The sequence below is a fragment of the Oceanobacillus sp. J11TS1 genome (genome assembly GCF_018333215.1).
Taxonomy (GTDB): domain Bacteria; phylum Bacillota; class Bacilli; order Bacillales; family Amphibacillaceae; genus Oceanobacillus.
In genome coordinates this window covers 115,343-173,013 of sequence record NZ_BORO01000006.1, presented here as the reverse complement: position 1 = coordinate 173,013, position 57,671 = coordinate 115,343, and the positions used below count along the sequence as shown (strand labels likewise).

Sequence of the window (57,671 nt, the reverse complement as noted above, 5' to 3'; positions counted from 1 at the left end):
CTTCCAACACCTCCTGAACCGGCATGGATAAGTACTTTTTGATCCTTTTGCAATTTGCCAAAATCAAATAGACATTGCCAAGCTGTCAGGCCTGCAAGCGGCACAGCAGCAGCCTCCGTAAATGATATGGAATCAGGCAGTTTCGCTAATCGACTTTCATCAACCGGAACGTACTCCGCATACGTTCCTTGGGAAGTGGTTGCAGGTCTGGTAAATATTCGGTCTCCTGGTTTTACACTTGTTACCTTGTTTCCAACTTCCTTTACAATCCCCGCTGCATCCCAGCCAAGGATAATTGGAAAGTCCAACGAGATACCATCTTTAAGATAACCTTCCCGTATTTTCCAATCTATCGGATTCACCGAAGTAGCATAAACTTCCAACAACACCTGGTCAGCTTTGATTTTCGGTACATCCACATCGGCTTCCTTTAAAACGGAAGCATCTCCGTATTCTTCTATAATAATTGCTTTCATTCTAATCCACTCCTTTTTCAGATTAACCATGATCCTAATAACTCTCTTTCATCTTTTCCCTTCTTCTCTTTATTTAATCTTAAAACTGATTTCCTTATGGATGCATTGCGCTATGCACTACTTCCTATGCAAAAAAAAGAAAACTTCTAGAAATGCCTGTTAGGCTTTCTAAAAGTTTTATCTGCGAATTCATCCCTTCATTTTACAAGCTCCCATACCCCGGAACTTCCCGGTGTTTCACCTTTTGTCCACCATTTTGCTTGATAAGTCTTTCCATTATACGTTACCTTGTCTCCTCCAAGATAAACAAGATTAGCATCCCATTCTGGATAAGCTGGAATTCCTAGATCAGGCTCTTCCGGTCCCGGCTCCGTTCCTTCCCCACCAAAATTAGCATCAATGACATTATAGAAAGCATTCGCAGTATCATCAACATCCCAGACTCCTAAAATAACATGATAACCTGTGCGCTCTGGAATTGTCACTTGATGTGTTACTTTCTCCCCTGGTCTTGCTCCCCCATCATATACTTCATAAAACGGAACGAGCTCAAATTGATCTCTTGTTAGCGGTTGATTTGGATTCCAATCAGGCTTGGTGATATAATAATGCCATTTTGTTGTTGCATGCTTTGCTGTTAAGTGCCAAGTAAATGTGTTTATTCCCGAATTCAAATTCACCTTTGCCCATCGATCTGCCGTCTGTACATCCAATTCTGGAAATGCCCCTCCAGCAGAAGCTATTTTTCCATCTGGAATACTTGCTCCCGGAAATCCTTTTGGCGCTTCGAGACTTTGCGGCTCCCATTGAATGGCACCGCAATTTGTATTCACCTGTTCCTTACACAATAACCCTCTTGATTTCGGTTGCTCGATATAACCATGTGCGGCAGCTGCTCCTAAACCAACAAACATGAAAAAGACGAGTGAAACAATGGATGTTCCAAGATACTTCAGCGACCTGTCCTGAAATAACTTTTGCATAAAACTCCTCCTATATTTGTTTTAGACAGTTATGAATTAAGAAGCTAAAATCATCTAAGGTGCAAAGGTATCATTGACAAGGTAGAGTAATTTATAACCATCTTACATTTATAATACCATTACAAATGTAAGCGTCAACAAAGATTATAATGTTTAATACTAATGTAACATATTTAATATTTATGTAACAATTTATTTTTTCAATTGTGCCATCCTTCCCTCATATTAATCAGCAGTCTCCCATAACTTATAAAAAGGAGGCTTGGTCTATGCTTGAAAAATTAGCAAAAATAAATAACAAATGGGTGCGGCTGGCTGTATTAATTATCGTATTTTTAAATACAGCAGCCATGCTTTTCGGTTATCAACTCATTCCTCTTTCGAATGAAGAGCTTGTTTCGGTATTATCCCTAATTGCTTTATTTATATCAGAAATTTGGAATCACTGGAAAAATAACAGCTATACATCGTCTGCAAAAGAAGCGGATAAATTCATGGAAAAGCTTAAACAGTAAAAAGGAAAAAGCTGACGGTCAGGTGCTTACACATCCTTATCCAAGATATGCTTCCTTTACCGTCAGCTTTTGACCTTAATTCATTTCCCCATAAATCATTTCTAGATGACTGGGGAGCACTTCAACAGTCGCTGGTGTTTTATTTAAAAATTCTCCATCACAATCAATATTCTGTTCCGGTGAAGCTGACACCTCTAATCTGCTTGTCCGGAAATAAATAATATCATCATCTTCTTCATTCTCCGGATAATCATCCTGTATTTTGGCCTCCAGCCATTTTTTTAAATACTTCAGCTTTGCTTCTTTGACAATCAGCACATCCAATTTTCCATCTTGCACATCTGCATTTGGAAAAAAGGATTGGATTCCTCCAAGAAAAGATCCGTTTCCGACAACCAGCAATTCTGCTTGATCATCGTAATTTAGTTCCTTGCTGCGTAGCTTTAAAGAAAAAGCTTCATTTTGAAAGACCAACTTGGATGTATTCAAATAATAAGAAATTCTTCCAAGAAGCTGCTTATTTGCTTCATCCATTTCTTCAGCAACTTTTGAAATAATACCAATCCCCCAGAAATTTAAAAAGTAGCTTCTATGATATTTACCGACATCTACGCGAATACGTTTCTGCGAAATAATTTGTTCCACTGCCTCTAACGGTTTTTGGCTCATACCAAGTGTACGTGAAAAATCGTTGCAAGTACCTCCTGGCAAGATAGCAAACACGGGCCTATTTTCCAAAGGAACCAGCGCATTCATTATTTCAAAAACCGTTCCATCGCCTCCCCCAGCTATTAATAAATCGACTTTTTCCGCATATTTTTCAACAAGCCTTTTTCCATCATCTTCTTGCTCTGTCTGATAAATGGTAACTTCCTCAAATGCTTCCTTTAGCCGAGATTCAATTTCATCCAGCTCTTTTTCTAATTTTTGCTTTCCAGCTTGCGGATTTATGATTAAAGCGACTTTTTTCACCTTTTCCACTCCTCGCTAATTAAAAATATTACGCTTCCTAAGTAAGTACACGAAATCTTTTCCCCAACATTATACACGTAAAACAAACGTCTGTAGAACTGTAAGAAATAAAGCCAACCTGCTTTTTGAAAATCCGCTTAAAGTGTGTGTTCAAAAAGGAGGATAAAAAGGACCAAGAAGTTCGAGGCGGCGTAGCTTTGAGTAACGGAACGTATGCAATTAATACGTGAGTAGTGCTTTTGATGGGGCGAGTAATCGCAGTCCCAACGGAAAAGCAAGCTAACGAAGAAATTCGCAGTGTCATTTTTACCGGACTTATTGAAACTCCGCTAAAGAAAAAACTGATGAAACGTCATTAAAAAACGTCTCATCAGCTTCACCCTTATAACTTTACATTATTGCATTTGCTCTACATTACCTGTATCTTTATTGACGATGAACCAGCCATATGTGGAAGTATGTGAGGAATCGCCTTGTTCAATGATTTCAAATACTTGAATGACATAGTTCCCATTTTCATCCTGATGATCGGTTACTACATGGAAATCACCGTCCGTAATATTTAAATGCTGCTTCACAATACTTTCAGCTTTTGACTCACTCATTGGTGCAGTAGCGTCTTCCGGATTCTCCCCATCATCTTCCATTAAGTCTGAATCTTGATCCTCTCCAGATGCGTCAGAACCAGTTGTATCACCATTCCCATCCGAACTGGAACCATCTTGTTTCTGCTCGCTTGCTTCGTTCTCAGAGTCAGCACTTGTTCGGTTATCCTCTTGTTCATCTGCTGTCTTCGCATCGTTATCATTTATTGCATTCTCATCTGTTGTTGGATTCGCATCACCATTTGTTTCCTCTTCATCTGTTGAATCATCAGCTGCTGCGTTGTCTTCTTGACCGTTTGGATCAGTCTCTGCATCCGAATCATTATTTGAATCATTGCTTTCCTCTGCTGGAATTTCTTCTATCTCCACATCCGAGACAATCCATTTCTCCTCATCCCAGGATATAGAGTAAGTAACAATGATTTCATGGTCAGCTTGTTCTTGCTCTACTTCATACAAATCATCTTCTACCTTTTCAAACTGATACGCTTCTTTATCATCTAACCAGACGGGTGTTTCTGATGTATCTGTATAGATTAGACCTTCTTCATTCTCTTTAAAAAAAGTAGCAATAATGTCATCCGCTAATTCCTCCGACATAATAGTTACAAATTCTTCTTTAAGGTCCGCTACAGAATCAAAATCCACTAATTCTCCATCGTCCTCTACATTTTCAATAACCTTTTGATATGTATCCGCGTAGGTTTGTAATACTTCCTCTGCTTCTGCTTCCTCTAGTTCAGAAATTTCTACAGTCTGCTCTTCCGTTTCTGATGCTGGTTCTTGAACTTCTTCTTTCTCTTTATTACAAGCTCCCAGCAGTAAAGCGATGGCTATAACGATAACCATAAAAATTCTGTTTTTCACTTTTTTACCCCCATTCGTATTTCTCCTTTCTTATCATACACTTTTTCTATTAAATTAGAAATATCTATAAGGGTAAGTTCAAAAAGTAGCCAATAGTTATTTTCTTTTTTCAATCGTTAACCAGGGCCTACCCTCATCCCAATGAACTTGAACAGGAATTTTAAATGTTTCACTTAATAAATTATCTGTTAAAACCTCTTCTTTTTTACCAGTAGCAACTAATTTCCCGTCACGAACTAAGGCTACATGGGAAATCGCCTCAGTAATCTCCTCAATATGATGTGTCACATAAAGCAAATGTGTATCCTTCCTTAAATCTTCCATCAGCTCTAATACTTCTTCACGAGATAAAATATCCAAACCAGAACAAGGCTCATCAAGAATGAGAATTTCCGGCCTGCTCATAAGCGCACGACCAATTAGAACCCTTCTTCTTTCCCCTTGAGAGAGGACGCTGTATTTTTTTCCGCGCAAGTATTCTAATCGAAGGTCGGAAAGAATTTTATCCACCAACTGCCAATCGGATTCTGATACCTCTTCATATATACCAAAGGAAGCAAATTTTCCGCTTGCAATGATATTTTCAACGGGCTCCAGTTGTATCGTTTCTTGAAAACGGTCCAGCGCACTGCTTACATAACCAATAGATTTTCGTAATTCAGGTATGTCTGTTCGTCCAAAAAGCTGATCGAGTACAATCATTTTCCCTGACGTTGGATAGTTATAACCAGTAATAATGTTTAAAAGAGACGTTTTCCCTGAACCATTTAGACCTAAAATGGCCCAATGTTCTCCCTCTTTAATCTGCCAGTTAATCTCACTTAGAATTTCTTGATTATTTCTACGCCACGTTACGTTATTAAAATGAACAATCTTCTCCATTTCTCCTCACCTCTCTACAGTTGAAAAATCAGTAAATTATTATGCTAGAATACTAAAAGAGGATGTTCAAAAAGTCCGGTAAAAATGACACTTCGAATTTCTTCGTTGGCTTGCTTTTCCGTTCCTCACGTATTTTTTACATACGTTCCGGTACTCAAAGGCTACGCCGCCTCGAACTTCTTGGTCCTTTTTATCCTCCTTTTTGAACACACACTAAAATATGAACCTCTTATCTAGTGATCGCATCTAATGATTTAGTCGCCATTCTTTCAAATACCCTATTGCCAAGATAACTACCGGAATAATAGATATAGCAAGTACTACCCCAGATAAAGTTAAAGTCATATACCCCGCATGGGCAACAATCACTCCTGATAATCCACCGCCAATTGCACCTGCTAGCGATATCAAGACATCTACAGATCCTTGTGTTTTTGCACGGGTAATAGCTGAAGTAGCGTCTACCAGCATCGCTGTTCCACTAATCAAACCAAAATTCCAGCCAAGTCCAAGCAATATTAAAGCTGCCACATGTGCAACAATGGATTCTGGCGGTCCAAAAGCTGCTGTTACTCCAGCAAGCAACAGCGTAATACTTGAGATAAATGCCATGTTCACGCGTCCAATTTTATCCACAAGATAGCCGGTAATTAATGATGGAAGGTACATCGCTCCCACATGAAGCCCGATGACAAAACCAACATCATTAAGCCCGTGACCGTAATGCCCCATATGTATTGGAGTCATTGTCATAATAGCAACCATGGTAAATTGACTGATAATCATAACAAACGCACCAGCAAAAATTCCTCTTTTGTCTATTTCCAGGTGCTCTCCCTCAGTTCCTGATGAATGGGTATGGCTTAATTCCTTTGCAAGTCTAATCTCTTTAGCCACAAGAAACGGGTCTGGACGTAGTAAAAGGAAGAAGATAAGCCCAGCAAGAAAATATGAGGCGGCGGCTAATAAAAAAGGGCCAGCAAGCGCAGGTATACCAATAGACGTTGCCATATTCCCCATTATACTAACTAAATTAGGACCAGCTACAGCCCCTAGAGTACTTGATACCATAGCCATACTTACTGCCTTTGCACGCTGATCAGAATTTGCCAGATCTGTTCCTGCATAGCGCGCCTGTAGATTAGTTGCAGAGCCTGCACCATAAATCAGCAGTGCAAGGAATAGCAGAATAATATTTTCGGACACAGCCGCTATAATAACCCCTACAGCTCCAAGGGCTCCACCTAAGAATCCGGCAGTCAGTCCAAAACGGCGTCCATAACGTTGTGATACCCTTCCGACAAACAAGGCAGCTCCTGCAGCACCCAATGTAAATAACATGGAAGGCACCCCTGTTACACTGTCAGCACCTAATAAATCCTGTGCTAACAAAGCCCCAACCGTAACCCCTACAGCGAGACCGGCACCTCCAAAAATTTGAGCAAGAATAACAACAGTCAAGGTTCGTTTATACAACTGTTGTTGTTTTTTAGGTGATTCTATGTATTCTTTTATTTTTTCTTTCTGTTTGTTCAAACCCCAATCTCCCTTCTATATAACTATTAAAAATTATCAGAATATGAAAATCATAGCACCAAACACCTGATAGTTCAATATAATAGATGTATTCCGAAATCTTTAATAAATGAGCAGCCCATGGAGCCTATTCAAACGGCAATGCCCAACACGGATGCTCATAGCATACAATTATTTAAAAAGTCCCAATTAAGACCTTTTTAATAGAGATAATACACGATATCCATCTGATTCCATGCCACTATATGCTCCCATCCATTTAGGATAAGTCACCGGGATAATAGTCATTATAAATTGAAAGAGGTTCATCCAAACCATACCAGTTAAGAAATAATTAACAAAACCAGGGAAGGAATTAATATATATAAGGATTAAAAAAAATAATCGTACAAGCAGCTGATACCACCGGGCCTCCCAACGCAACGATCACACGTTGAAATTTTGTTATGTTCTCAGAACTGTTTATGTAATAACAAGTCCCAGATATCCCCCAATTAATATGGTAATGAATTCTTCCTATCTGGAAATTTTCCTTATTGGCATCAGAAAAATCACCTAGATGAATTTTTGCCTTACTTTTTTTGGTGATACCGATAATAGCTAGTGCGTGACCTGTTTCATGAATAAGAACAGTAAGAGGTAATCCGATCATACATAATAATACAAAAATGAGTGCATTCATATCCTCAATTTCCTCCCTTTTTTAAAGTATTATACCAATTCCGTATCATTTTAACATTAAAATTTTCATTTCAGGAAAAGGAACCCTTCGAGACAGAAGTATTCATCCGAAAAGCTAACCCGCTATACTTTAAATCTATAACCAACCATACGTTTTTAGTATATTACAGACTTTTATAAATAAGTCTATAATTAACACATTACGAGAATCATATGGAAAAAAGGGGAAACAAATATGTTGAATATAAAATACGATATTGTAGGTTCTTTTTTAAGACCTGAAGAAATCAAACATGCCCGCGCAAGCTATTTCAATAGAGAAATGGATTTGAAAGCACTGAGAGAAGTAGAAGATCAGGCAATTGCAGATTTAGTGGAAAAGCAAGTGGAACATGGTCTAAAAGTCGTTACAGACGCGCAGATGGTGGCATCTTGACTGGCTGAAAGAATTCGACGGCTTTACTACAAAGCATTTTGATAAGGTAATTAATGGAGTAACGAACCAAATTGAGTTAGGATATATTGAAGGAAAAATTTCTTATAATCGAAACAAGAGCCATCCAGAAATCGAAGCTTGGAATTATTTACATCGCCTTGCTAAAAAATACGATGGAGTGGAAGCAAAGAAATCCATCTCCGGACCGAATATGATTCTGGTAGATCATTTCCTGCAGCTGGGGATCAAGGATACGCCCTATTATGGTAACGATATTGATCAAGTTATTGAAGACATTGGAACAGCATTTCAAGCGGCAATCCAAGATTTATATGATCATGACTGTCGTTACTTACAAATTGATGATACCTCATGGACCTATATGATTGATGATGCATTCAACGAAAAAGTTTTCGCTCTCGGGTACAAAAAAGAAGAAATTTTGGACTGGTTTAGCCGTGTATCCAAAAAAGCGCTGGAGCACAAGCCAGAAAGAATGGCCATAGCAACGCACTTTTGTAAAGGAAACTTTAAAGGAAATCCACTTTTTTCAGGATTTTATGATTCTGTTGCAGAGGTTATAAGCAAGCTTCCTTATGACGGTTTCTTTGTGGAATATGATGATGAACGTTCCGGATCTTTTGAGCCTTGGAAAGTGCTGAAAGATACAGACGCAACATTTGTAGTCGGTCTTATTTCTACTAAAAACACTGTATTGGAAACGCATGACGATATAAAGAAAAGATATCTGGAAGCTAAATCGGTGGTAGGCGATAACATTGCACTATCTCCACAGTGCGGCTTCGCTTCCGTTGAAGAAGGAAATTCTATTGCTGAAGAAATACAGTGGAAAAAGATTGACCTCTTAGTTTCTTGTCAGGATTTTCTTTAAGATAAAACTTATTGGAGTAAAAACGTATAAGTAATTCCAGTCGTAAGAAAAGTGCTAGACTTTAAATAAGAAGATATGGTGACTTCTACGTTTTATGCCTGCCAACATATAGGGGCAGCGTAGAAGGACTATGTCATTTTCATGGAGCTCCATGAACATCTTCTAAAACCTTTTCCCTCTCTAATGCCAATAAGCTTTCCTTCATCGGGATGCCCCCGCGAAATCCCGTCAGTTTGCCATCCTTTCCAACAACACGATGGCATGGAACCCTAATCATTACCGGATTGGCACCGATGGCAGCACCAACCGCTCTGACAGCTTTTGGTTTTTCTATTTGCTTTGCAATATCCATATAAGTGACCGTTTTACCATAAGGGATTTTCTGCAGCTCTCTCCAAACCAATTGTTGAAAAGGAGTCCCTCTTAAGTCAATTGGTAAATCTAATTCCACTCTTTCCCCATCTAAATAGGAAATGAACTGTTCTTTATAAGGATGAATCTTCTCTTCATCATGAACTAGCATTGCACTTGCTCTTTTTTTAGCAACCCAATTTTCTACTTCAGCTAGTTCTTTATTCTGTGAGCCGACAAAGCATAATCCATTATCCGTTGCAGCAAGATACATGGACCAACCATTATGCTCTAATTTCCCAAAATAAATGATCTCTGTTTGGTTATTTTTCACTGTGAACACCTTCCTTTGAATTTTGTTTCTGGATTAAATATGGTTTTACTCTTTTCATACGAACCTGTTGAAAATAAACAAAAGGGTTATCCCTAACTCGCAGGTAATCACCGCTCCTTTCATTGTACACCGAAGAGAACAGAAAAAAAGATGTTTCCAATTAAAAAGCAAGATATGAAACGTTTTTTATTTCTAATTGAACCTTATAACACTGTTTATATCGTTTACGTTTCGCTATTGTCGGGTATTGTTTTTTAGAGACCTTGTTAGGCTAATACTTTGGTATATAAAAGGTTGATTAGGAAAAATTAATTTATGATGTATAAAATACAATCAGGAGGTTTTTAACATGTCTCATGAACAGCACCAACAAGTCATTCGGGCATTACAAGAATGCATTATAGCATGTAACCACTGTTTTGACGCCTGTCTAAAGGAAGACGACGTCAAGATGATGGAGCAGTGTATACGATTAGACAGGGAATGTGCAGATATTTGTTCCCATTTTGCCCAAGTGTTATGTACAAACTCACCATTTGCATCTGAATTAGCCTCTCTTTGCGCTAAAATTTGTGAAGCTTGCGGCAACGAATGCCAAAAACATGAACATGAGCATTGCCAAAAATGCGCGAATGCCTGTTTCCAGTGTGCCGAAGCTTGTAAAAATGTCGCTTAGCCAAAAGGCTGCTTCGTAGATTACTCTTCTTTTCCCCTATATAAATAAGAAGCTCCTTTTTTCATCTATTTACTTGAAAGGAGCTTCTTTTATTTGTCGGTGTACTTCAATATTAACTACATTTTCCTTTATCTTCTCTAAACCACATCACTTCACTATTTCTCTTTGACTTACTAAAGCATCTTCCAGTCTATTTACTGCCACCACTAAAGCATAAACGGATGCTGCTGTAATATCCTCATGAATCCCTGCTCCCCAATAAATCTCCCCATAATGGGAAATACCAATCTGTGCGCAGGCTTCTGCGGAAGAGTCCTTGCCTAATGAATGCTGCTCATAAACTTCCAATGCATAATCGAAATCAAAATAGTCTTTTAATGCATTGCTGATGGCATCCAGACTTCCAGCACCTTCTCCATACATCTCAATTTGCTTACCATCTGTTAAAATGCTTAAAGTGACTTCCTTCCCTGTCCCTTTGTTAAAGTGATAATCCGCTAGCTCAAAATATGGATGATAATCAATATAATTCTCCTTAAAGACCTGATAGATTTCTTCCGCTGACAACTCCTTATTCATTTCATCAGATACTTTTTTCGTTGCATATCCCATTGCTTCATTCATTTTATACGGCAGTTTAATTCCATAATTTGTTTCAAGCATATAGCCGACTCCGCCTTTTCCTGATTGACTATTAATCCGTATCACATCTGTTTGATAATTTCTTCCTACGTCAACCGGGTCGATAGGAATATATGGGACATCCCATTTCTCTACGTTGTTTTCTTCGCGATATTTCATCCCTTTGGATATCGCATCCTGATGCGAGCCAGAAAACGCTGTAAAAACAAGATCACCGGAATAAGGCTGTCTTTCATGAACTGCGGTTCTCGTCAGCATCTCATATTGTTTTCGAATCGCATTTAAGTTACTGAAATTCAGTTTTGGATCATATCCATGGGAATACATATTCATTGCCAAGGTAATCAAATCCACATTTCCTGTACGCTCGCCAATCCCAAATAAGGTTCCCTCTACCCGCTCTGCACCGGCAAGGACTCCAAATTCCGCGTCACTTACTCCACAGCCGCGGTCATTATGCGGATGAATCGACAGCGTAACGCTATCCCGATAAAGCAGATTTTTATGGATATACTCAATTTGACTTGCATAAATATGAGGCATCGCATTTTCCACCGTTGTCGGAATATTGATGATCACCTTATGGTCAGGTGTCGGTTGCCAAATATCTAACACACTATTACAAATATCCAGTGCATAATCCACCTCTGTTCCCGGGAAGCTTTCTGGACTGTATTGGAAAGAAAAATCGCCTTCTGTTTGTTCAGCAAGTTCTTTTACTAACACAGCACCATCAATGGCAATTTGTTTGATTTCTTCTTTTGATTTTTGAAATACCTGTCTGCGCTGTACTTCTGAAGTAGAATTATATAAGTGCACAATCGCTTTCGGCACCCCTTGGACCGCTTCAAACGTTTTGCGAATAATATGCTCTCTCGCTTGTGTAATCACCATAATGGTTACATCATCCGGAATCATATGATTATCAATCAGCGTTCGCAGCAGCTTAAACTCTGTCTCAGAAGCTGCCGGAAAACCAACTTCGATTTCTTTAAAACCTATATCTACTAATAGCTGAAACATCGCAAGCTTTTCTTCCAAATTCATCGGGATTGGCAATGCCTGATTTCCATCTCGTAAATCCACGCTGCACCAAGTTGGAGCCTTCTCCACTGTTTCCTTCTTCACCCAATCATAAGAAAGGGTCGGCGGCAAAAAATATTGCTTTTCGTATTTTTGATGATTAAACATAATTAAATCCTCCTCCAATTAAATGAAATAAAAAAAGCCCTTCGTCTCCAGCAAATTATTTTGCTATGGAGACGAAAGACTTATGCTTACGCGGTACCACCCCGATTTCATGGCAATGAAATATTACCATGCGCTTATCCAGATACAGACAATCCTGTCTTATATCCTTCCCTTGTAACGGTCGGGTTTCCGTCCTTAACTACTCTGAATCGTTATTTCATTAAGGCTGCTCTAAGGTGAGTTCCCTGCTTTCTTGTTATTGCTTCGCATCAGCCAGCAACTTTCTGTAAACAAGTTCGACAAGTACTATTCCTTATCCCTGCATTCCTATTTTGATATTTCCATTATCTTATCAGATTTATCAGAGAATAGAAAGAGAAATTTTTAAATTATTTAAATTAATTTTATTTGAATCCATTTTACGTGTTCCTATTCACTTTAAGGAGAGCCTTTTGCTAGTTTTAGGACTCACTTTCTTTTTTGTATCATTCCCTATTTTTTCTGATTTCTTTTTCGATGTTGCGAAGCGCTTTTTTAGAACCGCGTTCCAAATCATAATCCATTTTCCGGGTATGATAATCAACAAATAAAGCATCTAAGTCATACCCCTCCGGATACAAATCCTTTGCTTTTATTTCTAAAGAAAGGCGTTTTATATTAACCTTTATAAACTCATTTTTATAGAAAACGACCACATTATGATAATTGTCAGCTCCCTGGTACACAATGCCAGCGTCATCCTTCTCTAATAGCTTCACTCGATCGCCTTTTTCATACCCATAGAAAACTTCAGGTTCTTTTTTAACAGCCTTAGGTTTGTGAATCTTATCTTTACTGATGATTTTTAAATTATATTCTTTGTTCTCCATATAATCTTTTGCTTTTTGAAGTACGTGTTCCCGAATATTCATTTTCTGAGAAATCCAAAGCGCATTACTGTCACCTGATTTTCCTAAAATTAATTTATATAACGGCTCTAACGTATCGCTATTAAACTGCATTGCTGCATTCATAAAATCTGGATGCATTTCTGAGAAACGTTTAATTTCCCCATAATGTGTGGTGGCCACTGTAATACATCCCATATGATAAAACTCCTCTAGGATTGAGATGGCAAGTGCTGCGCCTTCATTGGGTTCTGTTCCGCTACCAATCTCATCAAAGAGCAATAAAGAACGGTTGTTGGCTTGACGCATAATGTCGGAAATATTTTGCATATGAGAAGAAAAGGTGCTTAAAGCATTATCAATACTTTGGTTATCACCAATATCTACAAAGATATTCTCAAACAATCCGATTTCTGTTCCTTTAGCCGCATCTATATGAAATCCTGACATCACTGCTAACGTTAATAGACCAATGGATTTAAGGACGATTGTTTTTCCTCCCGCATTCGGCCCTGTAATGATAAGACTTCGAAAATCATCCCCAATCTCTAAATTCAAAGGGACTGCCTCACCGGATAAAAGCGGATGTTTACAATCCACCAGCTTTATATATCCATGGTCATTTAATTTTGGCTCTATCCCATCGATTTGTTTACTATATTTTGCTTTGGCAAAGACCATGTCATATTGGCCTATTAATTCCATATTTATTTTCATTTGACCGATATTTTCTAATATCATCCCAGATAAAGTGGCTAAGATTTGATATTCTTCCATTTGTTCTTCTGCTTTTAATGCAGCTAACGCATTATTTAATTTGCTGATAACAGCTGGTTCGATAAACACAGTAGATCCTTTAGCTGAAGTATCGATGATGGTTCCTTCCACATGATGTTTATAAGCAGCTTTAATTGGTATCGTATAGCGTTCCTCTTTTTTACTTATAAAAGTATCTTGAAGATATTTTTTATGAACACTGCTTCTCAAAAATCGATTTAAACGCTCACTCACTTTAACTTCAGCAGCCTGTATATTCGTTCGAATACGTTTTAATTCTTTACTTGCTGATGAATCGATTTGATTCCCTTTTACGGAAAAATTTATTTCCTCTTCAATGCTCTGAAATTCTGTCATTGAATTTGCATAGGATGCCAACATAGGGGCAATAAATGCTTTATCAAGCATATATTTTTTGATTTTTCGACAGCCCCGAAGAAAATCAGATATATTAACCAAGTCCTCTAGGGAAAGAATCATCCCTTTTTCCAAACGTTGCATGATATTTTCAATATTCGAAACTCCAAGGAATGGCACACGGCTATTTGTATTCAGAACTGCCACCGCCTCCGTTGTTTCATTTAGTCGTATTTCCACGATTTTAACATTATCATTCGGTTTTAATTTATCAATTAATTGTTTACCAAGACCGCTGACGCAGTAGGATTTAACAATTTGTTTTAACTCGTTATATTGTAATTTTTCATAAGTCGTATCATTCATTATCTATTCTCCTCACAAAGTTCATTTTCTAAGATCAAGTGGTTAGTGCGACCATCTCTTGAATCACTTCCATTAAGAAATAATAGGATGAATGAAGATACCCATTCATTAGATTCCAATGGTATGTTCTGCAAAACAGAATTTTTTCCAATAAAAAAAGCCGCAGGGATACCGCAGCTTCTTTACATTTATAAGTCATGTGATGTGCATCTGTTTAAACAGGTTTATCGATCGTTAAGATTAGACCTCTCCTATTTACATGCTTATAAAGTTCAATAGGTATCTTCATAGGTTTCGAAATAAACTCGTAACAAAATAAGAGTTGTAAAAACCCTTTATTGTAACGTATTTATTTCATTTAAATTTATCCTATTTAGAACCTACTGCACTCACAAAAATGCACCTCTTATTGTTAAGAATGTCATTGAAATCTAATACATTTAGACCATTATACGACGCAATACATTAATAGTAAAGAGGCTAACAAACGAAATGAAAAGAAATTATTTAAAGGCTCTTCCCGCACCCATGGAATAAGGGCATCCTTAAAATATGGTAATACTACCTCTTATACACAGAATAAAAAAGATAATTTTTATGTTTTTCCAATACCTATCTAGGGTATGATAATGATAGATGGAAAGGAGTAACTTATAGTTATTAAATAGCGGGTAAATGATAAGTGAAAAAGCAACGGAGGGATACAATGAAAAGAAATAAGTTTTGGATAACGCTTTTTGCTGCCGTACTTTTATTTTTAGCGGCATGCGGAGACAGTACGGACAATGAAAACAGCGGAGAAAATGCAGAAACAGAAACACAGGAAGAGACAGATTCCGGGGCACATGAAGGGCATGATATGTCCAGCTCTGGAGAAGTACCAGCGGATTTGCAAGAAGCTGAAAATCCAACCTATGAAGTCGGCAGTCATGCCATTATCGAAACAGATCATATGGAAGGCATGAATGGGGCTGAAGCAACCATTACAGGCGCTTATGACACGACGGTTTACACAGTCACTTACACACCGACAACCGGCGGCGAAGAAGTGACCGATCATAAATGGGTAATTCATGAAGAAATACAGGATGCCGGTGAGGCTCCTTTAGAGCCAGGGACAGAGGTTACATTGCTGGCCGACCATATGGAAGGGATGAAAGGGGCCACCGCAACGATTGATTCTGCAGAAGAGACGACCGTCTACATGGTTGATTTTGTCCCGACCACTGGCGGAGAGGAAGTAAAAAATCATAAATGGGTAATAGAAAGTGAGCTGTCACCTGTCGAATAATAATCATTGAAGAATCATGCTAATCTTAAGAAAACGCAAATCATTAGAGTTTAGTGCTTTTGATTTGCGTTTTCTTTGTGTATGAAAGTAATTATTTTACGTCAGATTTCCTTTTAAAGGCTAATCCTTTTTGATATTCCGCTTCTTTTATTTCATCTGGAACCATACTTCCGCCAGTAGCCCAGATAATATGTGTATGTCCTTCTGTTATATTCGGGTTATTCTGGACTACATAAGAAGGACCCATTAGCCCCGTAACAGCAGAAGGCTCCAGATGAATTCCTTCTGCATCTGCCATCTCCGCAATTAACCGGAACATTTGCTCATCGCTTACAGTAAAAATTCCTTCAAGAAGCGGCTCCATGACTTTTCCGACAAAACCGGAGGCTCTCCCCACAGCTAATCCGTCTGCTGCTGTTTGATTATCTAAACCAAAGTCATTCACAGAAATCTCATTATGCATTCTTGTCATCATTCCAATAAGCATACAAGGGGAATGTGTCGGTTCCGCAAAATAACATTTTACAGCATCCCCAAAGACAGCTTTCAGACCAAATGCAACGCCGCCCGGTCCTCCGCCGACACCGCATGGTAAATACACATGCAACGGATTATCAGGACTTACTTGGATTTTTTGTTCTTTCAATTGTTTTTTTAAACGAATGGCTGCCACCGCATAGCCTAAAAATAAGTCTTTTGAATTTTCGTCATCGATAAAATAACTTTTCGGATCATTTTCTGCTTCTTTTCTACCCTCTTTGACAGCCTTGCTATAATCGGATGGATGCTCTACAACCTGTACTCCCCGCTCTCTTAATAGATCTTTTTTCCATTGTTTCGCATCAGCTGACATATGAACAACCACACGGAATCCAAGCTTGGCACTGATTACACCAATACTCAAACCCAAATTCCCTGTTGAGCCGACAAGAATCGTATATTGCGAGAAAAAATCTCGATACTTCTCTTCAGCAATCTTGCTGTAGTCATCCTTTTCCGATAATAGATGATGCTCTAGCAATAGCTTTTCCGCGTATTTCAGTACCTCGTAAATACCGCCTCTTCCTTTAATAGAACCAGAAATCGGTAAATGACTATCTAATTTCACATAGAAAGCACCTGGTATGGTTTGTCCGGTGATTTCTTCTATTCTTGCCTTTATCTGATCTGCCTTCTTCAATGGAGATTCAATCATTCCTTCTGATTTCTCCGTTTCTTTATAAGCTGCGGCGATAAAAGGGGCAAAGCGTTTTAATCGTTCTTCTGCATCTTGGATATCCTCTAATTGAAGCGGCTGCTCCTGTGAAGCTGTTCCCTTCTCCCCTGCATATGGGTTGCCCCAATAAAATGGAGTATAGTTTAATATGGGTCCAAAATCCGGGAACGCACTTATCCATTCATTGATCGATTTCCCCTTTACGATTGTCATTTAGCTCATCACCTCTTCTTTGAAATAGTCTGTTAAGCTAGATTATAACATTTTTTAAGATTAGTTGATTTTACCAAAGTATTGGCTCCCAGACTATGCTGCTAAAAATAATCGTGAAAAAGCACCTTGTTATCTGCAAATTCTAACAAGGTGCTTCCTTTATTTTTTAAAAGCCTGGTAAATAAAATAACCGATAATCCCTATCACGGCATACACTGCAAAAAAGACAATGAATCCCCATAAGCCCATCACAGCATCTGCAAATTCCATATTTCCTCTCTGCGTATATGCTTGCTGAATTTCAACAGCAAAAGCTAAGACCACCATTACCGTAAAAGAATAGAGAAATGCAAAAATAGCAATGCTCCACTTCATTTTAGAGATAATTTTAAAAACGATATAAACAAACAAGAAAGTAATCATACCTAGAATTCCAAAAATCCAGAAATGTAATTGTTTATCTGTCATATCCATACCGAATGTCGCAGCAATGATATCATGAAGATTGTTTATAATATCTACCAATACTAAAATGGCTTCTTTCATGCCGATTCCTCCAAGTTTCACTTATAATCTTTTGCTAGTTTCTTCTCCTAGTACGCTAGGAGTTTTAATAGATTATAACATACTCCCGAATAAAACGAGCTTACTTGAGAATTCCCGCTCGTGTTCATAATCACGATACGTCTATCCAATGTCAAACGCTTTTAGAAGTAAATGAAGAAACGATCCTTATTGGACCTGCTTGGAGGAACTTTTTTAAATATGTCTTAGTGCTATTTCTGACGTAAAATCGCAAACGATAAGGCTCCGTTCAGCTAACTCACAGATTTTGCGGCATTATCTGTTTCTTGGTTTTTAAATTGAATGGTTTTCCAGCTAAAAATGCAAATAACAATTATAATCCCTATAAAATCGGTCATTGATTCAGGGATAATTACGTTTGAATAGGATAAAAATTAGTAAGGCTATTGATACATTTCTATCAAGAATTCTATTGTAGGTCGAAGTGAACTGGTATTGTACAGAATGATAGATCTTTTGTTATTCACCAAAAGGTAACATCCATATTGACTAAAAGATTAGGGTAGCCACACCATAGAATAAAAAACAAAAAGACCTTGAAATCGCAAAATGATTATTTTACGAAATCAAAGGTCTGTATTAAGATGGTTTCATTTATTCTAAACCATGTAGCATCTTCAGCTATGCACGACGTGTACATAGTGACTATTGGCCAAAACTAATCCTTGGAAAAGTGGTGAACCTTATCGTAGTTCATATCATTACTAATATCTACCGCAAAGTCATCAATATGGTATACCACTGACCACTCCGTATCCCATTCGCCGTTCCACTCTATGCTAACTTCTTCCAGAAGATTCATTGCTTCTTCTGGTGTCAGCGTAGAATCTGTAGCATCAAGGATTTCTTTCATTTTATCATATCGATCATGGCCGATGCCCACTCCATAATCATCTCCTGGTGAGAGCTGGAAATTAGTAGCAAAATGGGTATCTACTACATTCATTTTCTGGTCAGCCCAATCAACAATAACGGTTTGTCCTGACGCATCTGATATTAACAGATGATAAGGCATTCCTGCTGAAGAATGCATATCATATTTCTCTAACAGAGCAATAGCTTCATTAGTTGTTGAAGCTTTATCAAGCAGCATTCGTACAGCTAAAGTTGTCGTAATATCTGTTTTTCCGCTGTCTTGAGAAGTAGGCTCTGTTTCCAATTCTAAAACAGAGACGCTCAACCCTTTTTCATTCAGACCATCTACACTGCCATAGGGTGCTGCCAGGATAGACAATTTCCCTTTTAAGGTCTCGGGCATTGTACCTTGCTCTTCCGAAACTCCGAGATGTGCCAAGTTCACCATTGAATATGAACGGTAGCCATTCTCCGGCTGCGTATATAGCAGTAATGCGCCCGCTTGAGCGTAGTCAAAATTTCTACCTACGATGTGTTTCCCTTCTGGTGTAGTTGCAGCAAATGCACTACAACCAAACAAATTTTCGTTTGTCTCGATTGGATAGCCAAAAAATAATTTTTTGGATAAAGCTGTCTCCAACTCTTCGACACTGCTTACACCCATTTCCAAAACCTCGTCCAGCTTGTAGTCGGCATAATAATCAGCACTATACAAATCACCTTCGACACGCTGGACACTACTCATCGTTCTAATTCTATTAAATAGAGTTACTGTCCCCACTACAAGCACGATGACCAGCACAACAGCTGCTGTTAGGATCATCCATTTACGCCTCATGTGTTTTTCCTTACTCCCTCTCTGTTCTTCCATAATCCATACCTCCTTTTAAAAGATTCAAGACATGAAGTTGATTACCAGACACGTGTTATTTTTCTTTCTATAAATATTATAATATAAGACGAATAAAGGTTACAATGTTCAATATAGGGAGGAAATGGCGGTTATCAGACATTTATAAGCGAATGTGTTGGATTAAGGAGATGAATATAATGAGCAAGATGCAGAACGATAGGCGTGTCAGAAAAACAAAAAAAGCGTTGCGTGAAGAACTTGCGGAATTATTAAGCGAGAAAGAATTGCGCAGTATAACCGTGAAAGAGCTCACGGACAAAGCAGATATCCACAGGTCTACATTTTATGCCCACTATGAGGATATCTACAGCCTCTACCAAGAGATAGAGGATACTGTGCTTGAGGAATTAAATGATCTTATTAGCTCTAACTTTTTCCTGTCTTTAAATGACTACTATAAAATTTTATTTGATTATATTAATGAAAACAAGCAGCTTTGCAAGATGCTATTTCGTAATAAAAGCACCCATAACTTCCTCCACAACCTTGCGCTGCTTTTTAAGAATGCCTGCTTAAAGAGCTGGCGTATTGCATTGAATATCACCGACATCAGTGAGGAGTTGGAATACTATGCCGAATATCACCTCCAGGGCTGCTTTGCAATGATAAGTAAATGGGCTGATTCAGATTTTGCTTATCCTAGAGAGAAAATGATAAAAATCATGGCAAATGTTGATGCGAATATGGAAATCCATTTAAAGAGAATTCAACACCAAGGTAGCGGGGATAATCAGTAATTTAGAGTAATAATAATTTGCCTTCTGCTGAGGTAATGTACGGAGAGAACCAACAAAACAATTACGTGCACATATATTTTTTCTTCTATAGGAATATGTACGGGCCGAGGCCTGTTCCAACTATCCCTTCTTTTGCTCCAGTTTCTTCCCTCTTGGTGGCGATAGGAGTCGCGGGCGGAGTCATAGGTTAAGCGTCTCGCAAATTAGCCGGCACAACTAAAAAAGAAAATCAAAGCAATCAATTCATTTGACAAAATAATTTATTTATGCTATAATTTACAGTTATAATTAACTTGTGTATAATAAGGTTCTCCTGGCCAGGAGGACCTTATTTTTTATATGGGAGGAAAATAGTATGAACCAAAATGAGTCCAGTTTAACTTCCCTTGTTTCGGCTTTTGGCCGTGCATATCACAGTAAATATGACAAACCTAAAATTTTAGATGATTTTATTGCAAAAGATTTAATTTCCCAGGAAGAGTTTTCAGCTATCAGCAAGAATATGATTAATGGAATACAATTTTTCCACAAAGATCTTGGGCAAAGGGTTAAAAATAATTCGAATGAAATCTTAAAATGGATTACACAAGTTCAGCTTTCCCCAACACCCTTAGCACGTTCTGCATATTGTGAAAAAGTATTACTGCATGAAGTTATATTAGGAGTAAAACAGTATGTGATACTTGGAGCTGGACTAGACACCTTTTGCTTTCGTCACCCAGAATTAAAAAATAATTTAGAGATATTCGAAATTGATCACCCAGCGACACAAGCATTTAAAATGAAACGATTATCCAACGCTCGTTTGGATATTCCACAAAACCTCCATTTTGTTTCGATGGACTTCACCAAGGCATTTACTTATCAAGATTTAGTAATAGAGGGGTTTAAGGACACTAGAACATTCTTTAGTCTTTTAGGCGTTTCATATTATTTAACGAAAGAAGAAATTTCAAGTTTAATGGAGAATTTATTTAACGAGGTTCCAATGGGTAGTTCCATTGTTTTTGATTATGCGGATGAATCTCTATTTAGTGTAAACGGAAAATCAAATAGAGTTTCAAACATGGTAAAAATGGCTGCAGCAAGTGGTGAACCAATGAAATCATGCTTTTCTTATAATGAAGTCGAGAATATGTTGGAAAAAGCAGGATTACTTATTTATGAACATTTATCTCCAAGTGAAATTGATGAAATTTACTTTTCCGACAGAAACGACTACCTATCAGCCTTTGAAACGAATCATTATATACATGCGGTAAAGAAATAGCTTCCCGTAAAGTTGCCGTCCAATCACGCACTAGTGTCTGGACGGCTTTTTATTAATTAATCTTTAAGTCCCGCTCCTACCGTTATGTTACAAACCAACGTATTATGGTTTAATCGAATGTCTTAAAAGAAAAGTGAAATGTTTTGGATTGTTCTCCTCCGATCCTCTTATAGAATTGAATAGCATGTCGATCAACTTCATCAGCTTGAACAAACATATCCTTTATCTTTTTTGCTCTACAATAATCCATTATCTCATTAACTAGCCTACTTCCAATTCCATTACGCTGATAGTCTTCACTGACCGCCAAATCGTATATATACATCGTAGATCCCTCTTGATCATACATCTCCAATTCATATGCGGTTAACCCTCCTACAATCTTGTTATCAATATAAGCCACAAAGCATACAAAGTTAGGGTTATTCAAAAGACGCTTGACGTTTAAAGAATTCACATAATTCGGAGACTGAAACACCTTGTTAAACAATAACACCAACTCGGAGAATTCCGAATCATCTCCAGCTTGCAATTTTTTATAAGCTACAATATTATTCTCCATCCATATACCCCCAATTGTAATTTGAATACAACCACACCAAAACATTATCTCGATTTCAAGATAACCTTAACAAACATTAATATCAATCTTTAGTTTTTGCCCGCTTATATGTTCTAGTGACAGGGTTTTTACCGTAGACCGGAAAGGTAGATTCTTGTGAAGAAAGTAGCGCTGCCTTCTTCACATGTGGTAAACGCTGTCGTGGTACACTATAAAAATTGATGTAGTAGCATCACCAAAGTTTATTCGTAATTATTTTCAATTATTTATATTAGTATAATATCTTTTTAACCATGCACTGACGCCTTCCAACCCTGGAAAAATCATACGTTCGCTAATATTCGCTTGATCTAGTTTATCTCGAATTTCCCATTTCAATTCTTTAGGAATAACAATCTTTGTGTAAATATCATCGTTATGCTCTTGAAATAAATCATCTAGATTTTTATCTGGGTTAGACATTATTGTAAACATTGCATATTGATTGACAATTCTTTTATCAATCGAAGGCGGTTCTAAAAAAATAACAAAGTCTTTACCATTATTCAGGTTATCAAATTCATCAAGCGTAAAATCTTTTAATAAATCTACTGTAAACACAAAAGAACCTTCATCATCTATAATCTTCTTCAATTTCCCAGGTAATAATGTTCTAACTTTTACCATATCCATACACCATATTGCTCCATCCTTATCGAACTTACTAACATCAGAAGTTGCAAAATGCAGTGCAACATATGGAGAAAAAGACCAATCCAATAACCGCGTTGGCAAGCCATAATGCTGAGCTACTGCTAATAACTCCCAAATATTATCATTATCTTTCAACATTGTGTTAGCATATTTCTTAAAGTTCCTTAATAAATGATTTTCAGCTCTAAGGTTATTTAATCTCATTAAGCTAGTTTTTAATTCAAAACTAGCTTCATCTACTCCACGATATGCTAAGGATGATCTATACCTTCCATGCTCAGCTCCTTTCTCAAAACTAAATAAAATCTCTTGAATATGTATCCAACTTTTTGCTTTAATTGTACTGCTCATGTTATATTCTCCTTAAACTTTTTATTTAATGAATATCACTAGCATTGCATTAATTATATCCAATAATACAAAATAACCTTAATTCCCCCTGGTTATTCACAGAAATTTTTTAATAACCTACCAATGCTTACCTCACAAGTGATTCAGTTTAATTGCTATGCATTAAATAAAAAAAAGAATCCATTTCTGCCAGAGCTAAAAGTACAATCAAATACATATGGAGAACAATAATCGGCGGTAAAGTAACGGTCAACCAATATAAAAAAACGTCCCTATCTTCCATGAAGGAATTAGAAACGCCTTTCTTTTTTTCATTTATTGGCTTATCCTAAAGATTTCAGAGGACGCTGATGACATTTTAATTGGAGTCCCTAAAAATATCATCATATCCATTTATTCAAAGTCTTTACTCAAAATGTCAATGCGCTCTTCAAAAGATACTTCGCGGTGAATCTCATGTAACATCCATACATATCCGTAACTATCAGCAAACATGGCATTTGAGATGCCCATTTCTTCCATTCTTGTTACAGGCTGAATTTCCGTAGCATTAGCGGCCATCGCTTTTTCGTATATTTCTTGAATGTTCGGAACCACAATATTAAACCAAAATGATTGCGGAACTCCTTCTTTCGGTGCAAATAGTTGGTATTCGGGATTCTCATCAAGCATATGGAAACGCGTACCATAAATATTGAATACCGCTTCGTTATTGCCTACTTTAAAATCTGTTTGTTCTACTACTTCTATATCAAAAATAGATTTATACTGTTCCAGCGCAGCTTTGCTATCTTTTACAACAAAATCAAATTCTACACCATGCATCATTTAGCACTCTCCTTACTTCTAATTATTCGTATCACCTGTTCTATTATCTTCCACAATGTACTTGTTTTTATTCTGCTTTATTATCATCCAATCAAATAACCACTTAATTAAAGACGATCTGTTGCACTATATAATAAGAGACGCCTTTCCTTCATTAATTCTTATTAATTTTGAATATACTTATTAAAGACATCACCAAAATCTTTTCTTGTATTTTCATTATAGGTTGTACCCAACCAATCAAAAGCAAATTTTGTTGCTTTTTCAAATTCATTGGAAATAGTTCCCTCTTGAAAACGATTATCCGTGAATAAGTTTTTAGATAGTTCAAGACTGTCTTTCGCATATCCTTTGATTCTTGCCTCGCTATCTTGAATATGTGAAATAGTAACTAGCGATTTATATAAATCCGCAATTGCTTCATCTTCCTTTTTTTCAATATCTACGGAAATAACTTGTCCACCAATCGTAAATTTTATTTCAAGGTCCAAATCAATCGTACCAGCCGTTTCTACTGTAACATTTTGAATGGGATGACAGTAGTAATCATACCGATAAATATTTCGCTTACTGCTCGATGCCTTTTCTCCATCTAAGTGGATTAATGCACGATTTGTAAAACAGTATTCATCTGATTTTGATTTAATTAGAAAATGAATTCGTTCCCCTTCTTCATGTAAAACATAGTCATCTGATTCCGTTTTATCAAAATCTTCTGGTTGAATAATTTTACCAATATCACTCAATCCTAATGCATCACTAGCAATTTTTTTAAACATATAAAATATCCTCCTCTAACAAATCTTCCCTAAGCAGTAATTTTTTATCCAGTCCAGTACTAAGAGTTGATTCTGTGATAATTTGTCCTAACAATGCTATTTTAACGGAAATATATAATAATAGAAATTGATTAGGTGAAAAATATATGAATGGCACAACCAGATGAAAAAAGAACAATTTGTAATAGCCCGTCTTTTACTTATCCTGCAGTGTTCTGTTGATAATTCTGTCTTAATCTAATTCGCTATTTACTTCCATAAAAAATAACGGTCATTAATATGATGGTTATTTTTTATTTCTGAATCATTCTAAAAGCAGCATACCATTCAGTGCCTTTTGTCACCCCTTTACTCTCCCACTCTCGACAGCAAGACTACCACTTCAACATAATACACTTAGTCTATTTGTCAGATTAATCTAATACACTGAATTTTTATGGTATTAAAAAATCTATTCTACTTTATCTTCAGTAACAGACCCTTAATTACAATAGGGATTTGTTATATCATTTAAACTGATATGATTCAATCCATTCATCACCTGAAATCATATCTTTTACTTTAAATTGATTATTTTTGACCTCATCCTCTCCAATAATAATAACCCTACGAATTTTCTCTTTGTTTGCTTTATCAAGGGCTTTTCCTAATTTTTTGTTACTCATTTCTAATTCGACCTTATAGCCTTTATTTCTTAAATAATTTGCCACCAATAAAGATTCCTTTAGAGTACCTAATGGAACAATAAAGTAATCTACATTCTTATTCTCTTTTAATTCTTTCTCAGATGTAATCATAGCCGTATAAATCACATCTAAGCCGAATGATATTCCTACTGTTGAAAAGTTTTCGTTTGTACCTATCAACCCACCAATTGCATTATCATATCTTCCGCCGCTCCCAATACTTGATTTAATAGATTGGTCAGATAAGAATATTTCATAAATAGTACCCGTGTATATCTCTAATCCTCTTGCTAAAAAAGGATTAAATACGCACTGATTATTAACACTTAGAAATTCAAGATATGATTCTAACTCTTTTAATTCATTTAAACCTTGCCTTGCCTCTTCATTTTGTTCAGCAAAAGTTTCAAAATAGCTAAAACTTGAATTCCCATCATCAGTTAAAAACTGCTTGATTAAAGTAATTGTTGAATTTGATAATCCTTGATCGTTGAGCTCAGAAACAACGGCTTCTAATCCGGCTTTTTCAAGTTTATCTAGAATTAAAACAACCTTATTGATTTTTTCAGATTCTGTTCCAAACACTTCAAGCATTCCAGTTAGTAATTTTCGATTGTTGTATTGGATTGTTACCTGTATATCAAGTTTCCTAAAGGCATCCAATGCCATAACCATTAATTCAGCTTCGGCTATTTGTGAATCCACACCTACAATATCAACATCACATTGTGTGAATTCTCGAAACCTTCCTGTTTTAATTGGTCCATCCCTAAAGACTTTACCTATTTCATATCGCTTAAAAGGCATTTTAAGTGTAGGGTTCATTGCAACAACTTTTGCAAATGGTATAGTAAGGTCATATCTTAAAGCTAAATCCCTTTCGCCTCGATCAGTTAATGTATACATTTCTTCTAATATTTCAGCTCCACCACCATATTTAGAAGCTAGTAATTCTGTATAATTTAATATAGGTGTTTCCAGTGGTTTACAACCGTATTGGATGAATACGTCCTCCAAAGTTCTTCTAATGTTTCTTCTTACTTCCTCAGCATTCGGTAAGTAATCTTGAGTACCCTTTACATTTTGATAATCCATTTTCTTCATTTTCTTTTCCTCCAATTTTTTTATAATAATAAAAAACCGCACTTGATTTAAGGGTTGAACTTAATCAAATACGGTTTAATGATAAATAGCCTTCCTATTTGCGATTTTAAAAAATCGAATAGCAAGGCTACTTGATATGATGATGTAGTTGTGAGAACGAGTTAATTGTCTTATTAAATAAACGCATAAATACTCACCTCTAATTTCCACTTAATGTATCATATTTCGATGTAGTTATCAATATCTTTTTTGATCTATACTGCTTTGTTAGCTAAATAAAATTTCATTATCCCTTTACAAGAATACAATGTGCTATAAAGGAAACCTCTTCACGAATCTGCTTATATAGATCCTCCCCTGCTTTATAAGGGCAGGAGTAATGAATTTCGTACATCTACACGTTCCTAATACTTTTTCCTCGCCAATCCGTTACTACCCCAACTGCTTGGTGCTTTTTGCCTGATTGTAACAGCGTTTCAAATGTGAATATCGATATTTTTAATTTAAATTTGATTTTTTATCTTTTATCCTCAGTAACCGTAAACTGTTTAATGTTACAAGTAATGTAGCTCCCATATCTGCGAATATCGCTATCCAGAGTGTTAACCAACCAGGTACAACTAACAATAATGCAACAGCTTTAATCCCCAAAGAAAAAGTAATATTCTGTTTGATAATCGTCAATGCTTTTCGACTTAATTGAACAGTATAAGGTAACTTATTTAAATCATCAGACATAAGAGCAATATCTGCTGTTTCTAGTGCTGTATCAGTTCCTGCACCACCCATAGCTACTCCAACTGTAGAAGCTGCCAGTGCTGGAGCGTCATTCACACCGTCCCCAACCATGGCGACATTTTTATGTTCTCTTCGAAGTTCTTTAATAAAAGTCAACTTATCTTCTGGCAGTAAATCAGCTTCAACATCGACAACCCCAACTTGTTGTCCAATGGCTTTTGCAGTTCGTTGATTATCACCTGTCAACATGACTGTTTCTATTCCAAGATGATTTAATTGATTGATAACTTCTTTGGATGTCTCCCTTATTTCATCTGCTACAGCAATTAATGCAAGTATTTCTGTTTGCGTCCCTAAAACCATGACCGTTTTTCCTGCAGTTTGTAAATGGATAATTTTTTCTTTTTGATCACTTCTTATTTGATTGTGCAGTTCTTCAAAAAGACTTGGGCTTCCAACATAATATGTTTTATTATTTATCTGTGCTTTGACGCCTTTTCCTGTTATAGATTGAAATTCTTCCATAGATACATCATTGAAATGTAATCTGTTTTCCTCCGCCTTTCTTATAATAGCGGAAGCAAGAGGGTGTTGTGATCCTTTTTCAATTGCTGCTGTAATCGTCATTAATTCATCTTCACTTCCACTATACGTTACAATGTCTGTGACAACGGGAATCCCTTTTGTCAAGGTTCCTGTTTTGTCAAAAGCAATGGCTTTAAGGTTTCCAGTCTCTTCTAAATAGACACCACCCTTAATTAGTACACCATTTTTTGCAGCATTTCCAATGGCGGTCACTACAGCAACGGGAGTAGAAACAACAAGAGCACAAGGACAACCAACTACGAGTACAGCTAAACCTTGGTAAACCCATGTACTCCAATCCCCAGCAATAACTAATGGAGGGATAACAGCAATCAACATAGCTAAAATCACAATAGTAGGTGTATAGTATTTAGCAAATTTATCAACGAATGCCTGAGAAGGTGCGCGTTCTGCTTGAGCTTCTTCTACAAGATGAATGATTTTTGAAAGTGTGGTATCTTCCACTCGCTTGGTGACTCTAACCTCAAGCAAACCTTCTTCATTTAATGTTCCGGCAAATACTTCGTCGTCTACTGCCTTTGCAACCGGAACACTTTCACCTGTAATGGCAGCTTGATTTATAGTGGACATTCCTTTCAACACTATGCCATCCATTGCCAATTTTTGACCAGACTTTACAATCATAATGTCGCCAACTTGAATATCATCCACATGGATACTCATTTCTTCATTGCCTCGACGAATCAAGGCTTCTTTCGGCGCAATATCCATTAATGACTCGATGGATTGTCGGGCCTTATCCATGGAGTAACGTTCCAATGCTTCACTAATAGCAAAAAGGATAACAACCGTCGCTCCTTCCATCCATTCACCAATGATGGCTGCACCGATAATCGCGATAGTCATAAGCGTATTCATATCGAATTGTAATCTACTAAGATTTCTAAAACCTTTAATAAAGAGCGTGTAGCCGCCAATTAAAATAGATACTGCATACCCAATAGTCGGAAGAGAGTGCTCTTCTCCTAATTGTTTTCCTAAAAACCAACTTACTAAAAGCAATATTGCTGAAATATAGACTTTTATATTTTCTTTTTGCTTCCAAAAAGGTTCATGTACTATCTTTTGTTCTTTTTCATCTCGCACCTTTAAATTCTCAAATGATCCTGCTTTTTCAAGTTCCTCAATAGTTATATCCCCTTTAACATAAACTTTTGACGCTCCAAAATTTACTTCAGCGTCTTCCACCCCTTGTAATTTTTTTACGTTATTTTCAAAAGTTTTTGCACAACCTGCACAACTAAATCCTTGAACACGGTAAGCTTTCATTTCTTCTTTTGTGAGTGATTCAGACATTTGCTTTCACCTCTTTTTGATGGGCTAACGTAATCGAAATTAATTGCTTAATATGTTCATCATCCAATGAATAAAAAGCAAGTTTACCTTCTTTTCTGTACTTCACAATTTTTTGTTTATGAAGTGTCCTTAAATGATGGGAGGCAGTTGCTACAGAGGAACCAATGATATTGGCTATATCACATACACATAGCTCATCATCTATACACAATGCATAGGAAATTTTTGTTCGATTTTCATCTGCGAGTATTTTGAATAATTGGGAAACGTAAGATAAATCTTCTTTTTGTAGTTCTTTTTGTATACGATTGACTTTTTCCTCGTCATAACAATAAACTTCACACATGTCTTTTTTAGCCAATTCCATCACTCCATTTTCATTCTAATATTCATTTGATTATATGGTATCTTATTTCCTCTATATATTCAAATATATATTTGAATATAGGATAAAAAATAATTTCCAATTTTGAAATAATAAAAGACGCTCAATTTGTTTGAACGCCTAAAAGTAAGTATCAATATTAAACTAAAATATTAATTTTTTACATGTCTCCTCACACCAACATGAATGTGTTTTTTTATCACTTTTTTTCTGCCATTTTCACCATTTATCTCAAAGTAAGAATGCTTGTAAAACGCCTTGAAATGAAGGATTTCTACGAAGTTTGGCGACATAGCAACATTATCGTCTCTACATGGAGGGAGTTTTTTAAAAACATATTAATGACGACTATAGATAAGGATCCTCTAACTGGGCTACTTAACTTTATGTTATAATAAATGCAACAATAGAATGACTTCACATGAGGGGTTAAGGTGGCATTTTCATCCTGTTGGTAGTCTTTGACTGGAGACTTCCAAAGGAGGGAGGTGACGCCAATGGATTTAGAAAGCTCGTTGACGCTAATGATATCCTTTGGGATGTTAATAGCGTTCATTATGGCTGATAAAAACCAGAAAAAATAACCCCTCATGAACTTTAGCAGGTAAGCGAGGGATTATTTTCCTGATGCCGCCTGACCCCTCTTGATGGGGTTCAGTCTATTGTGGCCGTAGATGTACTAGCATCTGCGGTCTTTCTAATTATATGTCTTTCTATTATTAGTATACCCTATTTTATGAATTAAAAACAACTATTTATCCCTTTCTAAATGCAATTACTCACCTAAATCAACTAAGACTATCATCAAAGTACCCGTTAGTGCAAAAGGAAAAAATTATGCACTCATTTTTTTATTATTTATTACTAAAAAAATAAAGTAGCTCACTACTAAAATAATTAAATAGAAAAGTTCAGGAAAAATAAAGGTGATATCAGACAAACGCTCATCTTGCAAATTAAATAAATCAATAAGAAAATTTGTTAATAAGAAAAGAATTATGGTAACCCAGCTTTGAACGATAGATTTCTGTTTTATTGATTTTTTCCGTTCATCATCATTCGGTCCTAATATGAATTCCTTACTTCCAGTAAAATACCCAATGATAATTATAAATACAAGGGGAACTATTACGAGTGTAATAAATAAGTTCATTCTTTATCCTCCTTCCCTCCGAAAAATAACTCATCCACTGTAACACCTAAATTTCTTGCTAAATTAAAAGTTAATTGTAAAGTTGGGTCATATTTGTTGTTCTCGATAGCATTAATTGTTTGCCTACTCACCTCACATAATTCAGCTAAATTTCCTTGGGAGAGAGATTTCTTTTCTCTGTACTCCTTAATTCTATTTTCCATCCAATATGCCTCCACATTTACAAAGTGTAAAAAACTTTTTACACTTTAATGATAAAATAAGATAAAAAAGTTGTCAAATTCTTTTTACACCCTTTTTATCTTATTCGTCTTCTTTTCAATTATTTATTTCTTCTTGTACTAACCTGCCCGTTAATGAAAAAGCGACTACTCTAATTCAACAATTGTACCAGCTAAACTTAATAGTGTTTAATTTGAATGTTATTATAACAATCTTCACAAATAAATTTTCCTTCATTTTTTAAATAGGCTTTAATCTCTGTCATACCTTTGTGTTTTGGATAACGCATCTTTACCAATACGATGTCATCGCCCTTTATTTCTTTTTCGCAAATAGTGCATTTAGGTGGTTCTCCAAACATTTAATCCCCTCCAAATAATTTCAACTCTCTATCTTTATTACGATTATCTATTGTAATAGTTTCTTAAAGTAGCCTGCTCTTTAGTTTAATAACGCCACCATATTCTCGATTTTTCTGTTATACTAAATCACCCTATAATTGAACAAGATAACTCTTGATTTATAAAGGTTCCAATTTGGGTCTTTTAAATCAAACTTATTTGGGAGTCTTACAAATCTCTTAATTTTCCTTTAGCTCATACTCATTAAAATTTTGTTGTGCTTTTCTAAATGAAATATAATTAGCACCTGTTTCATCAGGATATTTATATTTGTAGCCATCATCTTCCCAAAAACAACTTTCACAAATGTCATGGTGTCTGGAGGTTCTTCATCTAATGTTTTATAATTACAGCAAGGACAAGTATATTTCACGATTTCACCTCGATACCATTTTATAGATTTTCCCATTAAGCCTTTTTACTAAGCTGCTTATTAGCAAAGAAGCGGCTGCTTCATTCTGCAATCACACCTGTTAATGAAAGATATATTTTTTTTGAAAGTATCAAAAGTCAAAATACGGTATGACAAATAGTATCGACCTAATATTTTACAATTGTTGTGACACCATATTGAGTTAAGTAATTTTTGTGACTTAATTCCTCTACCCACCTTTTAGGGTTTAACTGATATTTTCCATTTTTATTTTGATAAGTAAAACTTCCAACATTAATTATAATCGGTTCAGTCTCTTCTAATAACCTTCTCTTGTAGTATGCGAAGGAGTGTTGATCTGGAATATCTATAAGTTCCAAAACATCTCCTTCTTCCATATACTTTTCAAGATATAATAAAAATAATTTATTATTTGCACCAGATATTTCATAAATGTAAGGCATTGTAAAGAGTTCTTCTACGAGTTCCTCCCATACAGAATTGTCTACTTCATTCACCCATAGACTTACCCAGTCTTCCATTTTTTCAAAAATAGTCCGATTATTATACTCTTGAATTTCATCTGGTATTATAAAAGGTTTGGATGATGCTAAAAATGTAATTCCAGACATTTCTTTACCTCCAATAACTACTGTAAAGAATATATTTCCATGTTCAACTCTTCTGCCCTATAGTTTAAGAGCACTATTTCACAATCCCTCTTATTTTCGTTAACCTTACCATACATCACTAGTTTTGCATGAACTAAAACTAAATATTAAAAGCAAACACAGTATTCAAGAATTTATTATGATACAAAGAAAAAATCCTTTATATTGGGTATAGTCAGGTGGTAACCCATCCAACTTGAAACCGCTTGGCAATGTCTTGTTGATTTTTAATTTCACAGAAAAGTTTACAACTTATTTTTAGTATTAACTACTTTTTTGACTCTTATGAAGTTCTTGAGTTTCCTTCCCCAGTTTCTCCTAGATACCTACTGAAGCTAATATTGATACTTACCAATTATAGTTTTGGGATGTCGGCAAAAACCATTCAACTTCCATAATAATAGATTGGCGATACTCCACAGCGGAAGTACCGCTTTGTTTATTAATTAATATCGTTACTATCTTTATCTCGAACAACAACTTTATAAGGTGTATCACCGATGATATCTTTTAAATCATCTGATTGTAGGAATTCGTGAATTGCTATTCATAAATAACTTTGTATTCAAGTCCCGAATAAAGAAAAGAGCTGGGCCCATATGGGATTCAGCTTGAAGTTTATTGACTTTTCATAGTGCCTTCCCGTTGTTCCAGCTTGTTTCCTCCCCTTACAAACTACTTGATATCATAGGATTTCATTTTATCCAATTCTTGTTTCCTCTTATTATGAAGAGCTTTTCGCCCCTCATACCATCCTCCAATAAGAAAGGCAAGCCCTACTAAAAGAATTAACACATAAGCAAGAAAATTTTCGTCTTCATTAATTAATATCCAAGTACGCCAAACAACGAAAACTAATGGGATAAACCCTCCCCAATAAACACTATTTCTAGACGATAAGAAGTATTGCACACCAAGGATTGCAGCAATAATAAAAACATCAAAGAAACCAAAACCAAACATTAGCTCTCCCCCTTTTCCTTTTTATATTTTTCTATAATTAATTTTGCTTCTTCCAAATTTATACGATCATCAATTGAAAGCTGTTTAATGAATTTTATAAACTCCTCATTATCCGCAGCATCATTTAATTTTATTTTTTCAATTAACCTGTCCAATTTAATCCTCACTGTTGGATAAGAAACCTCATAAATTATCGCGATTTCTTTTAAGGACCCTGAGTTCATTACGAATTTTTTAATGAATTCCACATCTTCCTCGTCTAAGGATAGAATCCAATTTGGCACATTTTTAATATCCATGATTTCACCTCTTTCTCTTTTCTAAAATTAGTTTAACATAATTTTTAATAAAGTTAAAGTTTATTTAAATATTAGTTAAACTTATTTGTATATTTTATTGAATTATTATATATGATGATACAAAACCAAGGGAAGACAAAAATTAGAAGTAAAACAATAATGCAGTAATATGTTCATTCATTTAGATAGATATAAGATGATTAGAAAAAGTTCAATCTTTAATAGATAAGAGATTGATGGAGTATTGAACAAAAAGAAACGGACCGAATCACTATTGGTTCCGGCCCGAATTAATTTTATTAAGGAACTACTCATTTTATAGAGATATAATTTTAAATAACGGGTCACACCATATTCTATGACCTGTTATTAGCTAAATCTCATCTTTGTTCCTTACTGCAATCCAAATTTCACTATAAACGTTATTTTTATCGGATAAATCCCCTACAAATGAAATCTCAGGAGCTTCTACCAATTCATAATCTGAAGAAGGAAGCCACTCTGAAGCTATTTTTCCCCAGGTCTCTTGCATGATATTTGGAAAAGCACCTTTAGATGAAAATATTGCCCAAGTTAGAGCTGGAACTTCTACTACATCAAACTGGTCAAAATCCGCCTCCTTTGTTGTAAGATAACCAATCATATGATCAAGGCTGCCTTTTTCCTCCATACGATCATCATCAAAATTATAGGATACATTCACGATGTTGTTCGGTTCCATGTTTGCATAACTGTGCAATTTTTCTCTTTGTTCCGGTGTAATACTTTTAGCTAACTTTATAATTTCTTGATTTTCTCCTTCAAATTGAATGGGAATTCTCTTTTTCACTCCAACAATCTTAAACGGTTCTTTTTTCTCAATTCTATAATCCATATTAATTCCTCCTTGAATCGTTAATTGGAAGGAGAGTTTAGGAAATGCTTTAAGCATATTTTTCTGTTTGACCTCCGAAGGCCTGATTCCCGACCATTCTTTAAAGGCACGTGAAAATCCATCAACGGAATCATAACCATATTTGAATGCTGTTTCTGTAACACTCATCCCTACTTGTAGTAAGTCAAATGTTGCGTTAGATAATTTTCTATTACGTATATATTCCCCTAGCGACATGCCAGCAAGAAAGGAGAACATCCTTCTAAAATGATAAATAGAAGTTCCTGTAATTCTTTCCAGGTCGATATCATCAATCTCATCGTTCAAATGTGATTCAATATAATCCAACGCTTCGTTCATACTTTTTAGCACCACTTATTCCCTCCTTCATGTGTTAATTATAGTAACGACCATAAAACAATACCCGATGAAACAGAAACGGTTATTGTCGGATTTATATTTTAAGGTTTTTATAAAATATCTAACTCTAGTTAATGTTAGAAAGAAGTTTAAAGATTATTGGGGAAAATATAAAGAAGATGAAAGCTAAAGCGAGACAATTGGAGCTTTGGTAACATCCAATTGAATGAAAATGGATTCATTTGCCAATTAACATTGACTTTTATTGCAAAGTGTTTCTACATGATAACGGATTACTTCCTTTACCTTTTCTGGTGGGTACACATCAGGTCTTAACAGAGCATGAATGGACAATCCATCAATCAATGCAGATAACCTACTCGTTTCTAATTCTATATTAATTGGCTCAGATAAAATCCCTTGTAAAATTAAAATTTGGATTATAGAATTCGCTAATTCATATGTTCCGTTAGTCATTTCATCTTTTTTTTCTTTTAATGTATCACTTGTAAGTGAGCGAAGTGCAAAGATCCACCAAACACTTGTTTCAACTTTCTTTTCTTCGTCCATTGGCACAAGCTCTAACAGAACTTCCTCAACTGCTTGCAATGGGTTTTCTGACCATTTTTTATTTTGAGAACGTTTTTTTCCTTCTTCTAGGTAGTAATTCATGATAAATAATAACATTTCGTCCTGTGTTGAAAAATAATGTCTTAACGCACCAGCAGACATACCTGCTTCAACAGCAACTCTTCGTATAGATGCTTTCTCAAATCCCTCTTTCTTCATAATATTCCAAGCTGCTTCAGCGATAGATTTCCGCTTTTGCTCATGATTAACAATTTTTGGCATAACAAAAATCACTTCCCCTTTTTAACACAGTGTGTTATTATATTTTTTAGCACAATGTATTACAATAATACCACTAATATAAGGGAGGGACTATTTATTTGATAGAAACGATTGAAGCAATGATGCCTTCTTCATCAATAGCCACATCCACAGCCTTAATAATTATTTCTATTTGTGCCTTAGTAGATATATTAAGTCCCGGTGTACTTGCCGTAACAGCCTATTTATTATTGACACAACCTAATCAATTATCTTCTCGCTTGCTTGTCTTTTTGTCTATTACGCAATTAGGTTATTTTCTAATGGGTTTATTTCTTTACTTTGGTGGAGATTCACTATTAAGGAGAATCGAGCAATTATCGGAATTTGACTTTTTCAATTGGGGTTATGTCCTTCTTGGCACAGTTCTCGTTTTAATGAGCTTCAGTAAACCAAAAGATACTACAAAAAAACGTTTCGTTTCCATTATACCCAAAAACACTACGATTAAAGGGATGGTTGTATTAGGAATCCTTGTTTTTCTAATTGAATCTGTAACTGCATTGCCTTACTTTTATTCGATTTTGTTAATGGATCACCTAACAATTGAGCCTACACCTTCCATCTTAATTATAGCTGGGTACAATCTTGTAATGGTGCTTCCTTCTCTACTACTTTTAGGAGTTAATATTGCGCTTAAAGACAAACTACAACAATTTCTAAATAAAATCAGGTCAAAATTAAAGGAAGCTCCAATTTCTTCCCTCTTGGTAGCGTTAGGAATCGTGGGTGCAGTGTTTTTCAACATCGGTCTTAGAGGCATATTAAATTAAAAAAATATTAATGAGGTGTTCATCATGAAAGAAATTATTAGTGGACTTAGTTTATTATTCCTTATCCAAGGTGTAGGAGGGCTAATTAATTATCTAACAAATGGTGGTAAAAGCTGGTTTTTAGTAAATTATATTGATGCCTTTCAAGGATTGGAAATCGTTATTAACATCGTATTTATTATAGTTGGCGGGGGCATAGGTTTAGCCTCTCGCAAAGTAGCCGGCACAACTAAAAAAGAAAGTTAAGCCAATCAATTTATTTGACAAAATAATTTTTTATGCTATAATTTACAGTTATAATTAACTTGTGTATAATAAGGTTCTCCTGGCCAGGAGGACCTTATTTTTTTATATGGGAGGAAAATAATATGAACCAAAATGAGTCCAGTTTAACTTCCCTTGTATCGGCTTTTGGTCGTGCATATCACAGTAAATATGACAAACCAAAAATTTTAAATGATTTTATTGCAAAAGATTTAATTTCCCAAGAAGAGTTTTCAGCTATCAGCAAGAATATGATTAATGGAATACAATTTTTCAACAGAGATCTTGGGCAAAAGCTTAAAGATAAACCAAATGAAATCTTAAAATGGATTACACAAGTCCAGCTTTCCCCAACACCCTTAGCACGTTCTGCATACTGCGAAAAAGTATTACTTCATGAAGTTAAGTTAGGAGTAAAACAGTATGTAATACTTGGAGCTGGACTAGACACTTTTTGCTTTCGTCACCCAGAATTAAGAAATAATTTAGAGATTTTCGAAATTGATCACCCAGCGACACAAGCGTTTAAAATGGAACGATTATCCAACGCTCGTTTGGATATTCCACAAAATCTCCATTTTGTTTCGATGGACTTCACCAAAGCATTTACTTATCAAAATCTAATAAAAGAGGGGTTCAAAGACACCAAAACATTCATTAGTCTTTTAGGCGTTTCATATTATTTAACAAAAGAGGAAATTTCAAGTTTAATGGAGAATTTATTTACCGAGGTTCCAACGGGTAGTTCGATCGTTTTTGATTATGCGGATGAATCCCTATTTAGGGTAAACGGAAAATCAAATAGAGTTTCAAACATGGTAAAAATGGCCTCAGCAAGTGGTGAACCAATGAAATCATGCTTTTCTTATAATGAAGTTGAGAATATGTTGGAAAAGGCAGGATTACTTATTTATGAACATTTGTCTCCAAGTGAAATTGATGAAACTTACTTTTCTAATAGAAACGACTACCTATCAGCCTTTGAAACGATTCATTATATACACGCAGTAAAGAAATAGCTTCCCGTTAAGTAGCCGTCCAATCACTCGCTAGAGTCTGGACGGCTTTTTTATTAATTTAAATCAAAGTCCCGCTCCTACCGTTATGTTACAAACCAACTTATTTTACTTGTTGACTGTAAACTGATATGATTCAATCCATTCATCACCTGAAATCATATCTTTTACTTTAAATTGATTATTTTTGACCTCATCCTCTCCAATAATAATAACCCTACGAATTTTCTCTTTGTTTGCTTTATCAAGGGCTTTTCCTAATTTTTTGTTACTCATTTCTAATTCGACCTTATAGCCTTTATTTCTTAAATAATTTGCCACCAATAAAGATTCCTTTAGAGTACCTAATGGAACAATAAAGTAATCTACATTCTTATTCTCTTTTAATTCTTTCTTAGATGTAATCATAGCCGTATAAATCACATCTAAGCCGAATGATATTCCTACTGTTGAAAAGTTTTCGTTTGTACCTATCAACCCACCAATTGCATCATCATATCTTCCGCCGCTCCCAATACTTGATTTAATAGATTGGTCAGATAAGAATATTTCATAAATAGTACCTGTATATATCTCTAATCCTCTTGCTAAAAAAGGATTAAATACGCACTGATTATTAACACTTAGAAATTCAAGATATGATTCTAACTCTTTTAATTCATTTAAACCTTGCCTTGCCTCTTCATTTTGTTCAGCAAAAGTTTCAAAATAGCTAAAACGTGAATTCCCATCATCAGTTAAAAACTGCTTGATTAAAGTAATTGTTGAATTGGATAATCCTTGATCGTTGAGCTCAGAAACAACAGCTTCTAATCCGGCTTTTTCAAGTTTATCTAGAATTAAAACAACCTTATTAATTTTTTCAGATTCTGTTCCAAACACTTCAAGCATTCCAGTTAGTAATTTTCGATTGTTATATTGGATCGTTACCTGTATATCAAGTTTCCTAAAGGCATCCAATGCCATAACCATTAATTCGGCTTCGGCTATTTGTGAATCCACACCTACAATATCAACATCACATTGTGTAAATTCCCGAAACCTTCCTGTTTTAATTGGTCCATCCCTAAAAACTTTACCTATTTCATATCGCTTAAAAGGCATTTTAAGTGTCGGGTTCATTGCAACAACTTTTGCAAATGGTATAGTAAGGTCATATCTTAAAGCTAAATCCCTTTCGCCTCGATCAGTTAATGTATACATTTCTTCTAATATTTCAGCTCCACCACCATATTTAGAAGCTAGTAATTCTGTATAATTTAATATAGGCGTTTCCAGTGGTTTACAACCGTATTGGATGAATACGTCTTCCAAAGTTCTTCTAATGTTTCTTCTTATTCCCTCAGCATTCGGTAAGTAATCTTGAGTACCCTTTACATTTTGATAATCCATTTTCTTCATTTTCTTTTCCTCCATTTTTTTATAATAATAAAAAACCGCACTTGTGTACAACCATTTTATACACCTGATTTTTCCCACCCCTCAAACCCGCATTCTACCGTTGGCGTTAAAATATAGTTTTGCTACAGACCCCTCATTTTTATCCAATTTTGGATTAAAATCGGTCGCTTTTCGGGCTATTTTCGGCTGTTTTTTCATGGTTTTTTCGGAGTTGGAATAAAGTTCTGCCATAATAGAGGGAAGAAAAAGAACTCTTTTCTCCCCCATTCATTCATCTATTATCCGAGTAATTGTTGAGTTTTAGATTGAAAAAGCAAATGTTTATTCTTACAGAATTGTGGTGAAGTTAGCAAGAGTTTATTATGACAAGAAATTGTTTATTCGAGATCTACATAGTAGAAAGAAGAATTTTAGAAATAAGAAATAGATTTACTCCTTAAAATACTTTCTTTAACCTATGCAATACTTCCACCATGCATCGAGAAATATATAGAAATCTCCATGATCGGTTAATGTCCATCCATCGAAGTAGGAACTGGCATGAAATACGTCCAAAAAGATATTGTCAAATTGAATAATCAGAAGGGGACATTGCTCATATAGCCGAATATCTTCAACCTTTTTACCAACCAATAGTTCTTTAACCGATTTCCATTCACTTTGGTTAGATTGAATATCTGTTTCTCCTAACAGTATTCCACCTGTATTTCGAATTCGCCAAGGGCACTCAATAACAATTGCCCCTTTTTCCAACTGAATGATGAAGTGAACTTCTGAATCAATGGCAGTAACTTTTTGTCCAATCAGTTCCTTAAACTTGATATCACTTATTTTTGTATGCCATAGATTACGTGCATGAGCAACAATCTTTTTATTGATTTTATCCAGGGTATAGCCGTAATAGTTATCTCCATACTGAAAATCATCTATGGCATCACTGATTTCCTGCCAGTTCATCTGTCCCTCCAATAAGTCATGTTCGATTGTACAGTCATAAATCTATTTTACTAACAACATGGCATTTTCTACAGGTAATAATAGTTGAGAATGAAGGTATTTTATATGATATTCTACACACTGTTCTTTCGATGGTTCTTCCCATTGAATGATTTTCATTGCATCGTCAAACATCTTTTCTACTTCAAATATATTTAATTTCTCCCGCTTATCCATACTCGCTAACTTCTTAATTTCAAGTACATCAAAGTGCAAGTGGTGATGTGCCCACTCCACGTAATCTGAGGGCTGTACAGTTTTTATGTATCTTTTATAATATAATTCTAATAGTTCTATCGGAATCTCCCTCTATTCCCGTATAATATGTTGTAAAGTGCAATTCTAAGGCTTTAAATTAATAGGTTTTTTATTTAAAGATCATATCATAATTACTCATTTAAGTTGATACCTATATTTTTAAATTGCTTTTCTAAATGCTCCCGCTCCACTTTCCCATTTTCTTGATATTCAGTGGGATAATATTCAATTATAAAAACAGGTGCACCAAAACTGAACCAAATATTTCGGTAAATATTATGTGCATCTTTTACTGTTAAAAATTCTCCATTTTCCAATTCAACATCATCATCTACGGCAAATTGAAATTGACAGCAAATACATATTTCATAAGAGCCGCCCTCTAATTTTTCTTCATTATTATATGCTGGTTCGTCCAGTCCTTTATAACCACAAACAGGGCAAATGTATTTCATATCTCAGACTTCCTGCCTCAATATTAACATCAAAATATCCACTTGCTTGTTATGAATTCATCCATATTAAATCCATAATTCTTTAGTAATTCTCTATCTAATTCAAGCAGGAATAAATCTACTGCTTCAATAATTCTATCCAGAGCTAACAACTCCTTAGATTCATACAATTGCCAAATTGAATATATTGTCCAGTAGTTTTCCTCTATTTTATTAAACGCTAAAATAGGACCTTCTCTTTCGTCATGTTCAATGGTATAGTAATAAAAATCTTCTTCCTGCCTCCAGTTTTTTAATGCCATTCCAAACTCAAGCAGGGCTAGCGAAGGTTCTAAGAAGAAACAATGATCATTTAAAAATACCTCTAATCTACCTTGTATATCTACTAATAGCTTTCCGCTTCTCTTTTTAATAAGTTTTGGTTCAATAAAACTCGATGAATCTAATTCAAATCTCAACTTTAACGTATTCAAGATTCACTCACCTCTCCAGTTAAATAAAAAGAATAATCAATCTTCCAGGTTAGTTAATCCATTTAGAAATGATTCAAAGTCTGGAGCTATCTCAATAATTTCTTCTCCATCATGATCAATGAGAATAATGGGTGGATTTTCATCTGTATATCTATAATCAAAAGCAATCCATGTATGACCGTCTCCTGAAATAAGAACTACCTTCTTCGGTAATCCCCACTCATCAATTAAATATTCACTTACCTGAATACTCTCTTCTCCACCAATGCCTCTAATATAATCTACATTAATATGATCATCTGCCCACGATGTTGGGAAATTTGTTGGAAAAGAATCGTAGTTGATGTACCCACCATTCTGCTCTTTCAAAAGACTTATGTAACCTTCAGGTAATTTAACTTTTAATTCCTCTTCCGCTTTTTTCACATCATTATTCGTAATTGGCTTAGAACCATATTCGTCATCGACTTGCCAGATACTCCTTTTTCAAGTGAGTTCCTTCTTTCTGTTTTGTTTTCTCCTTGCTTTTTCGTATCTTTCATCAAATTCGTCTATAAATAAACCCTTTAATAAGGAGTATTAAACTTTTCAACGAATAAACCAGACTTTGTAGCAGCGTCTATTGCTTTTTTACAATCTCTACTTGCTCCAATATACATATAATAATCTTCTCCAAAATGTACAAAGAACTGCTTTTTAAACCCTAATTTGCACCAAATCGCATTACGTAACGTTAACTTGGCTAGTTCTTGAATCTCTTGAATAGTTACCAACTTTCCAATCCAAATCTTTGATAGGAATTCTTTAGCTTGTTGATTTCTAACCTCGTCAGACCATTGTTCTAAGGCATTAATAAACTCTATCTAAGCCTATTTCATCCATAAATGAACGAATAGCGTTTATGTAATTTTGCTCTTTTTTTAGATATTCCTCTATACTAACCTTTGTTCCGACATCCGAAAAGTCAGTCCATTCTTCATGATCCAGATAATTGCCTTCAACATCCCTTTTTAAGGGATCATATTTTGTTACTCTCCATGAATACAATAATCACTCTCTCCTTCGTACAGAACATTTCAAATGTTACTTAAAGCGTTCATTTATCTCTTCACGACAATATTCATCAACCAAATCAGTATATTTCTCATATATAGGGCGTATCGTTTCCAAATCACTTGCAATAACTTCACACCCTCTATCATCATAGATGTAAAAAATAACATTTCTCGTTGCATTTATAAAAAATACATCTGGCTCATATAAGTTATATGGATTATGTATTCTTGGTTTTGCTGATGGAAAATCTTGATTACAAATTGCTTTTATTAGCGTTGTATAACGAATATCTTGTTTGTGGCATTGTAGTGAGAAATGGGATGTGCACTTCGCCTCAACCTCTTCTTCATCATCAAACATATAGGGCAGTGTTTCTTGTGTTAACCGTACACGGACATCTTTACTTTTAATATAATGAAGATAGACCTTTAACTTCCTTCTACTTCTTGTATTATATTCTCTATACCGATACACATTCGTTACCAAAAAGATTTGGTCATCGTCAGAGAATAAATTATTAAAAAGTGTAATGGCTTGATCATAGACTGTATTAAAATAATCAGGATTTAGCTCATCTGTATTCTCTTTCAATTGATATAATCCTTTAGCTAATTCAAAATGGATACCTTTATCCCATTGAGAATAAAGGCTTGGCTTCAAAACAAGTCCAGGGAAGGTAGTGTGTATATATTCTTTTAATTTCACCCTTAATTGTCTCCTTCTATGGCGATCTGTTTAGGATAGATAATATTTAATCATCAGGCTTTTCGCTTAATACCCAAGGAATACGGGCTTCGAAATCTAATTGTAAAATAGGTTGTTGCAACTCGTCGTGAACTAACGATACCTCTTTCTTGAATCCAAATGTAAAATTATTAACTCCTGCTGTGTTCGTATCATTCCATTCAGAATCTGTACAAAACTCTCCCTCTACTAATCTACCAACTAAATGATAACTCCCAATATATAAACTTAATCCATCTTCCAGTTCTCCAAACTCAGATAAATGGCTTGGTTTGGAAGGATTAATTCCTAACGTAGTAAATACTTCTATGATGGATGGAGCTACATACTTAACCGCCTCCATATAATTTTCGCAGTATAAACAATGGCACAGTTCTAAATCTTTTTCATAGAATTCTTTTGTTTTACCTACATCAACTTCTATTAACCAATTCAACAGCCTAATTTGTTTCATTCTGTTTCCTCACACGAAGTTTTATCCTTATTTCGATATAAATATAATACTTCATCAACCCATTTTTGGAACATGACATATGCTTCCTCATCCGTATTGACAGTGCATATATAACCACCCTTAAACTTATCGTAATAATATCCCTTATTAACAAACAGCTCTTGCCGTTCACAATCCGATTTAAAATCGTCAAAGAATAGATCCATGGAGCCATCTTGCCTTACCCATGCTATTCCCTCAATTAATGGATTGAGTTCCTCCTTCCAGTTTCCTACATGTAAATGATTTCCAGTATAGTTTTCCGAATCAAAATACATTTGCTTATTCATGCAATCCGCTCCAATTCGTATATTATAAAAAGCCATTTTGTACTTTTGCATAGAATCTCGCACTGGTAGATGGTATGAATTTTATATTGTAGTTTATTCCTATTTCCTGCTTTACCTTTTCTGTTAAATTGAGCCCAATTCGATTAAATTTATCTTCCAGCTTGATCCCGTTAGGAAGCAATTTATCTCGTTCCCAATCTAACCAGTTCCCATGCTTTACTGCCCAAGACGATAATTCCTCTTGTAAACTAGCTGAAATCGGAACATCTCCTATGTCAAGATTACATCCACATCTATTGCACCAAATTGGATCTGCCCCAACATCTCCTTCAATTTTTAAATCATTTGTATCACCGCTAGCACAACAACAGTTCAAGGATGACAACCTCCATTTTTAATTAAAAGTGGATACTCCCTTAATCGTCAACAAATGCCCTTTGCTACTTCAATAAAAAGTTGTTCCAAATTGTTTCATCAACCATAAAGTACCCCTCGTGTGAACACCCAGCCAATATACATTGATCATCTTGATAAAACATGAGGTCTTCTGGCAGTTCCAAACCATTCCAGCCAAAAAGGGAATGACTGCGTTCTTTTAAAAATTCTCTTGTCGCATTATTGAGTTGAAAACAATAAACATATGCTGTTCCTTCGCCAAGTCTGGTAGTTTCCCATTCTCGTTGAATTTTCCTTTTAATCAGATGTTCTTCAATCTGCTATCAATATATCAACATAAGCTAGACGTTCTTCTTCAATCTCCATCATTTGTCTATTTTCAACAAAAGCAAAACGATTGCAATGTTTCGATAATAAGTCTATCAATTGTTTATAACGTTTCCCCTTAACATTCTCCGAAACGTCCAGCATTTCCATTCCTTCCTAGCAATACTAATCGCTTTCATTTCTATTTAGCTTCAAACTATAAAAACATCTTGACCTCAGATCACCTTCTAGTTCAAATACTCCAGAATTAATTAACTTCCTTATTCGATATTCGAGAAAAGCATCCCCTAAATATTGATCCAGATGCCCTAGCACTTCTCCAATTACTCTAGCTACACTTATAAATTCATTTTGTTTACCGAACAGCCTTTTTGCCTTTTTCACAATAAAATCATCATAGTAATCTTCAGTGATACTTTGAAGCCTCCCATTCCGCCATACTCTTAACGTTTCATGACTTTCACCAAGAGAAAGCCATTCCCTTTCTAACTCTTCTCGATCATGGTCCGTAATTAATGTTAAAAACTGACCAAAATCCTGTTCATAAATAAATTGCAACTTCTCGGAAGGTATTTCACCTGTATGAAGTACCTTGTATTTTACCTTTTTTACCTGAAAAAGCTCTTTATATGCTGCTGTCGTATTAATCACCGTAATATCAATGTTTTTCTCCTTTAAAAGATGTACAATATACCGCATTCCTGTTTGTTCATGAGCGTTATCAGAAACCCAAATAGTCACATGCTCGCCATCAGGTATAAGGTTAATTTGATTCATTACCATTTCGAAACGTTCCCTGTAACCATTGTATTCAAAGAACTTATCGCTCATGGATTGTTTCATCCACTCATCTCTTGATTTTACGCCAATCTCTTCACTTAACTTCCAGACTGGGCCTACCGAAAATATATCATTAAAGAAAATTATCCTTTCCTTCTTATCAAGACCCATCTTTTTTAAAGCAAACTGCAAACTACCTGAAGCTGATGCACTTGATAGAATATGTATCATCCTTTTTACTCCTCTGTTTGTTCCATTTCATAAAAACTGGTACTTTCTTAATCGTCAACAATTGTCCTTCTGATAGCAATATTTGTTTTGGGTCACTAATCTCATGTAACAATATTTTTGATTTTTCCCGTACCTTCATTTCAACTTTGTTCGAATTTAATAAATTAGCTATTTGTACAGTACAGACTTTATATGAAGCAGTATGGTTACGAATATACTGTAATAGTTCACGTAACTCCCATTCTTTTTCAATTCCATTCATTATTTCTAATTGAACTGGATAATCGAAACCCGGAATAATATCATCCGCCACTGTTAAATCTAGTGTTCCAGTACCTAATCCCATTTTTTGATCTGATGCTAAATAATAGTAATACGTCATTTTATAACCCTCATTTATGTTGATAATTAATTGCTATCCTAGTAGATTTCATCACTCTGTAATTTAATAATAACCTCTAATACGGTATTGTCTATATGATAGTTTCAGTTTCAATTCCCGTATACAACATATAGTGGTTACAACACCCTAACTCAGTAATTTGAGAGAATGACTGATACTTGAATAAAAAACAAAGAGCTTAATAGAGGAAAGAAAATGGTTGAGATAAGAGGTAAAGAATAAAGAGGAAAATATTGAAAAGATATTGATTTGTAATTGAGTGCGATATTGGATAAACCGAATAAGAGCAAGGATTAATGTACAACCATAATAAACCCCTGCTTTTTTCCGCCCCTCCAACCCGCATTCCACCGTTTGAGTTATAATAAAGTTTTGCTACGGAACCCCTATTTTCACACTTTCTCGGTTCAAAAATGACCGTTTTTCGGGCCTTTTTCGGCTGTTTTTTCATGGTTTTTTCGAAGTTGGAATAAAGTTCTGCCATAATAGAGGGAAGAAAAAGAACTCTTTTCTCCCCCATTCATTCATCTATTATCCGAGTAATTGTTGAGTTTTAGATTGAAAAAGCAAATGTTTATTCTTACAGAATTGTGGTGAAGTTAGCAAGAGTTTATTATGACAAGAAATTGTTTATTCGAGATCTACACCACCTGTACAACCATAATAAACTCCTGCTTTTTTCCGCCCCTCCAACCCGCATTCCACCGTTTGAGTTATAATAAAGTTTTGCTACGGAACCCCCTTTTCGGACGTTTTTCGAATCAAAAATGACCGTTTTTCCGGCCTTTTTCGGCTGTTTTTTCATGGTTTTTTCGAAGTTGGAATAAAGTTTTGGGAATGGAATAAGGAAAAATTCTAGAAAAGATAGTGGAGAAAAGAGGGATAAAATAAAGAGAAAATATTGAATGAGTATTGATTTATTATTGAATTGGATATTGGATAAACCCAGTAATGACAAGGATTTAGGAACATAACTGCATTGAAAAGATATTGGAAAAGACATGAAAAAACTCGGGCTCCTGATGAGGAAAACCCGAGAAATTATTGGATCTATATTGAAAAAGCAAATGTTTATTATTACGAAATCGGTGGTGGGAGTAGCAGATGTTTATTATCACAAGAAATTGTTTAATATTGATCTACATAGTTGAAAAAAGATACGTAGAGATAAGAGGGATTGCAAAAATTTATAATAAGAAAGCTATTACTAATACTCCCATTAATTTTTCCATTCATCTTCATAAATTGATAGGTAAAGAGGTAGGAATACCCCTTCGCTTTTTTCCCCATAATAAACCCTATTATATTCTACATTAAATCCACTTGCCATATATATAATAGCGTTTCTTACAAGTCTTATTGTGTCATAGGTAATCTTTTTCAAATTTGAATAACTTATTTTATACTCGTATTTATTAGTATCTGCTAGTTCCTCATCAAGTGACTTATCATAATAATCGAGAACTCTAATGTATCTATGCTCCATACAATTACGTAACAGCCGTATGTTTTTAAAGTCACCCGTTTTTCCATCTAAGTCCCTACTTAACCAATAAAGAGCATTAAATGGGCTCCCTAATGCAACATCTAACTCTATTTCTTTATACCACCTTTGGAAATCAATTTTATAAGTAGGTATCTCCTGCTGATGAAATTTACAACAAAATAAACCTATCTTGTCCAAAATACCAAATGCAGTTCTTAGAGAGATTTTGAGTAACTCAGTCCTATACCGATCGCAGGATAGTCTAAAGTATTAATCAGTAAATTATGGTGTTGTGATTCATGTACTCCATTTTCATAACTTGAAGTGTCTATCTTATAAAGAAAGTATCTCGCCATATTAAATTCTTGCTTTATGGTGTTAAACCAAGAATAGTACTCCATGTTATTCTCTTCTCCAAAATACCCTAACCCCATATCAACCATTTGAATATCATCAACATTCCCATATTCATAAATTATATTAATGTAATTTAAGCTCAGATTTCTCTTGGAGGCCCAATTTTTATAATTATCATCAACGTCTAAAATCAATGACCATGGTTTAACATCCGAAAGATGAACATTAATTATTTCTTCCATATACCTTTTCCATTCAATGAATTGTGCAAGTATGTCGTCTGGCATATGGTCTGGAGTTACACTTTTACATACATCTTCCAACTCGGAAACGCCTTTCTCAATTAAAAAACGCATAACAGAACGATCAGTAATTTTTGTTGATAGTGAATGATGCTTTATAGCTAAATTTGCTCTAGCCATTGGAAATTGATCAATAAAATTTTCAACCTTTTTTAGCTCCTCAATTGATTCAACTGTTCTTCCCATTTCATTATACACATTGGCTAAATTAACATAAATTTGTGAGACATATGCTTTGCTTAAAGTATGCTCTTCTTCTTTTGTTAGAACAATAGCATCTCGATAACTTTTTATTCTTGATGAAAAGTTTTCAAAAACAAAGTCATCATAATATTTGTATTGCCTTAATATCAGAGATACCTTTTTAAATTCTTCAAACTCTTTATGAGTTATATACTGTAAAATAGCCCTATAATTTGATTTAGTGTATAAGTACATTGTTTTTTCGATATTATTAAGTTTCTCAAAATCAATCGAATTAAATTTCTCTTCTATAGTAGAAACATGCATTAAAACAACTGTAGTATTAGATTGTTTCTTCAATAACAATTGATCCAATTTATCAACTTCACTACCAATACCTATTAACTCAGCCACGTAATCTCTAACCATTTATGTCTCCCTAACTTAATTATTCTTACCATCCAATAATAAAATAAAAATAATATAAAATCTTAAAAAGAAGTATTTATACAGTAGAAAAATAATGATATACAAAGAGGACTTTAATATACTAACAAGATGATATCACTTAGCAAACTTTCAAATAAATCTATACACATATCTTTGTCTTCTAAAACATCATATACTTTAATCAACTCATAATAGCTATCATGTCCCCCACCTTCATGTAGAAGGTAATTGACCATTTGTTGTTTTGCATTTGTATTATCTAAAGCTGCGGCTATCCCCAAATATAAGTACTCACTGTTTTTCTTGAAATAGATCGTGTCGGGATATCTATTTATACGCAAATGATTAATAAATATATTGATATTGCCAAATAAATCAATACACTTTTCAATCAAATATTCATACTGTTCAAGTGTATCAACGCAATACTTGGAATCAAGATTATTAAAAAACTGTTCAAGTTTTTCTTTAGTATCTAATCCTTTGATTACCTTTGTGATGGTAGTATTATCTGATTTAGACACCGTTATAGAATTAATATTGGGCTCCTCTATTTCATCCACATCTACCTGTTTTGAAAGTCGTTCACACAATTTAACATAACTTTGAAACTCAGATGAATATAACTGTCTACCCCAACCAGCAAAATCAAGTTCAGCTATCAGTTCTTGAATTTTTTCTAAAACTTCTGCATGTTCTTTTTTACTGTACAAATCAGAAAGACCTATAGCAAGGTATACTTTTATTTTTTCATTAAAATAAGACCAGTTTGTTTTCTGATTATAATTATCGAAATAGGAATTAAAATTCAAAATACATTTCTCAATTTCTTTTAAAGGGATTCCCAAATCTACCATTGTACATGCAACATCACGGTGAATATTATTATCTAAATTCACAAACTCTACTAGCCTGTTATAACAATAGAATGCTATTTCAAAGTTACTTCTACTCAAAACCTCAATTAACATTTCAGATACTGTATTTTCTATATGATTATTTTTTAATTTAAGAATAATTTCTATCAGTTCTTCAACATATACGATTGTTTGTTCTTTTGAAATCCAATGATTTTTAAGTAAAATTTCTAGCGATCCTATGAGTATTTCATCAGCTAAAGTATCTTTTCTGGAATTCATCCTCATTATTCCATGATCCACACCACTTAGTAAAAATTGATAACTGACATTTTCATCAAAGTCGGCTAATAAATAGGAAATAATAAACATGGATTCGCTTGTACTAGAATAATCTATATCTTTATAACTCTCTTCCGACGTTAGCCTTAGTAACTCATTTGTACTAAATAATTCCCCATATTTCTCCCTATCAGCTTTCTTTATTTGGAAATATACGATTTGCATATTTTCTATTTCTTTATGATTTAAGTAATTAATACAACCTTTCACAGTCTTTAAATCCTCTCCAGTAAATACAAACACATAGCCAAGTAGCAGACGAACATAATATCCTACAGTTGATTTTTTTAGAATAGCAGAGGTGGAGAAGATTTTTACTATTTTAGTTAAAGAACAAGTTCCATCTAATAATAGGACAAACATTTCATAAAACTTATTGTATTCCATTATGCTACTGTGTAAATTATTACCCAAGCCTTTTTTATTATTATGTGGCAATGACAAAAATGCAATAATGTTATGGTGGTTTTTCCAAAACACAGAACTTTCTATTTTTCCTAACTTAGATATATAATTTTCTATACAATTAGTTTCCTCATCATTTAAAACTTCCCCTGCATATTTTTTAAACCCATATATTAAGGCTTGATGTAGCCCTTTAGATGGATTTAAAGAATTAACTCTATTTAATATTTCATTTTTTAATACTGGAAATTGGTGAATAGCCGCTAAACAATCTGGTTCGCAAATTGAAGTTAGATAGGCTCCCAACTGGTATTCATTAAAGTCTTTTATAAATGATACAAATTCATTAGGGCGTTCCATAGTTAAAATATAAGTTAGTGATTTCATGACAGTTAATGTTGTTGGTGTATATTCTTCCATAAATTCCTCTGCTGACTCAACTTTAATCTTAGTAACCATTTCTTTATACTCAGCTACATTATTTTGTCTAATAACTATATCTATATAGAACTTATTTCTCCAAAATTCATTTGCAGCTTTTTCTTCTGTATAGTTAATTCTATATTTTATATCTACAAGTAGTTGCATTATTTGTTCATATTTCACAAGTAAAAGTTTTACAGTTTCCTTCTTATTATGTTTATACAGCTCTACTAAACTTCTAAGAAATATTTTTAATAAGTGGTCCATTTCTGAATCTTTTGATCGACCTTTCGTTGTTAAACTTTGCAATTTTTTTATAATCTTATTTGGCAACTCCAGTAAATAATCTTTAAAAACAAGGTTATCATCATTTATAATGACCTCAAAAATGCCATTTTTCTGGCTCGTTAATGCGTAAGTTAAGTAGTCTGACCATTTATAATAAGGTTCATCTGCTCCCCAATTTTTGTTGTTTCCTAAATAAACATCATACAATCCCAAACTTTGTGATAAAGCAATGTTATTTGTTTTTATGGTTTTATTTTTTAAATATGGAATTAACATCTTATAGAAAAAGTCTATATTAGTTAGCAAATGTTTCTCACGGAGAAACTTGCTATCTTTCTCCATTTTTTCAATGATGCCGAGCATTAGAAAGTATTCTGAATACCTTCTATGTTTATATGTATAGGATTGTACTGTGTTAGTTCCATAAACATCAAAGAAGTTCTCTGCTAGAAAATCTATTATTCTATTAATCGCTTGATAGTCACATCTTGGTAATAAATCTAGAAGTAATGAATACAACTCTTCGTATTTAATACTTACAATTTGATTTTCAAAGTTGTATAAAGATATTTGCTTATTTAGTTCATTAATAGTATCTATTTTAGGGTTTGGTATATTTAATTCATTAAGGTATTTTGTATGAGATAAATTATTTAAGATCTCATTGATATGGATCTCTATTAAGTCTGTTAAATAACTATCACTATTGATTTTATCAATTTGCTTCCATAAGATGGATAACGTTAATGTATCCTGAATGCCATCGAAAATTGTTGGATTAGCTATAGCTAAATTTTGTAGTTTTTCCTGTTTCCTAATATCTCCTTTTTCGGAAAAGTATCTTTCGATCTCCTCTTTTGATAACTCCACAATTTGATATTCATTTATATTTTTATATCCTATTTTTAGTTTTATCTTATTTGAACTTGCTATTCTACAAGAGATAATTATTGTTTTTGTTGATTTTTTCTCAGCTAATTCGAATATATACGCTAAAGTTGTATCAATCTTTGTATCTGATACCTCATCTAATCCATCAAACAAATATATATAATTATTTTGTCCTACAAAGCCATATTCAGTTTTTCTTCTGTTAATAATAGTCTCAAGACTATCTAAGGAAGTTGTGTTTAAATTTACATATATTGATATAGCTGAAATTTTATCTAATACTGCTATTTGGTCTGTCTTGCTATTTTTACCAGAACCAGTATAAACCTGAAATAATTTGCTCATACAAACACTTTTACCTGAACCTGGGGGACCAGATATTAGATTTATTTTTCTATTATTTTCTAAAGCTAATTTTGAATAATCCGTAATAGATATTTTTTGTTCCTCGCCAAAAAGATTTAATTCAATGTACTCTCTAGACATTAATAATGTATTCAATCGCATACCTTTAGCATCTTGTATGTAGCCCAGATGATCTGCATCTCCAAAGAACAGTTGAACTAAATCTAAATTATTTGGTTGATTAAGGACAATTTCAAAATTAGATGGTAAAAACCATTGCACTGTTACACCTTTCTTATTACATTTTTCAACAATTTCTCGGGCACTTTTACTACTAACTTTCATATTACAACTTAAAAAGATAACAATGTGGTCTAATTTGTTTTTCTTAGGGTCTTTGTTTGTAAAGTGATTTAGAGCCTTTGTGATGGACTGTTTTAGATTTGAGTAATTCATTTTTTCAAAGAACTTGGATTGAAAACCATAATACTTCCCGTCAGAGTATTGGTAGGGTTCTGTCTCCAAACCTACTTGATTGAAATCAGCTTTTATCCCCTCTGTTATCCCGAGTTTCCTACAAAAAATGTGATAACATAATAATTCAAAAGCAGCGGTATAATTACTATTCTTTACTTTGAATTTATCCCAATTAATAAAATACATTTAACCTCTCCTCCAAATTTAGAAAAGACAATCAAAACACAACAAAATTTATTCAAAGTTCTTTTTCTGATAATTTTCATTTATGCTCCATTGCCAAGCATTTAGGAAAATCAATAATTCATCAGTATTGTAATAGTATTCCAGAACAATCTCCGGCAGTTCACCTTTCTCAACCATAAGTCGTAATCCCATTTCACCAGAGACCCTTGTATTGTAGTCAGGTTCTGGATGGTGGAGATATACCATGACCTTCTCCTTTTCATAACTATAAGTTAAGTTCTCAAAAGGATTCAGTATCTCATATGTTGTCAGTTCTTGGATATTCATGTCCTGAAGGTTTTGATGGATTTCACTTATCACCAAAGTAGTCACTGACCACAGGTTTATACATCTCTTCATATACCGCATGAAATGTCGATTTATTTATGTTTTGGTCATAACAATCCATATTCAATGGATCATAGTAAACCACTTTAAAGCCTGTTCCAACCTGATTCATTTTGACGAAGATTAGACTCCAATTAGCCACCCTACATATAAATGCATGTCCTGCTTCTATTACTTTAATTGCACTTCCATAACCATTATCTAATTTGTTTACTTCCATCTGTGTACTCATTTCGATTCCTCCTATATTAATGATTTTTAAATATGGAGTCCATGGAACTGAGAAAATTACAATTATTCCCTTACTCTAGCTCCTTGAATTCATATTTCTTTTGTTCTATGATTCTATTATATATTGGCAATGGAATTAAAAGGTGACGTTCCAAGTCACATTTAGAATTTTGGGAGGATTTTCATGAACAAAACATTAGACCAACAGACTATAGCTGAATTAAAATTATACATTAGAGACAATGGTCTAAATAAAGTAGCTACAGCCCTAAAAAGACAGTTCCTTGCTAATGACTTAACTACGGTATATAGTCCATCATCACCGCCTGTGGATACTCATTATGGTAAAGGTATCTTTGGAGCTTTAAAACAAAGGATCAAAAGGGTGAAAAACACTTATACACTCGGAGAGTATGTGGAGTCGCTTTTAAATGAACGGAATAAGAGCTTTTCTGTTGACCTTGAAAAGTTTGGTATTGACCGATTTTATAAAAATAAAGTTATAAAAAACAAAATAAACCCATCAAAACAAAAACTTCTTTGCCTTGCAATTGCATTACAATTAAATATTGAAGAAACTAATGAATTGCTTAGAAGAGCCGGACTTACATTAGCAGAAGAAAATTCCGTCTTTGACAATATTTTAGGGTACTTCATAGAAAAAGGGATTTACGATCCTATTCAAATTGATACTTATTTGGTTGAATTTGGTGAATCACCAATGTTCTCTATTGAATAAAATTTCGGGATAGATCTGAATTAGAACAGGAGGAGGGAGATGCCCCTCCCTTTTTGTCGCCTCAACAATAAGACGAACAAGAAAAGACTGAATCATATAGATCCAGCCTTAATTTGTATAAATTTAATGCAGTTAGTTAATCTTATTTCATCTTTCATTAACGCCCCCTATAGTTAAAGAACGAAATCAACAATAGATACAAAATAATAATATTAGTATTTTCCTCTTCAAAAATCATCTTCAACATCACAATTCCTGTATTTAGAAAGAATAGAATAGAGACCAATGTGTTTTGCAAAATATAAGTTAAGAGTATTGCAATGGCATACCTCGTAGCAACTTTACATGGAGAAGTGGGCATGATAGCCTTGTTAACTTAGCCAAGCCCTTATACGGCTGGCTTCTTGGCTAAATATTCATGCTCACAGAGGCTCCATGTCAAGTTGCAACATTCTAAACTGTTGCTTGCAAAGTTCTAAAGTTTTGCTTTGCAAAACACAACCAAATCCATTTTAGCTACTTTCAAGAGCAGTGTATAATTCTTTTAAAAGTTTATCCTTAATAATTGGTTTCATTACTAAATCGAATTCTTTTTTACTTTGGTAAATATCGCTATATTTACAATCAAACAACATTGCTATCACTTTTTGTCTTGGAGTATCAAAAGATATATTTAGTTCTTTGAATTTTGGATAGGTTTGATAGAATTCTTCCGTTTTTTTCTTTATCATTCTTATTTCTTCTTCTTTAGCTTCTATTGTACGCTTTTTATCTTCTTCTTCCCATTTTCTTTTCGTTGCTTTAACTTCTTCTATAGTTCTCCGCTTTTTTTCATGAAACTCATACGGAGTGCTGAAATAACTCATTCCCAGTGTTTTTTGCATCTCTTTTAATATATGAACCGACTCTTCAGGGGTTAGAAAAGACTTATCGTAACAAGTTTTCATCCATTGTGGATAAGGTATTTTTTTTTCGATATACCATTCTTCAATAATTGGCTTTAAAAACACTTCATACCCTAAGTAACCAAATTCACTAGAAGTTTCCTTTGAAATCAAAACGTGCAAAATGGTATGTTCTATCAGATTACAATAAACCAATCTATCTTTCCTTTGGTAATCAAAGGAAATTTTATTCGTTTTTACAAATGATTGGTCAGATATATTCAAATAATTCTTCTCATCTATATGATGACAATATAAACCTTCGTCAGTCCTTGAAAACTTTCCTTTTGTGATATTTTTTATTTCTCCAGCCATAAACCTTTGATATGATTTTTCTCTAAAATAATCATCTTGTGCAGGACCATATTTCTGTAATAAGCAATCGACTGCTTTATCATAAGTTTTTGACAGTAACTCCTTATATTCTTTATAAGTGTCCACTTGCAATTCCCCTTTTTTACTCATAGACAAATCTCATACGTCCAATAAAGTCTGCTACAGTATAAGGTTCGAACGGTTCTATGTATATCGTATAAGCATCATCTAAAGATTCTTGGGCAAGTTGTCGGTATCCTTCTTCTGATTGATCCTCTTGATGATAATGCAATGGTATAGGATATCTTGTGATATGACCATCACCGTGAGACGAGTAAGTAATGATACCAGCAGCCATCCCTTGACTGGTTAAATCTAAATGTGTTACGTCTTCCGGATAAGAAACTTCATTAGAAACTTCTGTAGGATCACCAGCGGAATTATATCTTACGTTAACAATCGGAACACCCCATTCGGCGTTCCACACAGCCCATTGATCTAAACTTGGCTCACCATTTATTGTCATAATTATTCGTGCATAGTCAATTTCTGATTGACTATAGTGAGTTTGTAGATCCCGATTGGACATAGAATAAAAAAAGAAATCATTCGTAATTGAATAAAGAACTTTTTTATCTCCGTCATGACGTAATTCGAATTGTTCTGTTCCACTTTCGCTATGGAGTCCCCACTCTTCGTTTTCATCACTATCTAAATCAAGCGTCAAAACATTTCCTTCTATTGTTTTATCCAAAATAGTAGAAGTCATATCAAAATCCCAACGATTAAAACTTTGATAAAAATCGTCTCCTAGTATCAATATATTTGAACCCATTGATTCTATAGGGGAGTTGTATGGCTCTCCTTCGAAAGTCACATATGTTCCTTTAAAATCTTCATATGTATACGTTTGTTCTTCAACACTTCCTTCCTCTGACCCAGCGGGTTCTGGATCTTCCACTACCGTTTCTTCTACTTCTTTGACCTCTTCCCCTACTCCTAGTTTTATTGGATCATCCTCAATTTCATCTTCACTACCAAGAGCATACATTCCAATAGTTCCAAATACTAGGCCAAGAACGACTATCACCCAAAAACACGGTTTCTTATAATATGGTTTTGAAGGTCTTGATTTAATTTGATTTCCATTTTTATCATAAAATTTTTTCTTTGTCATCTGTTGTTCGCTCCCTATTTAGCTCCCTTGAGACAATTGAGACAATTCTATTGCTTAGTATAGTTGAATAATATTATCTTAGTTCCACAATCCTGGCCGTTTGTTGAAGAACATTTAATTTATACTTTAACATAAAGATTTTCGTTTGTACCTATACTCTTGAGTTATGACACCAAAACAAAAAAATAAGCCGATTATAATCGACTTTAGTTTTTATTAAAGCCCCCGTTAGTTCAATATTCTTTCTTAGATAAATCCAATTCAAAAATAAGTGAATTTCTATCAGGGTAATCATATTGAATTAGCAAGTCCTCTTTTTCAATCTCCTTAAATCCAACCTTTTTATAAAAACTATGTGACCTAGTGGCTTTAGATGGGGTATCCAAAATTACCTTAGAAAAACCTTGTTTCTTCGCAAAATTAAGTAATGCTTCGTAAAGACCTGTTCCTATCCCAACCTCTTTACCACGGTAATCTTTATAAACGAAAAATTTCTTTAATACGGCAACATCATTCGTTTTCTTTTGCAAACCGATAGAACCTATAACCTCACCGTTATCGTTTAATGCTACCCAAAAGTTTCCTCCGTCGTTTATATAGTTTGATTGAATATCCAAAATGTCTGGTTGTTCTTCTGCACTAATCCCTACACCATATTCAACATTCTGTACGTGCAATATTAAATTGATGACTTCTTCTTTATATCTATCATCGTAAATCGTAATCATTTATTTTTCCTCCAAATGTATTTTATTTAAAGAATACTATTTTTTTGTTAAATTAAACTGC

General features: G+C 34.5%; 60 protein-coding genes, 2 pseudogenes and 1 other annotated feature (1 of these 63 cut by a window edge). Of the genes and pseudogenes, 11 read left to right on the top strand and 51 right to left on the bottom strand.

Annotated features, from left to right (window positions below):
• Window positions 1-476 carry the 5' portion of an NADP-dependent oxidoreductase gene (locus KI343_RS07290; RefSeq protein ID WP_212925766.1) on the bottom strand. Its footprint begins 463 nt before the window's first position, so the window shows 476 of its 939 coding nt (coding positions 1-476); its start codon is at window positions 474-476; its stop codon lies beyond the left edge, outside the window.
• A gap of 197 nt (window positions 477-673) precedes the next feature.
• Entirely contained in the window at window positions 674-1,459 is a 786-nt protein-coding gene (locus KI343_RS07285) for a lytic polysaccharide monooxygenase (RefSeq protein ID WP_212925765.1), read from the bottom strand.
• Window positions 1,460-1,728: 269 nt separating this feature from the next.
• Between KI343_RS07285 and KI343_RS07280 the strand changes: the two genes are divergently transcribed.
• Window positions 1,729-1,974: a phage holin gene (locus KI343_RS07280; protein ID WP_212925764.1), complete on the top strand. Its 246-nt coding sequence runs from the start codon at window positions 1,729-1,731 to the stop codon at window positions 1,972-1,974.
• A 75-nt stretch (window positions 1,975-2,049) separates the two neighbouring features.
• Here KI343_RS07280 and KI343_RS07275 read toward each other — a convergent pair whose 3' ends face one another.
• The 5 genes from KI343_RS07275 to KI343_RS07255 form a co-directional block, all read right to left on the bottom strand.
• Window positions 2,050-2,946 (bottom strand): diacylglycerol/lipid kinase family protein, encoded by an 897-nt coding sequence (locus KI343_RS07275; protein WP_212925763.1) that lies wholly within the window; start codon window positions 2,944-2,946, stop codon window positions 2,050-2,052.
• Between the two features lie 395 nt (window positions 2,947-3,341).
• A complete protein-coding gene (locus KI343_RS07270; protein WP_212925762.1) occupies window positions 3,342-4,418 on the bottom strand; it encodes a hypothetical protein in 1,077 nt (358 codons plus the stop codon).
• A 96-nt stretch (window positions 4,419-4,514) separates the two neighbouring features.
• Complete coding sequence (locus tag KI343_RS07265) at window positions 4,515-5,300, bottom strand: ABC transporter ATP-binding protein (protein ID WP_212925761.1); 786 nt, start codon at window positions 5,298-5,300, stop codon at window positions 4,515-4,517.
• A gap of 246 nt (window positions 5,301-5,546) precedes the next feature.
• On the bottom strand, window positions 5,547-6,836 hold the full coding sequence (locus tag KI343_RS07260; RefSeq protein WP_212925760.1) for an MFS transporter: 1,290 nt from the start codon (window positions 6,834-6,836) through the stop codon (window positions 5,547-5,549).
• A gap of 355 nt (window positions 6,837-7,191) precedes the next feature.
• Window positions 7,192-7,518, bottom strand: coding sequence for a hypothetical protein (locus KI343_RS07255; RefSeq protein WP_212925759.1), 327 nt, complete (start codon window positions 7,516-7,518; stop codon window positions 7,192-7,194).
• 234 nt (window positions 7,519-7,752) lie between these two features.
• On the opposite strand from KI343_RS07255, the gene KI343_RS07250 reads away from it, so the two are divergent.
• Window positions 7,753-7,953, top strand: a complete 201-nt coding sequence (locus tag KI343_RS07250) for a hypothetical protein (RefSeq protein ID WP_212925758.1) — start codon at window positions 7,753-7,755, stop codon at window positions 7,951-7,953.
• Window positions 7,954-8,131: 178 nt separating this feature from the next.
• Window positions 8,132-8,845 carry a uroporphyrinogen decarboxylase/cobalamine-independent methonine synthase family protein gene (locus tag KI343_RS07245; protein ID WP_212925757.1) on the top strand — a complete coding sequence of 238 codons (714 nt, stop codon included), beginning with the start codon at window positions 8,132-8,134 and terminating at the stop codon, window positions 8,843-8,845.
• A gap of 139 nt (window positions 8,846-8,984) precedes the next feature.
• Here KI343_RS07245 and KI343_RS07240 read toward each other — a convergent pair whose 3' ends face one another.
• Complete coding sequence (locus tag KI343_RS07240; protein ID WP_280530119.1) at window positions 8,985-9,530, bottom strand: methylated-DNA--[protein]-cysteine S-methyltransferase; 546 nt, start codon at window positions 9,528-9,530, stop codon at window positions 8,985-8,987.
• Between the two features lie 349 nt (window positions 9,531-9,879).
• Between KI343_RS07240 and KI343_RS07235 the strand changes: the two genes are divergently transcribed.
• On the top strand, window positions 9,880-10,206 hold the full coding sequence (locus KI343_RS07235; protein ID WP_212925756.1) for a four-helix bundle copper-binding protein: 327 nt from the start codon (window positions 9,880-9,882) through the stop codon (window positions 10,204-10,206).
• A gap of 147 nt (window positions 10,207-10,353) precedes the next feature.
• On the opposite strand, the gene KI343_RS07230 is transcribed toward KI343_RS07235, so the two are convergent.
• A complete protein-coding gene (locus tag KI343_RS07230) occupies window positions 10,354-12,039 on the bottom strand; it encodes a 2-isopropylmalate synthase (protein ID WP_212925755.1) in 1,686 nt (561 codons plus the stop codon).
• Between the two features lie 64 nt (window positions 12,040-12,103).
• Window positions 12,104-12,368: a binding site (T-box leader), on the bottom strand.
• Window positions 12,369-12,524: 156 nt separating this feature from the next.
• Entirely contained in the window at window positions 12,525-14,426 is a 1,902-nt protein-coding gene (locus tag KI343_RS07225; RefSeq protein WP_212925754.1) for an endonuclease MutS2, read from the bottom strand.
• 706 nt (window positions 14,427-15,132) lie between these two features.
• Between KI343_RS07225 and KI343_RS07220 the strand changes: the two genes are divergently transcribed.
• Window positions 15,133-15,717 (top strand): YdhK family protein, encoded by a 585-nt coding sequence (locus KI343_RS07220; protein WP_212925753.1) that lies wholly within the window; start codon window positions 15,133-15,135, stop codon window positions 15,715-15,717.
• Between the two features lie 91 nt (window positions 15,718-15,808).
• Here the strand turns inward: KI343_RS07220 and KI343_RS07215 are convergent, their stop codons facing one another.
• The 3 genes from KI343_RS07215 to KI343_RS07205 all read right to left on the bottom strand — a co-directional run bounded on the left by KI343_RS07215 (window position 15,809) and on the right by KI343_RS07205 (window position 19,457).
• Window positions 15,809-17,146 (bottom strand): D-serine ammonia-lyase, encoded by a 1,338-nt coding sequence (locus KI343_RS07215; RefSeq protein ID WP_212925752.1) that lies wholly within the window; start codon window positions 17,144-17,146, stop codon window positions 15,809-15,811.
• A 159-nt stretch (window positions 17,147-17,305) separates the two neighbouring features.
• Window positions 17,306-17,692: a hypothetical protein gene (locus KI343_RS07210; protein WP_212925751.1), complete on the bottom strand. Its 387-nt coding sequence runs from the start codon at window positions 17,690-17,692 to the stop codon at window positions 17,306-17,308.
• 697 nt (window positions 17,693-18,389) lie between these two features.
• Entirely contained in the window at window positions 18,390-19,457 is a 1,068-nt protein-coding gene (locus tag KI343_RS07205; protein ID WP_212925750.1) for a linear amide C-N hydrolase, read from the bottom strand.
• Between the two features lie 179 nt (window positions 19,458-19,636).
• Between KI343_RS07205 and KI343_RS07200 the strand changes: the two genes are divergently transcribed.
• Complete coding sequence (locus KI343_RS07200; RefSeq protein WP_212925749.1) at window positions 19,637-20,236, top strand: TetR/AcrR family transcriptional regulator; 600 nt, start codon at window positions 19,637-19,639, stop codon at window positions 20,234-20,236.
• A gap of 355 nt (window positions 20,237-20,591) precedes the next feature.
• Window positions 20,592-21,506, top strand: a complete 915-nt coding sequence (locus tag KI343_RS07195; protein ID WP_212925748.1) for a class I SAM-dependent methyltransferase — start codon at window positions 20,592-20,594, stop codon at window positions 21,504-21,506.
• Window positions 21,507-21,615: 109 nt separating this feature from the next.
• Here KI343_RS07195 and KI343_RS07190 read toward each other — a convergent pair whose 3' ends face one another.
• From KI343_RS07190 to KI343_RS07115, 16 genes and pseudogenes are all read right to left on the bottom strand, one after another.
• Window positions 21,616-22,068, bottom strand: a complete 453-nt coding sequence (locus tag KI343_RS07190; RefSeq protein ID WP_212925747.1) for a GNAT family N-acetyltransferase — start codon at window positions 22,066-22,068, stop codon at window positions 21,616-21,618.
• A gap of 258 nt (window positions 22,069-22,326) precedes the next feature.
• Entirely contained in the window at window positions 22,327-23,112 is a 786-nt protein-coding gene (locus tag KI343_RS07185) for an FRG domain-containing protein (RefSeq protein WP_212925746.1), read from the bottom strand.
• 393 nt (window positions 23,113-23,505) lie between these two features.
• On the bottom strand, window positions 23,506-23,940 hold the full coding sequence (locus tag KI343_RS07180) for a VOC family protein (RefSeq protein ID WP_306432551.1): 435 nt from the start codon (window positions 23,938-23,940) through the stop codon (window positions 23,506-23,508).
• 164 nt (window positions 23,941-24,104) lie between these two features.
• Window positions 24,105-24,719 (bottom strand): PH domain-containing protein, encoded by a 615-nt coding sequence (locus KI343_RS07175; RefSeq protein ID WP_212925745.1) that lies wholly within the window; start codon window positions 24,717-24,719, stop codon window positions 24,105-24,107.
• Between the two features lie 506 nt (window positions 24,720-25,225).
• Window positions 25,226-26,509 (bottom strand): histidine--tRNA ligase, encoded by a 1,284-nt coding sequence (locus tag KI343_RS07170; RefSeq protein ID WP_212925744.1) that lies wholly within the window; start codon window positions 26,507-26,509, stop codon window positions 25,226-25,228.
• A gap of 498 nt (window positions 26,510-27,007) precedes the next feature.
• Window positions 27,008-29,149: a heavy metal translocating P-type ATPase gene (locus KI343_RS07165; RefSeq protein WP_212925743.1), complete on the bottom strand. Its 2,142-nt coding sequence runs from the start codon at window positions 29,147-29,149 to the stop codon at window positions 27,008-27,010.
• Window positions 29,142-29,510, bottom strand: a complete 369-nt coding sequence (locus KI343_RS07160; protein WP_212925742.1) for an ArsR/SmtB family transcription factor — start codon at window positions 29,508-29,510, stop codon at window positions 29,142-29,144. The genes KI343_RS07165 and KI343_RS07160 overlap by 8 nt, the downstream gene beginning before the upstream one ends.
• Before the next feature lie 859 nt (window positions 29,511-30,369).
• Complete coding sequence (locus KI343_RS07155; protein WP_212925741.1) at window positions 30,370-30,687, bottom strand: hypothetical protein; 318 nt, start codon at window positions 30,685-30,687, stop codon at window positions 30,370-30,372.
• Window positions 30,684-30,890 carry a helix-turn-helix transcriptional regulator gene (locus KI343_RS07150; protein ID WP_212925740.1) on the bottom strand — a complete coding sequence of 69 codons (207 nt, stop codon included), beginning with the start codon at window positions 30,888-30,890 and terminating at the stop codon, window positions 30,684-30,686. The genes KI343_RS07155 and KI343_RS07150 overlap by 4 nt, the downstream gene beginning before the upstream one ends.
• A 197-nt stretch (window positions 30,891-31,087) precedes the next feature.
• Window positions 31,088-31,270, bottom strand: a complete 183-nt coding sequence (locus KI343_RS07145) for a Fe3+ hydroxamate ABC transporter substrate-binding protein (protein ID WP_212925739.1) — start codon at window positions 31,268-31,270, stop codon at window positions 31,088-31,090.
• Window positions 31,271-31,392: 122 nt separating this feature from the next.
• A pseudogene (locus tag KI343_RS20550) lies at window positions 31,393-31,683 on the bottom strand (CPCC family cysteine-rich protein).
• A 167-nt stretch (window positions 31,684-31,850) separates the two neighbouring features.
• The gene (locus tag KI343_RS07135; protein ID WP_212925738.1) at window positions 31,851-32,315 is read right to left on the bottom strand and encodes a hypothetical protein; all 465 of its coding nucleotides are present in this window, start codon (window positions 32,313-32,315) and stop codon (window positions 31,851-31,853) included.
• Window positions 32,316-33,029: 714 nt separating this feature from the next.
• On the bottom strand, window positions 33,030-33,317 hold the full coding sequence (locus KI343_RS07130; protein WP_212925737.1) for a hypothetical protein: 288 nt from the start codon (window positions 33,315-33,317) through the stop codon (window positions 33,030-33,032).
• On the bottom strand, window positions 33,317-33,616 hold the full coding sequence (locus KI343_RS07125) for a DUF2089 family protein (protein WP_212925736.1): 300 nt from the start codon (window positions 33,614-33,616) through the stop codon (window positions 33,317-33,319). The genes KI343_RS07130 and KI343_RS07125 overlap by 1 nt, the downstream gene beginning before the upstream one ends.
• 373 nt (window positions 33,617-33,989) lie before the next feature.
• Entirely contained in the window at window positions 33,990-34,862 is an 873-nt protein-coding gene (locus tag KI343_RS07120; protein WP_212925735.1) for an AraC family transcriptional regulator, read from the bottom strand.
• Window positions 34,863-35,099: 237 nt separating this feature from the next.
• Window positions 35,100-35,702 (bottom strand): TetR/AcrR family transcriptional regulator, encoded by a 603-nt coding sequence (locus KI343_RS07115; RefSeq protein ID WP_212925734.1) that lies wholly within the window; start codon window positions 35,700-35,702, stop codon window positions 35,100-35,102.
• Between the two features lie 98 nt (window positions 35,703-35,800).
• Here KI343_RS07115 and KI343_RS07110 point away from each other — a divergent pair, with 98 nt between their 5' ends.
• From KI343_RS07110 to KI343_RS07100, 3 genes are all read left to right on the top strand, one after another.
• On the top strand, window positions 35,801-36,514 hold the full coding sequence (locus KI343_RS07110) for a GAP family protein (protein WP_212925733.1): 714 nt from the start codon (window positions 35,801-35,803) through the stop codon (window positions 36,512-36,514).
• 24 nt (window positions 36,515-36,538) lie between these two features.
• Complete coding sequence (locus KI343_RS07105; protein ID WP_212925732.1) at window positions 36,539-36,760, top strand: hypothetical protein; 222 nt, start codon at window positions 36,539-36,541, stop codon at window positions 36,758-36,760.
• A 122-nt stretch (window positions 36,761-36,882) separates the two neighbouring features.
• Window positions 36,883-37,797 (top strand): class I SAM-dependent methyltransferase, encoded by a 915-nt coding sequence (locus tag KI343_RS07100; RefSeq protein ID WP_212925731.1) that lies wholly within the window; start codon window positions 36,883-36,885, stop codon window positions 37,795-37,797.
• A 105-nt stretch (window positions 37,798-37,902) separates the two neighbouring features.
• Here KI343_RS07100 and KI343_RS07095 read toward each other — a convergent pair whose 3' ends face one another.
• The 19 genes and pseudogenes from KI343_RS07095 to KI343_RS07005 all read right to left on the bottom strand — a co-directional run bounded on the left by KI343_RS07095 (window position 37,903) and on the right by KI343_RS07005 (window position 53,708).
• The gene (locus tag KI343_RS07095; RefSeq protein WP_212925730.1) at window positions 37,903-39,195 is read right to left on the bottom strand and encodes a histidine--tRNA ligase; all 1,293 of its coding nucleotides are present in this window, start codon (window positions 39,193-39,195) and stop codon (window positions 37,903-37,905) included.
• A gap of 450 nt (window positions 39,196-39,645) precedes the next feature.
• On the bottom strand, window positions 39,646-40,152 hold the full coding sequence (locus KI343_RS20060) for a hypothetical protein (RefSeq protein ID WP_244856796.1): 507 nt from the start codon (window positions 40,150-40,152) through the stop codon (window positions 39,646-39,648).
• 42 nt (window positions 40,153-40,194) lie between these two features.
• Window positions 40,195-40,368: a hypothetical protein gene (locus KI343_RS20055; RefSeq protein WP_244856789.1), complete on the bottom strand. Its 174-nt coding sequence runs from the start codon at window positions 40,366-40,368 to the stop codon at window positions 40,195-40,197.
• A 212-nt stretch (window positions 40,369-40,580) separates the two neighbouring features.
• A complete protein-coding gene (locus KI343_RS07085) occupies window positions 40,581-40,904 on the bottom strand; it encodes a hypothetical protein (RefSeq protein WP_212925729.1) in 324 nt (107 codons plus the stop codon).
• A gap of 29 nt (window positions 40,905-40,933) precedes the next feature.
• Window positions 40,934-41,377, bottom strand: coding sequence for a DUF7878 domain-containing protein (locus KI343_RS07080; protein ID WP_212925728.1), 444 nt, complete (start codon window positions 41,375-41,377; stop codon window positions 40,934-40,936).
• Between the two features lie 36 nt (window positions 41,378-41,413).
• Window positions 41,414-41,854 carry an SMI1/KNR4 family protein gene (locus tag KI343_RS07075; protein ID WP_212925783.1) on the bottom strand — a complete coding sequence of 147 codons (441 nt, stop codon included), beginning with the start codon at window positions 41,852-41,854 and terminating at the stop codon, window positions 41,414-41,416.
• Between the two features lie 89 nt (window positions 41,855-41,943).
• Complete coding sequence (locus KI343_RS07070; RefSeq protein WP_212925727.1) at window positions 41,944-42,150, bottom strand: hypothetical protein; 207 nt, start codon at window positions 42,148-42,150, stop codon at window positions 41,944-41,946.
• Between the two features lie 76 nt (window positions 42,151-42,226).
• On the bottom strand, window positions 42,227-42,424 hold the full coding sequence (locus KI343_RS07065) for a hypothetical protein (RefSeq protein WP_212925726.1): 198 nt from the start codon (window positions 42,422-42,424) through the stop codon (window positions 42,227-42,229).
• Between the two features lie 36 nt (window positions 42,425-42,460).
• Window positions 42,461-43,138 carry a DUF3885 domain-containing protein gene (locus KI343_RS07060; RefSeq protein ID WP_212925725.1) on the bottom strand — a complete coding sequence of 226 codons (678 nt, stop codon included), beginning with the start codon at window positions 43,136-43,138 and terminating at the stop codon, window positions 42,461-42,463.
• 46 nt (window positions 43,139-43,184) lie between these two features.
• The gene (locus KI343_RS07055; protein ID WP_212925724.1) at window positions 43,185-43,631 is read right to left on the bottom strand and encodes a hypothetical protein; all 447 of its coding nucleotides are present in this window, start codon (window positions 43,629-43,631) and stop codon (window positions 43,185-43,187) included.
• Window positions 43,628-43,960: a hypothetical protein gene (locus tag KI343_RS07050; protein ID WP_060669039.1), complete on the bottom strand. Its 333-nt coding sequence runs from the start codon at window positions 43,958-43,960 to the stop codon at window positions 43,628-43,630. The genes KI343_RS07055 and KI343_RS07050 overlap by 4 nt, the downstream gene beginning before the upstream one ends.
• 22 nt (window positions 43,961-43,982) lie before the next feature.
• Window positions 43,983-44,336: a hypothetical protein gene (locus KI343_RS07045; protein ID WP_060669040.1), complete on the bottom strand. Its 354-nt coding sequence runs from the start codon at window positions 44,334-44,336 to the stop codon at window positions 43,983-43,985.
• 332 nt (window positions 44,337-44,668) lie between these two features.
• On the bottom strand, window positions 44,669-44,827 hold the full coding sequence (locus tag KI343_RS20050; protein WP_225344101.1) for a hypothetical protein: 159 nt from the start codon (window positions 44,825-44,827) through the stop codon (window positions 44,669-44,671).
• A gap of 21 nt (window positions 44,828-44,848) precedes the next feature.
• Window positions 44,849-45,694, bottom strand: coding sequence for a DUF1835 domain-containing protein (locus KI343_RS07035; protein WP_047184056.1), 846 nt, complete (start codon window positions 45,692-45,694; stop codon window positions 44,849-44,851).
• On the bottom strand, window positions 45,657-46,076 hold the full coding sequence (locus KI343_RS07030; protein WP_047184057.1) for a hypothetical protein: 420 nt from the start codon (window positions 46,074-46,076) through the stop codon (window positions 45,657-45,659). Before KI343_RS07030 ends, KI343_RS07035 begins: the two co-directional genes overlap by 38 nt.
• Before the next feature lie 1,240 nt (window positions 46,077-47,316).
• A pseudogene (locus tag KI343_RS07025) lies at window positions 47,317-47,939 on the bottom strand (LA2681 family HEPN domain-containing protein).
• A 1,028-nt stretch (window positions 47,940-48,967) separates the two neighbouring features.
• Window positions 48,968-53,089: an NACHT domain-containing protein gene (locus tag KI343_RS07015; protein WP_212925722.1), complete on the bottom strand. Its 4,122-nt coding sequence runs from the start codon at window positions 53,087-53,089 to the stop codon at window positions 48,968-48,970.
• 48 nt (window positions 53,090-53,137) lie between these two features.
• On the bottom strand, window positions 53,138-53,335 hold the full coding sequence (locus tag KI343_RS07010; protein WP_212925721.1) for a hypothetical protein: 198 nt from the start codon (window positions 53,333-53,335) through the stop codon (window positions 53,138-53,140).
• A gap of 103 nt (window positions 53,336-53,438) precedes the next feature.
• Window positions 53,439-53,708, bottom strand: a complete 270-nt coding sequence (locus KI343_RS07005) for a hypothetical protein (RefSeq protein WP_212925720.1) — start codon at window positions 53,706-53,708, stop codon at window positions 53,439-53,441.
• 183 nt (window positions 53,709-53,891) lie between these two features.
• Here KI343_RS07005 and KI343_RS07000 point away from each other — a divergent pair, with 183 nt between their 5' ends.
• Window positions 53,892-54,446 (top strand): hypothetical protein, encoded by a 555-nt coding sequence (locus tag KI343_RS07000; protein ID WP_212925719.1) that lies wholly within the window; start codon window positions 53,892-53,894, stop codon window positions 54,444-54,446.
• Between the two features lie 512 nt (window positions 54,447-54,958).
• On the opposite strand, the gene KI343_RS20045 is transcribed toward KI343_RS07000, so the two are convergent.
• The 3 genes from KI343_RS20045 to KI343_RS06985 all read right to left on the bottom strand — a co-directional run bounded on the left by KI343_RS20045 (window position 54,959) and on the right by KI343_RS06985 (window position 57,610).
• On the bottom strand, window positions 54,959-55,831 hold the full coding sequence (locus KI343_RS20045) for an SAV1803-related protein (RefSeq protein ID WP_483874248.1): 873 nt from the start codon (window positions 55,829-55,831) through the stop codon (window positions 54,959-54,961).
• A gap of 16 nt (window positions 55,832-55,847) precedes the next feature.
• Entirely contained in the window at window positions 55,848-56,882 is a 1,035-nt protein-coding gene (locus KI343_RS06990) for a hypothetical protein (protein WP_212925718.1), read from the bottom strand.
• Window positions 56,883-57,115: 233 nt separating this feature from the next.
• On the bottom strand, window positions 57,116-57,610 hold the full coding sequence (locus KI343_RS06985) for a GNAT family N-acetyltransferase (protein WP_212925717.1): 495 nt from the start codon (window positions 57,608-57,610) through the stop codon (window positions 57,116-57,118).
• Window positions 57,611-57,671: the final 61 nt, after the last annotated feature.

What these genes read in the sequence shown, in the direction of transcription:
- KI343_RS07285 (WP_212925765.1), bottom strand. Translation starts at nt 1,459, where the DNA reads ATGCAAAAGTTATTTCAGGACAGGTCGCTGAAGTATCTTGGAACATCC.
- KI343_RS07280 (WP_212925764.1), top strand. Translation starts at nt 1,729, where the DNA reads ATGCTTGAAAAATTAGCAAAAATAAATAACAAATGGGTGCGGCTGGCT.
- KI343_RS07235 (WP_212925756.1), top strand. Translation starts at nt 9,880, where the DNA reads ATGTCTCATGAACAGCACCAACAAGTCATTCGGGCATTACAAGAATGC.
- KI343_RS07225 (WP_212925754.1), bottom strand. Translation starts at nt 14,426, where the DNA reads ATGAATGATACGACTTATGAAAAATTACAATATAACGAGTTAAAACAA.
- KI343_RS07210 (WP_212925751.1), bottom strand. Translation starts at nt 17,692, where the DNA reads ATGAAAGAAGCCATTTTAGTATTGGTAGATATTATAAACAATCTTCAT.
- KI343_RS07205 (WP_212925750.1), bottom strand. Translation starts at nt 19,457, where the DNA reads ATGGAAGAACAGAGAGGGAGTAAGGAAAAACACATGAGGCGTAAATGG.
- KI343_RS07100 (WP_212925731.1), top strand. Translation starts at nt 36,883, where the DNA reads ATGAACCAAAATGAGTCCAGTTTAACTTCCCTTGTATCGGCTTTTGGT.
- KI343_RS20060 (WP_244856796.1), bottom strand. Translation starts at nt 40,152, where the DNA reads ATGAACTGGCAGGAAATCAGTGATGCCATAGATGATTTTCAGTATGGA.
- KI343_RS07265 (WP_212925761.1), bottom strand. Translation starts at nt 5,300, where the DNA reads ATGGAGAAGATTGTTCATTTTAATAACGTAACGTGGCGTAGAAATAAT.
- KI343_RS07175 (WP_212925745.1), bottom strand. Translation starts at nt 24,719, where the DNA reads ATGTTTAAAAAAATTGCTAGTGATGCATTAGGATTGAGTGATATTGGT.
- KI343_RS07115 (WP_212925734.1), bottom strand. Translation starts at nt 35,702, where the DNA reads ATGCCAAAAATTGTTAATCATGAGCAAAAGCGGAAATCTATCGCTGAA.
- KI343_RS07135 (WP_212925738.1), bottom strand. Translation starts at nt 32,315, where the DNA reads ATGTCTGGAATTACATTTTTAGCATCATCCAAACCTTTTATAATACCA.
- KI343_RS07220 (WP_212925753.1), top strand. Translation starts at nt 15,133, where the DNA reads ATGAAAAGAAATAAGTTTTGGATAACGCTTTTTGCTGCCGTACTTTTA.
- KI343_RS07200 (WP_212925749.1), top strand. Translation starts at nt 19,637, where the DNA reads ATGAGCAAGATGCAGAACGATAGGCGTGTCAGAAAAACAAAAAAAGCG.
- KI343_RS07170 (WP_212925744.1), bottom strand. Translation starts at nt 26,509, where the DNA reads ATGAAGAAAATGGATTATCAAAATGTAAAGGGTACTCAAGATTACTTA.
- KI343_RS07035 (WP_047184056.1), bottom strand. Translation starts at nt 45,694, where the DNA reads ATGATACATATTCTATCAAGTGCATCAGCTTCAGGTAGTTTGCAGTTT.
- KI343_RS06985 (WP_212925717.1), bottom strand. Translation starts at nt 57,610, where the DNA reads ATGATTACGATTTACGATGATAGATATAAAGAAGAAGTCATCAATTTA.
- KI343_RS07215 (WP_212925752.1), bottom strand. Translation starts at nt 17,146, where the DNA reads ATGACAATCGTAAAGGGGAAATCGATCAATGAATGGATAAGTGCGTTC.
- KI343_RS07010 (WP_212925721.1), bottom strand. Translation starts at nt 53,335, where the DNA reads ATGGTATATCTCCACCATCCAGAACCTGACTACAATACAAGGGTCTCT.
- KI343_RS07255 (WP_212925759.1), bottom strand. Translation starts at nt 7,518, where the DNA reads ATGAATGCACTCATTTTTGTATTATTATGTATGATCGGATTACCTCTT.
- KI343_RS07055 (WP_212925724.1), bottom strand. Translation starts at nt 43,631, where the DNA reads ATGAAACAAATTAGGCTGTTGAATTGGTTAATAGAAGTTGATGTAGGT.
- KI343_RS20050 (WP_225344101.1), bottom strand. Translation starts at nt 44,827, where the DNA reads ATGCTGGACGTTTCGGAGAATGTTAAGGGGAAACGTTATAAACAATTG.
- KI343_RS07165 (WP_212925743.1), bottom strand. Translation starts at nt 29,149, where the DNA reads ATGTCTGAATCACTCACAAAAGAAGAAATGAAAGCTTACCGTGTTCAA.
- KI343_RS07230 (WP_212925755.1), bottom strand. Translation starts at nt 12,039, where the DNA reads ATGTTTAATCATCAAAAATACGAAAAGCAATATTTTTTGCCGCCGACC.
- KI343_RS07050 (WP_060669039.1), bottom strand. Translation starts at nt 43,960, where the DNA reads ATGAATAAGCAAATGTATTTTGATTCGGAAAACTATACTGGAAATCAT.
- KI343_RS07000 (WP_212925719.1), top strand. Translation starts at nt 53,892, where the DNA reads ATGAACAAAACATTAGACCAACAGACTATAGCTGAATTAAAATTATAC.
- KI343_RS07105 (WP_212925732.1), top strand. Translation starts at nt 36,539, where the DNA reads ATGAAAGAAATTATTAGTGGACTTAGTTTATTATTCCTTATCCAAGGT.
- KI343_RS07150 (WP_212925740.1), bottom strand. Translation starts at nt 30,890, where the DNA reads ATGGAAAATAGAATTAAGGAGTACAGAGAAAAGAAATCTCTCTCCCAA.
- KI343_RS07195 (WP_212925748.1), top strand. Translation starts at nt 20,592, where the DNA reads ATGAACCAAAATGAGTCCAGTTTAACTTCCCTTGTTTCGGCTTTTGGC.
- KI343_RS07005 (WP_212925720.1), bottom strand. Translation starts at nt 53,708, where the DNA reads ATGAGTACACAGATGGAAGTAAACAAATTAGATAATGGTTATGGAAGT.
- KI343_RS07180 (WP_306432551.1), bottom strand. Translation starts at nt 23,940, where the DNA reads ATGATGCATGGTGTAGAATTTGATTTTGTTGTAAAAGATAGCAAAGCT.
- KI343_RS07190 (WP_212925747.1), bottom strand. Translation starts at nt 22,068, where the DNA reads ATGGAGAATAATATTGTAGCTTATAAAAAATTGCAAGCTGGAGATGAT.
- KI343_RS07085 (WP_212925729.1), bottom strand. Translation starts at nt 40,904, where the DNA reads ATGAAATACATTTGCCCTGTTTGTGGTTATAAAGGACTGGACGAACCA.
- KI343_RS07145 (WP_212925739.1), bottom strand. Translation starts at nt 31,270, where the DNA reads ATGTTTGGAGAACCACCTAAATGCACTATTTGCGAAAAAGAAATAAAG.
- KI343_RS07015 (WP_212925722.1), bottom strand. Translation starts at nt 53,089, where the DNA reads ATGTATTTTATTAATTGGGATAAATTCAAAGTAAAGAATAGTAATTAT.
- KI343_RS06990 (WP_212925718.1), bottom strand. Translation starts at nt 56,882, where the DNA reads ATGACAAAGAAAAAATTTTATGATAAAAATGGAAATCAAATTAAATCA.
- KI343_RS07250 (WP_212925758.1), top strand. Translation starts at nt 7,753, where the DNA reads ATGTTGAATATAAAATACGATATTGTAGGTTCTTTTTTAAGACCTGAA.
- KI343_RS07125 (WP_212925736.1), bottom strand. Translation starts at nt 33,616, where the DNA reads ATGGATATTAAAAATGTGCCAAATTGGATTCTATCCTTAGACGAGGAA.
- KI343_RS07030 (WP_047184057.1), bottom strand. Translation starts at nt 46,076, where the DNA reads ATGACGTATTACTATTATTTAGCATCAGATCAAAAAATGGGATTAGGT.
- KI343_RS07095 (WP_212925730.1), bottom strand. Translation starts at nt 39,195, where the DNA reads ATGAAGAAAATGGATTATCAAAATGTAAAGGGTACTCAAGATTACTTA.
- KI343_RS07155 (WP_212925741.1), bottom strand. Translation starts at nt 30,687, where the DNA reads ATGAACTTATTTATTACACTCGTAATAGTTCCCCTTGTATTTATAATT.
- KI343_RS07130 (WP_212925737.1), bottom strand. Translation starts at nt 33,317, where the DNA reads ATGTTTGGTTTTGGTTTCTTTGATGTTTTTATTATTGCTGCAATCCTT.
- KI343_RS07185 (WP_212925746.1), bottom strand. Translation starts at nt 23,112, where the DNA reads ATGAGCAGTACAATTAAAGCAAAAAGTTGGATACATATTCAAGAGATT.
- KI343_RS20055 (WP_244856789.1), bottom strand. Translation starts at nt 40,368, where the DNA reads ATGGATAAGCGGGAGAAATTAAATATATTTGAAGTAGAAAAGATGTTT.